General features: G+C 70.0%; 48 protein-coding genes and 4 pseudogenes (2 of these 52 cut by a window edge). 26 read left to right on the top strand and 26 right to left on the bottom strand.

The features are described 5' to 3' along the window. Window positions 1–127, top strand: the 3' end of a protein-coding gene (locus ACSHXC_RS37015) for a class II aldolase/adducin family protein (protein WP_438295710.1). 548 nt of this gene lie to the left of the window's left edge; only the last 127 of its 675 coding nucleotides appear in the window; the start codon falls outside the window, past its left edge; the stop codon is at window positions 125–127. Then, on the top strand, window positions 124–528 hold the full coding sequence (locus ACSHXC_RS37020) for a carboxymuconolactone decarboxylase family protein (protein ID WP_438295711.1): 405 nt from the start codon (window positions 124–126) through the stop codon (window positions 526–528). The genes ACSHXC_RS37015 and ACSHXC_RS37020 overlap by 4 nt, the downstream gene beginning before the upstream one ends. A 106-nt stretch (window positions 529–634) precedes the next feature. Here ACSHXC_RS37020 and ACSHXC_RS37025 read toward each other — a convergent pair whose 3' ends face one another. Beyond that, window positions 635–2371, bottom strand: a complete 1737-nt coding sequence (locus ACSHXC_RS37025; RefSeq protein ID WP_438295712.1) for an MFS transporter — start codon at window positions 2369–2371, stop codon at window positions 635–637. A 384-nt stretch (window positions 2372–2755) separates the two neighbouring features. On the opposite strand from ACSHXC_RS37025, the gene ACSHXC_RS37030 reads away from it, so the two are divergent. Continuing rightward, window positions 2756–3037 (top strand): hypothetical protein, encoded by a 282-nt coding sequence (locus ACSHXC_RS37030; protein WP_438295713.1) that lies wholly within the window; start codon window positions 2756–2758, stop codon window positions 3035–3037. Between the two features lie 27 nt (window positions 3038–3064). On the opposite strand, the gene ACSHXC_RS37035 is transcribed toward ACSHXC_RS37030, so the two are convergent. Next, window positions 3065–4021: a GNAT family N-acetyltransferase gene (locus ACSHXC_RS37035; RefSeq protein WP_438295714.1), complete on the bottom strand. Its 957-nt coding sequence runs from the start codon at window positions 4019–4021 to the stop codon at window positions 3065–3067. Between the two features lie 54 nt (window positions 4022–4075). Between ACSHXC_RS37035 and ACSHXC_RS37040 the strand changes: the two genes are divergently transcribed. Together ACSHXC_RS37040 and ACSHXC_RS37045 are read left to right on the top strand one after the other, a co-directional pair. Further along, complete coding sequence (locus ACSHXC_RS37040) at window positions 4076–4684, top strand: TetR/AcrR family transcriptional regulator (protein WP_438295715.1); 609 nt, start codon at window positions 4076–4078, stop codon at window positions 4682–4684. 170 nt (window positions 4685–4854) lie between these two features. After that, entirely contained in the window at window positions 4855–6393 is a 1539-nt protein-coding gene (locus ACSHXC_RS37045; RefSeq protein ID WP_438295716.1) for a carboxylesterase/lipase family protein, read from the top strand. Window positions 6394–6537: 144 nt separating this feature from the next. Here the strand turns inward: ACSHXC_RS37045 and ACSHXC_RS37050 are convergent, their stop codons facing one another. From ACSHXC_RS37050 to ACSHXC_RS37080, 7 genes are all read right to left on the bottom strand, one after another. After that, entirely contained in the window at window positions 6538–7341 is an 804-nt protein-coding gene (locus ACSHXC_RS37050; protein ID WP_438295717.1) for a maleylpyruvate isomerase family mycothiol-dependent enzyme, read from the bottom strand. Window positions 7342–7449: 108 nt separating this feature from the next. Next, complete coding sequence (locus ACSHXC_RS37055; protein ID WP_438295718.1) at window positions 7450–8676, bottom strand: cytochrome P450; 1227 nt, start codon at window positions 8674–8676, stop codon at window positions 7450–7452. A 44-nt stretch (window positions 8677–8720) separates the two neighbouring features. Beyond that, complete coding sequence (locus ACSHXC_RS37060) at window positions 8721–9935, bottom strand: cytochrome P450 family protein (RefSeq protein ID WP_438295719.1); 1215 nt, start codon at window positions 9933–9935, stop codon at window positions 8721–8723. After that, on the bottom strand, window positions 9932–13039 hold the full coding sequence (locus ACSHXC_RS37065) for an amino acid adenylation domain-containing protein (protein ID WP_438295720.1): 3108 nt from the start codon (window positions 13037–13039) through the stop codon (window positions 9932–9934). Before ACSHXC_RS37065 ends, ACSHXC_RS37060 begins: the two co-directional genes overlap by 4 nt. A gap of 115 nt (window positions 13040–13154) precedes the next feature. Continuing rightward, window positions 13155–13625, bottom strand: a complete 471-nt coding sequence (locus ACSHXC_RS37070; RefSeq protein WP_438295721.1) for a pyridoxamine 5'-phosphate oxidase family protein — start codon at window positions 13623–13625, stop codon at window positions 13155–13157. A 455-nt stretch (window positions 13626–14080) separates the two neighbouring features. After that, window positions 14081–14542 (bottom strand): VOC family protein, encoded by a 462-nt coding sequence (locus ACSHXC_RS37075; protein ID WP_438295722.1) that lies wholly within the window; start codon window positions 14540–14542, stop codon window positions 14081–14083. 203 nt (window positions 14543–14745) lie between these two features. After that, window positions 14746–15096 (bottom strand): ASCH domain-containing protein, encoded by a 351-nt coding sequence (locus ACSHXC_RS37080; protein ID WP_438295723.1) that lies wholly within the window; start codon window positions 15094–15096, stop codon window positions 14746–14748. Window positions 15097–15426: 330 nt separating this feature from the next. On the opposite strand from ACSHXC_RS37080, the gene ACSHXC_RS37085 reads away from it, so the two are divergent. The 3 genes from ACSHXC_RS37085 to ACSHXC_RS37095 all read left to right on the top strand — a co-directional run bounded on the left by ACSHXC_RS37085 (window position 15427) and on the right by ACSHXC_RS37095 (window position 17956). Beyond that, the gene (locus tag ACSHXC_RS37085) at window positions 15427–15579 is read left to right on the top strand and encodes a hypothetical protein (RefSeq protein WP_438295724.1); all 153 of its coding nucleotides are present in this window, start codon (window positions 15427–15429) and stop codon (window positions 15577–15579) included. Between the two features lie 261 nt (window positions 15580–15840). Next, window positions 15841–16491, top strand: a complete 651-nt coding sequence (locus ACSHXC_RS37090) for a CatB-related O-acetyltransferase (protein WP_438295725.1) — start codon at window positions 15841–15843, stop codon at window positions 16489–16491. A gap of 316 nt (window positions 16492–16807) precedes the next feature. Further along, window positions 16808–17956, top strand: a complete 1149-nt coding sequence (locus tag ACSHXC_RS37095; protein WP_438297054.1) for a macrolide family glycosyltransferase — start codon at window positions 16808–16810, stop codon at window positions 17954–17956. Window positions 17957–18034: 78 nt separating this feature from the next. Here ACSHXC_RS37095 and ACSHXC_RS37100 read toward each other — a convergent pair whose 3' ends face one another. The 3 genes and pseudogenes from ACSHXC_RS37100 to ACSHXC_RS37110 all read right to left on the bottom strand — a co-directional run bounded on the left by ACSHXC_RS37100 (window position 18035) and on the right by ACSHXC_RS37110 (window position 21517). Continuing rightward, window positions 18035–19351: a cytochrome P450 gene (locus ACSHXC_RS37100; RefSeq protein ID WP_438295726.1), complete on the bottom strand. Its 1317-nt coding sequence runs from the start codon at window positions 19349–19351 to the stop codon at window positions 18035–18037. 78 nt (window positions 19352–19429) lie between these two features. Further along, window positions 19430–19945, bottom strand: coding sequence for an N-acetyltransferase family protein (locus ACSHXC_RS37105; protein ID WP_438295727.1), 516 nt, complete (start codon window positions 19943–19945; stop codon window positions 19430–19432). Window positions 19946–20001: 56 nt separating this feature from the next. Continuing rightward, a pseudogene (locus ACSHXC_RS37110) lies at window positions 20002–21517 on the bottom strand (peptidoglycan DD-metalloendopeptidase family protein). A 339-nt stretch (window positions 21518–21856) separates the two neighbouring features. On the opposite strand from ACSHXC_RS37110, the gene ACSHXC_RS37115 reads away from it, so the two are divergent. The 6 genes from ACSHXC_RS37115 to ACSHXC_RS37140 all read left to right on the top strand — a co-directional run bounded on the left by ACSHXC_RS37115 (window position 21857) and on the right by ACSHXC_RS37140 (window position 28968). Continuing rightward, entirely contained in the window at window positions 21857–22663 is an 807-nt protein-coding gene (locus ACSHXC_RS37115; protein WP_438295728.1) for a serine/threonine protein kinase, read from the top strand. A gap of 48 nt (window positions 22664–22711) precedes the next feature. Next, complete coding sequence (locus ACSHXC_RS37120; RefSeq protein WP_438295729.1) at window positions 22712–24130, top strand: serine/threonine-protein kinase; 1419 nt, start codon at window positions 22712–22714, stop codon at window positions 24128–24130. A gap of 300 nt (window positions 24131–24430) precedes the next feature. Continuing rightward, window positions 24431–25450: an LGFP repeat-containing protein gene (locus tag ACSHXC_RS37125; RefSeq protein ID WP_438295730.1), complete on the top strand. Its 1020-nt coding sequence runs from the start codon at window positions 24431–24433 to the stop codon at window positions 25448–25450. Window positions 25451–25498: 48 nt separating this feature from the next. Further along, entirely contained in the window at window positions 25499–26497 is a 999-nt protein-coding gene (locus ACSHXC_RS37130; protein WP_438295731.1) for an alpha/beta hydrolase, read from the top strand. Between the two features lie 106 nt (window positions 26498–26603). Then, entirely contained in the window at window positions 26604–27161 is a 558-nt protein-coding gene (locus ACSHXC_RS37135; protein ID WP_438295732.1) for a PadR family transcriptional regulator, read from the top strand. An 82-nt stretch (window positions 27162–27243) separates the two neighbouring features. Further along, window positions 27244–28968 (top strand): acyl-CoA dehydrogenase family protein, encoded by a 1725-nt coding sequence (locus ACSHXC_RS37140; RefSeq protein WP_438295733.1) that lies wholly within the window; start codon window positions 27244–27246, stop codon window positions 28966–28968. A 131-nt stretch (window positions 28969–29099) separates the two neighbouring features. Here ACSHXC_RS37140 and ACSHXC_RS37145 read toward each other — a convergent pair whose 3' ends face one another. From ACSHXC_RS37145 to ACSHXC_RS37170, 6 genes are all read right to left on the bottom strand, one after another. Continuing rightward, window positions 29100–30233, bottom strand: coding sequence for an FAD-dependent monooxygenase (locus tag ACSHXC_RS37145; RefSeq protein ID WP_438295734.1), 1134 nt, complete (start codon window positions 30231–30233; stop codon window positions 29100–29102). A 170-nt stretch (window positions 30234–30403) separates the two neighbouring features. After that, window positions 30404–32086: an alpha/beta hydrolase gene (locus ACSHXC_RS37150; RefSeq protein WP_438295735.1), complete on the bottom strand. Its 1683-nt coding sequence runs from the start codon at window positions 32084–32086 to the stop codon at window positions 30404–30406. A gap of 190 nt (window positions 32087–32276) precedes the next feature. Continuing rightward, window positions 32277–33437 (bottom strand): agmatine deiminase family protein, encoded by a 1161-nt coding sequence (locus ACSHXC_RS37155; protein ID WP_438295736.1) that lies wholly within the window; start codon window positions 33435–33437, stop codon window positions 32277–32279. A 155-nt stretch (window positions 33438–33592) separates the two neighbouring features. Then, window positions 33593–34687 (bottom strand): agmatine deiminase family protein, encoded by a 1095-nt coding sequence (locus ACSHXC_RS37160; RefSeq protein ID WP_438295737.1) that lies wholly within the window; start codon window positions 34685–34687, stop codon window positions 33593–33595. A 113-nt stretch (window positions 34688–34800) separates the two neighbouring features. Next, window positions 34801–35385: a TetR/AcrR family transcriptional regulator gene (locus ACSHXC_RS37165; protein WP_438295738.1), complete on the bottom strand. Its 585-nt coding sequence runs from the start codon at window positions 35383–35385 to the stop codon at window positions 34801–34803. Window positions 35386–35437: 52 nt separating this feature from the next. Further along, window positions 35438–35995, bottom strand: coding sequence for a TetR/AcrR family transcriptional regulator (locus tag ACSHXC_RS37170; RefSeq protein ID WP_438295739.1), 558 nt, complete (start codon window positions 35993–35995; stop codon window positions 35438–35440). 449 nt (window positions 35996–36444) lie between these two features. On the opposite strand from ACSHXC_RS37170, the pseudogene ACSHXC_RS37175 reads away from it, so the two are divergent. Beyond that, a pseudogene (locus ACSHXC_RS37175) lies at window positions 36445–36723 on the top strand (urease subunit alpha); the annotation flags it as partial. 138 nt (window positions 36724–36861) lie between these two features. On the opposite strand, the gene ACSHXC_RS37180 reads toward ACSHXC_RS37175, so the two are convergent. Together ACSHXC_RS37180 and ACSHXC_RS37185 are read right to left on the bottom strand one after the other, a co-directional pair. Next, window positions 36862–37341 carry a polyketide cyclase gene (locus ACSHXC_RS37180; RefSeq protein ID WP_438295740.1) on the bottom strand — a complete coding sequence of 160 codons (480 nt, stop codon included), beginning with the start codon at window positions 37339–37341 and terminating at the stop codon, window positions 36862–36864. Between the two features lie 153 nt (window positions 37342–37494). After that, window positions 37495–38346 carry a LysR family transcriptional regulator gene (locus ACSHXC_RS37185; RefSeq protein ID WP_438295741.1) on the bottom strand — a complete coding sequence of 284 codons (852 nt, stop codon included), beginning with the start codon at window positions 38344–38346 and terminating at the stop codon, window positions 37495–37497. Window positions 38347–38426: 80 nt separating this feature from the next. On the opposite strand from ACSHXC_RS37185, the pseudogene ACSHXC_RS37190 reads away from it, so the two are divergent. After that, window positions 38427–38915, top strand: a pseudogene (locus ACSHXC_RS37190) (cupin domain-containing protein); the annotation flags it as partial. 137 nt (window positions 38916–39052) lie between these two features. On the opposite strand, the gene ACSHXC_RS37195 reads toward ACSHXC_RS37190, so the two are convergent. Beyond that, entirely contained in the window at window positions 39053–40672 is a 1620-nt protein-coding gene (locus tag ACSHXC_RS37195; protein ID WP_438295742.1) for an alpha/beta hydrolase, read from the bottom strand. 148 nt (window positions 40673–40820) lie between these two features. Between ACSHXC_RS37195 and ACSHXC_RS37200 the strand changes: the two are divergent. From ACSHXC_RS37200 to ACSHXC_RS37210, 3 genes and pseudogenes are all read left to right on the top strand, one after another. Then, window positions 40821–42160 (top strand): annotated as a pseudogene (locus tag ACSHXC_RS37200) (serine hydrolase domain-containing protein). Window positions 42161–42622: 462 nt separating this feature from the next. Beyond that, window positions 42623–45556, top strand: a complete 2934-nt coding sequence (locus ACSHXC_RS37205; RefSeq protein ID WP_438295743.1) for a BTAD domain-containing putative transcriptional regulator — start codon at window positions 42623–42625, stop codon at window positions 45554–45556. 310 nt (window positions 45557–45866) lie between these two features. Beyond that, on the top strand, window positions 45867–46940 hold the full coding sequence (locus ACSHXC_RS37210; RefSeq protein ID WP_438295744.1) for a BTAD domain-containing putative transcriptional regulator: 1074 nt from the start codon (window positions 45867–45869) through the stop codon (window positions 46938–46940). A gap of 74 nt (window positions 46941–47014) precedes the next feature. Here ACSHXC_RS37210 and ACSHXC_RS37215 read toward each other — a convergent pair whose 3' ends face one another. After that, window positions 47015–47683 (bottom strand): cutinase family protein, encoded by a 669-nt coding sequence (locus ACSHXC_RS37215; RefSeq protein WP_438295745.1) that lies wholly within the window; start codon window positions 47681–47683, stop codon window positions 47015–47017. 256 nt (window positions 47684–47939) lie between these two features. On the opposite strand from ACSHXC_RS37215, the gene ACSHXC_RS37220 reads away from it, so the two are divergent. From ACSHXC_RS37220 to ACSHXC_RS37230, 3 genes are all read left to right on the top strand, one after another. Further along, the gene (locus ACSHXC_RS37220; protein WP_438295746.1) at window positions 47940–50399 is read left to right on the top strand and encodes a penicillin acylase family protein; all 2460 of its coding nucleotides are present in this window, start codon (window positions 47940–47942) and stop codon (window positions 50397–50399) included. Between the two features lie 123 nt (window positions 50400–50522). After that, entirely contained in the window at window positions 50523–51599 is a 1077-nt protein-coding gene (locus tag ACSHXC_RS37225) for an alpha/beta hydrolase (protein ID WP_438295747.1), read from the top strand. 220 nt (window positions 51600–51819) lie between these two features. Then, window positions 51820–52257, top strand: coding sequence for a cytidine deaminase (locus ACSHXC_RS37230; RefSeq protein WP_438297056.1), 438 nt, complete (start codon window positions 51820–51822; stop codon window positions 52255–52257). Here ACSHXC_RS37230 and ACSHXC_RS37235 read toward each other — a convergent pair. Then, the gene (locus ACSHXC_RS37235) at window positions 52244–52858 is read right to left on the bottom strand and encodes a TetR family transcriptional regulator (protein ID WP_438295748.1); all 615 of its coding nucleotides are present in this window, start codon (window positions 52856–52858) and stop codon (window positions 52244–52246) included. The genes ACSHXC_RS37230 and ACSHXC_RS37235 overlap by 14 nt on opposite strands. A gap of 70 nt (window positions 52859–52928) precedes the next feature. Here ACSHXC_RS37235 and ACSHXC_RS37240 point away from each other — a divergent pair, with 70 nt between their 5' ends. Continuing rightward, window positions 52929–53807 (top strand): alpha/beta fold hydrolase, encoded by an 879-nt coding sequence (locus ACSHXC_RS37240; protein ID WP_438295749.1) that lies wholly within the window; start codon window positions 52929–52931, stop codon window positions 53805–53807. 53 nt (window positions 53808–53860) lie between these two features. Here the strand turns inward: ACSHXC_RS37240 and ACSHXC_RS37245 are convergent, their stop codons facing one another. Then, window positions 53861–54388: a helix-turn-helix domain-containing protein gene (locus tag ACSHXC_RS37245; RefSeq protein WP_438295750.1), complete on the bottom strand. Its 528-nt coding sequence runs from the start codon at window positions 54386–54388 to the stop codon at window positions 53861–53863. On the opposite strand from ACSHXC_RS37245, the gene ACSHXC_RS37250 reads away from it, so the two are divergent. Continuing rightward, a complete protein-coding gene (locus ACSHXC_RS37250; protein ID WP_438295751.1) occupies window positions 54369–54938 on the top strand; it encodes a class I SAM-dependent methyltransferase in 570 nt (189 codons plus the stop codon). The genes ACSHXC_RS37245 and ACSHXC_RS37250 overlap by 20 nt on opposite strands. A gap of 34 nt (window positions 54939–54972) precedes the next feature. After that, window positions 54973–55449, top strand: a complete 477-nt coding sequence (locus ACSHXC_RS37255; RefSeq protein ID WP_438295752.1) for a DinB family protein — start codon at window positions 54973–54975, stop codon at window positions 55447–55449. A gap of 50 nt (window positions 55450–55499) precedes the next feature. Here the strand turns inward: ACSHXC_RS37255 and ACSHXC_RS37260 are convergent, their stop codons facing one another. Next, entirely contained in the window at window positions 55500–56417 is a 918-nt protein-coding gene (locus ACSHXC_RS37260; RefSeq protein ID WP_438295753.1) for an endo-beta-N-acetylglucosaminidase H, read from the bottom strand. 125 nt (window positions 56418–56542) lie between these two features. Continuing rightward, complete coding sequence (locus ACSHXC_RS37265; protein WP_438295754.1) at window positions 56543–57220, bottom strand: TetR/AcrR family transcriptional regulator; 678 nt, start codon at window positions 57218–57220, stop codon at window positions 56543–56545. A 97-nt stretch (window positions 57221–57317) separates the two neighbouring features. Between ACSHXC_RS37265 and ACSHXC_RS37270 the strand changes: the two genes are divergently transcribed. After that, window positions 57318–57435, top strand: the beginning of a protein-coding gene (locus tag ACSHXC_RS37270) for an FAD-dependent oxidoreductase (RefSeq protein ID WP_438295755.1). It continues 1022 nt past the right edge of the window; the window shows 118 of its 1140 coding nt (coding positions 1–118); the start codon lies at window positions 57318–57320; the stop codon falls past the right edge of the window.

Below are 57435 nucleotides of genomic sequence, written 5' to 3' on the forward strand. Positions count from 1 at the left end.
CCTCGTGGTGGCGATCGAGGAGAGCGCCGAGGCGGAGATCGCGGCGGTCGCGATCGGAGGGGGCGTGGGCTTTCCCCCGGGGGCCCAGGAGGCCGTGCGGGCCTCGATCGCGCGGGCCTCGTCGTGACGGACGAGACCTCCACCCGCCGAGTCGAGGCCGTACGGGACCGCTACCGCTCCACGCTCGGAGCCGTTCCGGACGGGGTGCGGGAACGACTGCGCCTGGCCCAGGACTTCGACCGGCTGCCCACCGAAGAGGCGATCGCGGCGCTGCGGCACATCGTGCTGACCGACAGCCCGCTGGGAGGCCGGGTGCAGCAGCTCGTCCACTTCGGACAGCTGCTCGCTCTCGGCCGGGCACATCCGGCCCGGATCCACGCCCAGGGCGCACTCCACGCCGGGGCAGGCATCCCCGACCTCATCGGGGTCGCCGAGACCGCGCTGATCACGGCGGGGGTGCCGGCCTACGCACTGGGCACCGAGATCATCGCCGAACTGAGGCAGGCCGACGGTCCCGAGGGGCGCTGACGTCAACTCGTGGTGTTCTGCTGCTGCGCGACCCCCTCACCATGCGGCGGCGCGTGGAGAGGGGGACGGGGAGCGGTTCGGACGGGTGGGGAATGACGGTGGCGGCTCACCGGACCGGTACGGGCAGTGCCAGGTCCACCGTCACCGAGCCCTCGCCGCCATGATGGGTGGCCGAGGACGCCAGGGGTGCGTGGCCCGCGGCCGTTGCGGCCAGGACGTACGAACCGCCCCGCGGGACCGGTACCGCGTACCGGCCGGTCTCGTCGGTGTGGGCCGAACCCGCCTGTCGGCCGGCGTGATCGATCAGCGTGACCTTGGCGTGCGGCACGGGCGCGCCGGACGCGGCCACGACCCTGCCGTGGAACGCGGCAAGGACCTCTGTGGCCCGCTCCAGCACGGCGTCCTCCTCGCTGCTGGCCCGCAGCTGCGGCGTCGCGGCGGGGCGGCCCTTGGGCAGGAAGACGGCGAGCAGCAGCCCGCCGGCCACCGCGGCCGTCGCGATCAGGAACGAGACGCGGAACCCGTGCATGGTCGGGAGCTCGACCGGGCCGAAGGGCCGCGCGGTGTTCGCGAGGACCATGCCGATGACGGCGCTCGACACCGACGTACCGATCGAGCGCATCAGGGTGTTGAGGCCGTTGGCCGCGCCCGTCTCGGACGGGTCGACCGCGCCGATGATCAGCGCGGGGAGCGAGGAGTAGGCGAGGCCGATGCCCGCGCCGACCACCACGGAGATGACGATGGTCTGCCAGGCGGCGTTCATCAGGCCGAGCCCCGCCCCGTACCCGATCGCGATGATCAGCATGCCGAGGATGAGGGTGGTCTTCGGGCCGTACTTGGCCGAGAGGCGGGCGTAGGCCGGCGCGGTCAGCATCATCGTCAGGCCGAGCGGCGCGACGCAGAGACCGGCGACGACCATCGACTGGCCGAGGCCGTACCCGGTGGCCTTCGGCAGCTGGAGCAGTTGGGGCAGCACGAGCGAGATCGCGTAGAAGGCGACGCCGACCATCGTCGAGGCGAGGTTGGTGAGCAGGACCTCGCGTCGTGCGGTGGTGCGCAGGTTCACCAGCGGCGCCTTGACGCGCAGTTCCATCACGCCCCACAGGACGAGGACGACCAGCGCCGCGCCGAGCAGACCGAGCGTGGTCGTCGACCCCCAGCCCCAGTCGCTGCCCTTGGTGATCGGGAGCAGCAGCAGGACCAGGCCCGCGGAGAGGCCGATCGCGCCGAGTACGTCGAAGGTCCCCTCCGCCTTGACCTTGCTTTCCGGTACGAAGAGGAGGGTGAGGAGCATGGCCGCCACGCCCAGGCCCGCCGAACCGAAGAACAGGGCGTGCCAGTCGGCGTGTTGGGCGACCAGAGCCGCGAGCGGCAGGGCGAGTCCGCCGCCGACGCCTATGGAGGAGCTCATCAGAGCCATCGCCGAACCGAGCTTCTCGCGGGGCAGCTCGTCCCGCATCAGGCCGATGCCGAGCGGTATCGCGCCCATGGCGAAGCCCTGCAGGGCGCGGCCGACGATCATCACGAGCAGCTGGCTGGTGAAGCCGGCGATGAGCGAGCCGACGACCATGATGGCGAGGCTGGCAAGGAGCATGCGGCGCTTGCCGTACAGGTCGCCGAGCCGGCCCATGATCGGGGTGGCCACGGCGCCGGCGAGCAGGGTCGAGGTCATGACCCAGGTGGCGTTGGCGGGCGAGGTGCTGAGCAGCGTCGGCAGGTCCTTGATGACCGGGACGAGCAGCGTCTGCATCACCGCGACCGTGATGCCGGCGAAGGCGAGCACGGGGACGACACCGCGTGTGCCGCGCGGCGCGGCCTGCTGGTCGGTCGTCGGCTGGGACATTACGGGGCCTCCGGAGGCGGGGAGAGGTCGGCGGCGGCACCTGGGCGGGGTACGTGCAGCTTGAACCCGTTTCCCCAGGCGACTATTCCGGAGAACGTGGCCGAATCTCGTCCGAGCGCCAATCTTGACCTGGATGGGAAATGCTTGACCTGTTCATTGCTGTGGCTGCCCGGCGGATTCCGTGTCATCGGTGATTGATCACGCCCACGGATCTCCCCGGGCGGCCCGCGCGACATCACACCTTCCGGGGCGACGAAGCCCCGTGCGGACTCAGCTCATCGAGGTATGGCGATGCGCCTCGTGTCATGGAAAAGATGGGTAAGTGAGGCATGTTCTGGAGGGGGCGGCTCCCGGCCGTGCGCCCCTGAGGGAGGGAGAATTGTCATGCGTCGTCACATCGCCGCGATCGGCATGCTGGCCACAACTGCCGTACTCGTGCTCGCCGTTCCCGCTCAGGCGGCGACGGGTCTCCTGGTCGTGAACGGGGTTCCGCATCGGAACCCCGCGCGCGGCTGTTACGCGACTTCGTCGCCGGTTTCCGTGCAGAATCACACGAATTCGATGGTTCTGGTGCACGCTGCCGCGAACTGTCAGGGGCCGGTGACGGCGGAGGTCGACCCTGGACAGTCCGCGACGACGTTCGGGGCGAGCTACTTCGTCTTCTGACGTGCCCGAGTGTCCGGCAGGGGAGGCCTACTCGTCGTCCCAGGACAGTGAGCTCATCTTCCAGCCGGCGGGTGTCCGTATGAACTGGGTCGTCTTGTGGCCGGAGCCCTCGAACCATTCGCCGTTGAGGTATCCGGACTTGCGGTATCTGCTGAAGCGGTGCGCGATCGAGCCGTGGATCTCGGTCCGTTCGGAGACCTCCCACTCGGAGAACTCCGTCAGCGTGCCGTCGTTGAGGATCTTCTCGCGGGGCTCCACGAACGAGTCGAGGTCGTAGATCACCGGCTCGCCCCCGGCGTTGCTGATGATCATTCCCTGCGGAATGAAGACCTCCCGGACGATGCCGACGTTCGGCCGGCCGCCACCGGTGTTGGTGAACGCGCCGAGGAAGGTGCTCATCAGCTGGTCGAGTTCGGCCTTGGCACCGGGCGCGGGTCCTTGCACCGGGGGCCACTCTTCGGCGAGTACCGCCCAGATCTCGGAGTCGTGCCGCGTGCCCCGGTACGGGTAGCGCCCGCGCAGTACGCCGTCGCGGGTCATCCCGAGCCGGCGCGCGGCCTCGATGCTGCGGGTGTTGCCGGCCGCGACCCACCACTCGACGCGGCTCATCGCCCGTTCCGTGAAGGCCCAGTCGATCAGCACCCGGCACGCCCGGGTCACCAGGCCACGGCCCGCGCCCTTCTCCTCCAGCCAGCAGCCGATCTCGCACACGCCCGAAGCCGTGTCGAAGCTCGTGAACATGACGCCGCCGACCAGCGTGCCGTCGAGCCAGATGCCGTAGATCCGGCGGGAGTCCTCGGCCGTCGCGGTCGCGTAACGCTGAAGGGTGGCCTCGGCCGTGGCGAGGTCCGTGCTGAACGTCGCCCACGGTATCCATGGGTCGACATAGGGGCGGGCGCGGTCCATGTGCTCCAGGAACTCCCGCGCCTGCCAGGGTTCCAGGGGGCGGAGCTGAGCGTCGTCGCCGAGCGGAGTTGCGAACACGGATCCCTCGTTTCCACGGGTACGTAACAAGCGTTCGGTATATAAGGTAGCAGCATGCCACCAGCGCCAGGAGACCGTGAAGCACGCCGTGAAGACGTGAGCCAGGCGGTGTGGGAAGTCCTCGCCGACCGGGGGTTCGGGGGGCTCACCCTGCGTGCCGTCGCCGCGTCCATGGGTGTCTCGACCGGCATGCTCATGCACTACTTCCCGACCAAACGGGCCCTGGTCGCGCACGCGCTGCACCTGCTGGAGACCCGCACCGCGCAGCGGCCGCGCCGCAAACGCCCCGCCGAGGGGATCGCGGCGCTGCGGGCGATGCTCCTCGACATCCTGCCGCTCACTCCCGGCGACACCGCCCGCAACCGGATCTGGGTCAGCTCCTGGGACCTGGCCCTCGCCGACGACGGGCTCGGCTCGGAACAGGCCGATCGCTATACCCGGCTGCGTGCGTCGATCAGCCCGCACCTCGAAGCCGCGCGCGCCGCCGGGGAGCTTCCGGAGTCGGCCGATCCGGACCAACTCGCCGCCACGGCTGTGGCGTTCACCCACGGGCTCGTCGTCCAGGCCCTCTTCGATCCGGGCCGGTTCACCGAGGCCGTGCAGATCGCCATGCTCGACGACTTCCTCGCATCGATCTCGGTCCGGCCCGGGCGGGGCCGGTAGCGCTCCCCTCGGCGGCCGACTGCCCGCAGACCCCGCGAGCCGTCGGAAATCGGCTGGCGCGGGATGCGGACACGGCGGATTATCCGGAGAGCAGGGAGCCGTGCGCTCGCCGCCTTCCTGAGATGACTGAGGTTTCCGAGAATCCTGGCCGTTCCTGAGGGGAAGCCGCGATGACTGTTGCCGGGTCCGAGGCAGCTGGTGCACAGCCCCAAGTCCGCACTGTGGGTGGGGTGTTGAGGGGGAGCCGGGAGACGGGGACGGCGGTGTTCCGCGGCATCCCGTTCGCCGAGCCCCCGGTCGGCGCGTTGCGGTTCGCCGCGCCGCGGCCGGTACGGGGTTGGAGCGGGGTGCGGGAGGCGGTCTCCTACGGTCCGCCGCCCCCGCAGGGCGGCCACTTCGGCATGGACGCGCTGGCGCGGGACACGGGCGACCACGACTGGCTGACGGTCAACGTCTGGTCGCCCGAACCCGGACGGGGCGCGGGGCTGCCGGTGATGGTGTGGTTCCACGGCGGCGCGTACACGATCGGCATGTCCGGCCTCCCGGAGTACGACGGCGGCAGGCTCGCCCGGGACGGCGGCGTCGTCGTGGTGACGTTCAACTACCGCGTGGGGCTGGAGGGTTTCGCGCAGATCGAGGGTGCTCCGGCCAACCGGGGGCTGCTCGACCAGGTCGCCGCGCTGGAGTGGGTGCGCGACAACATCGAGGCCTTCGGCGGGGACCCGGGCCGGGTCACGGTCTTCGGCCAGTCGGCGGGCGGGGGATCGATCGCCGCGCTCCTTGCGATGGACCGTACGGCCGGGCTCTTCCGCCGGGCCGTGGTGCAGAGCGCCCCGGGCGCGTTCTTCTCGCCCGAGCTGGCCGCGGACATCACGGCCGCCTGCGCCGCCGAGCTGGGGCTGAGGCCCACGGTGGCCGACCTGGCCGGCGTCGCGCCGGACCTGCTCTCCGCCGCCGGTGACGCGGTCACCGCGAAGATCGGCCAGTGGGCGCACCGCTGGGGCCGGCCCGCGCACCGGCCGATCCCCTTCGCGCCCGTCGTCGACGGCGAGGTCCTGGCCGCCACGCCGTGGCAGGCCCTGGCCGACGGCGCACGCCGTGACGTCGACCTGCTCGTCGGCCACACCCGCGAGGAGCAGCGCCTGTTCACCGTGCTGGACGGCCTGCTCGGCGAGGTCACCGAGGAGCAGGCCGCGACCGCCCTTCGCACCTTCGCCCCCGGTCCGGACGGCGAGCGCCGCTACCGGGAGGCGTTCCCGACGGCGAGTCCGGGCGAGCTGTACGAACTGGTCCACTCCGACTGGCTGTTCCGCATGCCGACCTTCCATCTCGCCGAGTCCCATGTCGCCGCCGGAGGCCGAGCCCACATCTACGAGCTGACCTGGCCCGCACCGGGCATGGGCGCCGCCTTCGGCGCCTGCCACGGCCTGGACGTACCCCTGACCTTCGGCAACCTGGACCGCGGCCGGCCCGCACTGCTGATCGGCGCGGAACCCTCCCCGGAGGCGGAGGCCCTGTCCGCCCGCATGCGTACGGCGTGGACGTCGTTCGCCGCCCACGGCGACCCCGGCTGGCCCGCGTACGACACCCGCCGACGCCGAACCCAGGTCCTCGACGCCCGGCCCGCTGTCACCGCGTACCCGGAGGAGGCCTCGCGCCTGATCTGGCAGGGCCACGCGTTCCCCGTGCTGCCGCTGATCAGCCAGTAGCCCCCGGCGACTCGGCGTCCGACGGCGCGCGGGAGCTGCTGACCAGCCTGGCGCCCGGCACCTGGGCGTTGGTGACCTCCACCTATGAGTACCGGGTTCGGGGGGCCTTCGCCCGTACAGGGCTGCCGGTACCGCTGACTGCACCTAAAGCGGCGGGACCAACTTGAAGTAGCGCTCCAGGAGCGCGGCATCGCCCCGGACCTGCAGGCTGTCGGAGGGGATGCGGTGCCACAGGAACAGCATCAACTCCGATGCTGTGGCGGTCAGTTCGACGTCGCAGCATCCGGTGCCCTCGTTCAGCAGAACGCCCTCGGGATCCATCTGTACGACCCAGAGGCCGAAGCCGTCGGACTGCCGGAACCGGAGCCGTTCGCCCTGCCCCGCCGGCGCGTTCTGGCGGGCGCGGCGGGTGGGAGCCATGACTTCGAAGTTGTGGCTCACGGCGTCGGCGGCAAGCTGCCGGTCCACCGGCTGAGCCGTACCCAGGGCATGCTCGATGTCCCAGCGGTGTACGGCCGCTTCGATGGCCTGCATGCGCCGCCAGAACCCCACGGACTGCTCGTCCGACCAGGACCACACCCGCTCCACGGGATCGTGTTCGGCGAACAGCGAGGCCAGGCGGGAAGCCCCCTCGTGGAACCAGTCGAGGAGCCCGGCGGGCAACGGGCCGCGATTCGGAGCGAGCCGAGGATCGGGCCAGCCCGCCATGTCCCCGGGCGGGGACAGGAAGGTGAAGTCGTTGTCGTTCGGGCGATCGACCAGCCCCTCGCCGATCACGTGGATCACATAGCGGTGCACAGCGCCGAGATGAAACACGAGGTCGGCCACCGACCAGTCCGGGCACGACGGCACGAGCGCCACCGCGTCGCCACCCACCTCCCGCGACGCCACGCGGGCCGCGCCCTCGAAAGCCTCGACCTCGCGACGGAACTGGGCGACGTAGTCCATGACTTCGGCACTCCTCACACGACACTGTTCGCAGGTGTCACCAACTTACCTGCGTAGAGGGCGAATTGGAGGAGTGCCGAGCAGGTGCCGTTCATCGCACCGGCATGCTCACCACGTCACAGGGATCTCCGCCGCCATGATGGCCATCCGGTTGGGGTGCCAGGTGACCTTCTCCGGCGGTACGGCCAGGCGCAGGGCCGGCAGGCGGTCGAGGAGGGTGCGGAAGGCCACGTCGGACTGGCGGCGGACCAGGTGGGCGCCGGGGCAGTGGTGGCGGCCGTAGCCGAAGCGGAGATGCGGGTTGGGGGAACGGGTGGGGTCGAACGCCGAGGGGTCGGAGAACGCCGCCGGGTCGTAGTTCACCGCGTCCAGGGAGAGCAGGATCATCTCGCCCTCCTTCACCTCGGCGGAGCCGAGCCGGGCATCCTGGGTGACGAAGCGCGGGATCGCGTTGCCCAGGACGACGCTGCAGCGCAGCAGCTCTTCGACGCAACTCGGCATCGTTTCCGGGCGGGCGCGTACCGCGTCCATGACCTCGGGGTGCTGGAGGAGGTTGAAGGCCGCAACTCCCAGGAAGCCCGCGAAGTCCTCGTACCCGCTGACGAAGAGGACGGACACGATGTTGGAGAGCTGACGGTCGGTCAAACCTCCTTGTGAGGCGTTGAGATCGGCCAGGCGGTCCGCCAGGCCGCGGGGCTCGCCGGGGCTGCGGGCGGTCATGTGCTCGTGCATGTATACGCGGATCTCCTCCCAGTTGCGGGCGAGTTCCTCGTGGGTGGGGGTGACCATGGTCAGGTCCAGGTCGGCCCGTACGGAGAGCCAGGCGTGGTCCTCGAAGGGCAGGCCGAGCAGGCGGCACATGCACTGCGCGGCTACCCACTCCGCGAAGTGGTGCTGAAGGTTGGCCGGGCCGCCTTCGCGGACCATCGCGTCCAGGCCCTCGCGGGTCACGCCTTCGACCCAGTCGGCCGGCAGCGCCGGCTGGTCGCGGCCGAGGGCCTTGAGCACCTCGTCGCGCAGGCCCGCCTTCTGCAGGTGGTTCATGGCGTCGAGGAGTTCGGGCGCGATGATCGGGGCGTCCTGCCCCGGGCTGGTCGCCTCGGCCAGCACGGAGCGGCCGAAGGCACGGTCGCGGAGCACGTGCTGGGTCAGCTCGTAGCCGGTGACCAGCCATGCCTCGTCGCCGGAGTTGGTGCTGACCCGCGCCACAGGACAGCGGCCCTGGAGCTCGGCGAGCTCGGGGGCCAGCCGGTCGCCCCGGGTGCTGAAGGGGTAGTGGGGGAGGGGATCCTCGGTCGGGGATTCCCCGGAGGTGGGTGCTTGGGGGGTGGTCACGGCGTACGGGCCTTTCTCCTGGGTTGCGTACGGAAGCGGGGGTGTCACCAGCGCACGGGCAGCACGGCCGGGGCGCGCAGCGGGGTGGACTCGTCCCAGGGGATGGTCGCCGCGGGCACGGCGAGCTCGATGCCGGGAAGCCGTTCGAGCAATACCTCGATGGCGGTGGCGAGTTGGAGACGGGTCAGGTGCCCGCCCATGCAGGAGTGCGGGCCGTGCCCGAAGGCGATGTGCGCGTTGGGGGTGCGGGCGAGGTCGAGGCGGTCGGCATCGGCGAACTGCTCCGGGTCGCGGTTGGCGGACGCGGGTACCGGGACGACCGCGTCACCGGCGCGGATCTCCTGCCCGTGCAGGGTGAGGTCCTCCGTCGCGACAAGGATGTTGATGGCGTTCATCAGCGGCACGTACCGCAGCAGTTCCTCCACCGCGGTGCCGATCCCCTCGGGCGCCCCGCGCAGCTTGTCCAGCTGCTCAGGGTGGGTGAGCAGCGCGAGCAGGGCGTTGCCGGTGTGCTGGATGTTGGTCTTGTAGCCGGCCATGAGCATGGTGACGACGAAGCTGACGACATCGTCCCGGGTCAGCCGGCCCCCGGGGCGGTGTGCCTCCGTCAGGAGCAACCCGATGTAGTCCTCGCCGTAGGCGTCCTTCTCCCGGCGGGAGATGAGGTGGTCGGCGTAGTCCTGGAGGGCGTACAGCGCCGCGAGCACCTCCTCCATCGAGAGCCCGGACGCGCCCAGGAGCGCGAGGGTGTGCGGAAGGTAGACCTCGCGGTCCTCGTACGGCAGGCCGACGGTCTCGCACAGCACACGCAGCGGCAGCGGCTCGGCGTAGGAGGCGACGAGATCGGCCGGCTTGCCGTCCGCTGCCCCGGCCACCATCGCGTCGACGAGTTCTTCGGCCATCGCCCGGATCCGGGGCCGCATGAACTCCAGTTGCCGCCGCCCGAACATCGGCAGGACCGCGCGGCGCACGCGCTCGTGGTGCTCGCCGGTCATCTCCAGGAAGGTCGGCAGAGCGGGCGGCGGGGCGTCGGCCCCCTCGCGGGGCGGCCAGGCCGAAAGGAGCGGCCGGACCAGCCGGGGGTCGGCGAACGCGGCGCGTGCGTCCTCGTAGCGGCTGATCAGCCAGCCGGTCTCGCCGTTGGGTAACTGGGCCTGGACGACGGGCTGTTCGGCGCGCAGCCGGGCGTACGCGCAGGGTGGTCCTGCGGTACCGGGTTCGACGTCCGGGACGGGGATGAGGGCTTCGGGACGGCTCATGCGGCGTGCTCCGATTCCGCCGCGGCGGCGCGCGGCGTGCCAAGGCCCGGCGGGTGTGCGGGGCGTGCGATGTAGCCGGAGGCGAAGAAGTACTCCAGGTACCGGTCCAGCAGCGCGGAGTCGACCGGCGGGCAGTGAAGTCCGCTGCCGGCCAGCGCCTCCTCGGCGTTGCTCCGGCCCAGGACCGGGAAGGTGCCCTTCAGGTACATCTCCTTGACGGACATGTCGGCGTTGCGGCTGCGGTCCACGCACAGGGAAACGAAGGGTGCCGTGGCGCTGGTCGGGTTCTCGGCGACGTACCGCACCAGTTCGCCGACCCACTGGGTGTACGGCAGCGTGCGCAGGGTGATTCCCGTCGCGCGCATCCGGTCGAGGACGTCCGACAGCATCGCCGGGCGGGGGTTGGTGAGGTGGTAGACCCGGCCGTCCGCCTGCTGATGGGTGGCGATGTGGACCACCGACTCGGCGAGGTGGTCGACGGGGACGAAGTCCATCGGCAGCTCGATGTCGGGTGCCAGACCCGTTTCGGCGATCGTCTTGAACAGTGAGCAGATCGCCGTCTCGGTGTTGCAGGAGCCGTGCACCCGGTCGCCCGTCACCTCGTACGGCCGGTACACGGCCACCGGCAGCCCCTGTTCGGCCGCCCGCCGCAGCACGCCTTCGGCGACCCACTTGCTCTCCGCGTAGCCCATGGTGAGCCCGTCGGCGTGGGCAGGCGGCAGGTCCTCGGCGACCTCGCGGACCCCTGCGGTGCCGAATCCGGCGACGACGGCGACGGTCGAGACGAAGTGCACCGGCACGCGGCGAGGCGCCGCGATGCGTATGACCTCCCGGGTTCCGTCGACGTTCGCCGGGCGCAACTGCTCATACGGGTAAAGGAAGTTGACCCTCGCGCCGTTGTGCACGACAAGGTCGAGGCGGCGGGCCAGCTCGGCGGTGTGTGTGGTCGAAAGACCCAGCCCCGGCTGGGTCAGGTCGCCGGGGAAGCATTCCACGCGCCGCCACTCGGCCTCGTCGAGGCGCAGCCCGTAGCGGGCGAGCGTGGTACGCACTCGCTGCTCGGCGTGTGCCGGGCTCGTCGCCCGCACGGGGCAGTGGACGCGGGCGCCCGTCGCGCGCAGCAGACGGTGCAGCAGGAACGCGCCGACGAACCCGGACGCTCCCGTGAGCAGTACGTCCTTGGGGTCCTGCGGGCGCGGGGCCGGGCCTTCGGCGGGCGGCAGCGCGAAGCCGAGTTCGGTCTCGCCCACGAAGTCGACGACGGGCTCCGGACCGGCCGCCCGGCCGAACCCGCTCCGGGCGTCGCGTACGGCGGCGGTGAAGCCCTCCAGTGTCGGGGTGGCCAGCAGGGCCCGGATCAGGGTCGAGCCGAGCGCGGCGTCGAGGTTGAGCACGGCGAGGGCGCGGGTGACGACCTCGGAGGCGAGCAGGGAGTCGCCACCGAGGAGGAAGAAGTCGTCCTGGGGCAGCGGGCGTACGCGCAGCACCTGCTGCCACACCTCGGTGAGGACGTCGAGCAGCCCCTCGACCTTCGGCCCGCCCTCCGTGCCGCTGCCGGACGGCGGTGTGGCGGACTTCAGACGGGTGCGGTCGATCTTGCCGCCGCTGGTCACCGGGAAGTGGTCCATGGGTACGAGGGCGGGAACGGCCTGCGGGGGCAGCCACTGGGCGCAGTACGTGCGCAGGGCGGCCAGGGGCAGGGGGCTCCCGGGTGTGACGGCGGTGACGTAGGCGGTCAGGGCACCGGAACCGGCCTCGACGACGGCCTCGCCGACCTCGGGGTGGGCCCGTAATCGGGCCTCCACCTCGTCGAGTTCGATACGCACGCCACGCAGCTTGACCTGGCGGTCGAGGCGGCCGCGGTATTCAAGAAGCCCGTCGGCGGTCTGCACGGCCCGGTCGCCGGTCCGGTACAGAAGGCCGCCCGGCTCGACGGCGGGCAGTGCGACGAACCGTTCGGCGGTGAGCGGCGGATCGCCGAGGTAGCCGAGGGCAAGGCCGTCCCCGCCGACGTACAACTCGCCTTCCTCGCCGGGCCCCGCGACCGAGCCGTCGGCCCGCAGGACATGGCAGGTGGAGGCGCCGAAGGGGCGGCCGAGGGGGACGCTCGCGGCGTCCTCGGGCAGAGGGCTCAGCACGTGCGCGGTGGAGACCACGGCGTTCTCGGTCGGGCCGTAGAAGTTGACCACCGTCGTGTCGGGGCAGGCCGCGAGGACGGCGTTCGTGAGGCGCGGGTCCATCGCCTCCCCGCCCGCGGAGACGAAGCGCAGCGAGGCCAGCGCCTCGGGGCGGGTCCGGGCGACGAGGTGGAACACGCTGGTCGTCAGATACGCCACGGTGACGCCGGCCGCGTGGAAGAGCCGTTCCAGCGCGGCGGGGGAGAGCAGTTCCTCGCGGTCGGCCAGGACCAGGCAGGCGCCGGTGAGCAGCGCGCCCCAGATCTCGATGGTCGAGGCGTCGGAGGACAGGCCGTACCCGTGCAACACCGCGTCCCCCGGCCCGGGCGGGGGCAGTTGGGGCTCGGAGAGGACGAGGCGCACCACGCCGCGGTGGGGTACGGCGACGGGTTTGGGGCGGCCGGTCGTGCCGGAGGTGAAGGCCACGTAGGCGCAGTCCGTCGCGGAGCCGGTCCGCGTGCGGGCGACCCGCCGGGTGAGTCCGTTGGCGGGTCGGCCGACCGGACCGACCTCGACCGACGCGCGTAGACCGCGCACACGGCGCGTACTGCCCGGCAGGGTGACCGCGGCGCTGAGCCCCGCGTCCTCGGCCATGGCCCGCAGCCGGGCCGACGGAAGATCCTCGTCGAGCGGGACGTACGCGCAGCCCGCCTTGAGGATGCCGAGCATCGCCACCAGCGCCTCAAGCGAGCGGTTGCCGCACACGCCTATCAGCTCACCGGGGCGGACGCCGTGCGCAGCGAGGCGCGCCGCCAAGTCATCGGCGTGGGCGTCCAGTTGACCGTACGTCACGACGCGCTCTCCGTGCCGTGCCGCCGGGGCGTCCGGCCGGGCCGCGGCCTGCGCCTCGAACAGCTCTGGGATGACACTGTCCCGCGGGTAGCCGGTGACGGGCGTGCCGGCCGCCGGGCGCGGAGGGACGGACAACGGGCGTGACGGGGCTAACGGAACATCGGTGTGGTTCATCAAGTCCTTCTCGGTCGAACGGCTTTCGTGCGCCGCGCTTGCGCAGCGGGCGCGGGAATCTCGGGGTGGAAGATGCTCAGCCGGTGTTGCCACCCGCCCCTTCCTCGGCGAAGTCGGCCGCGAACGCGGCGAAGTCGGCGCTGCGCCAGCGTTCGGGGCGCATGCGGAAGAGGATGTCGTCCGTGAGCTGGGCGGAGGTGGCCGTCAGATACGCGCGGGCCTCCTCGGGGTCGAGGTAGCGATGGGCCAGTGCTTCGCGCACGGCCGGGGGTATCGGGTCCTCGACCGCCGTGACCGGCCCCTCGACGCTGACGTACCGGTACGGCCGATGCTCGTCCTGCACGCAGAGGCTGAAGCGCGCTGCGGTGCGCAGGAGGCGCGACTTGATGTTCTCCCGGTTCGTACCGACGACCACCTCGCCCCCGGGCTCGTACCCGTACCACACCGGCACGATCAGGGGCGCCCGGTCGCCGCCCCGGGAGTCGGTGACGCCGAGGACACCGACGCGTGGTTCGGCGAGGAATCGCTCGCGGTCCTGACGTGGCATGGAGGGAAGCATGTGTGGGGCTCCTGTCCCGATGACGTGGCTGAGGGATTTGGCCGAGGTGGCGCTGTTGCGGGTGTCACCACGGCGAGCATTGTTGAGAACGAGTGATCACTCCCCGGCGGAATAGCCAATAAACTTATGGTTTAGGCGGTTTTAAGCCGGTTTCCGCGGCGCTATGTCCGGTTGTGAGGGCGTCGGAGTGCGGGGCGAGGGTGGCCCCCGGGTGGTGGCGCGCGGGCACGCTTCCGTTCAGCCGTGGGCTCTCTACACCTCGGCGTGGAGTGGAATGTGCCGGTACAGGTCACGGCAGGGAGCAGCTCGACCGGCCCGCATGGGCCGGCAGTCAGGTCGGGTGCTGACGAGGTGACCTGGGTGAGCGCCACGGCCTCGCAGCCTACGGGCCGCGGCGCGGGGTGCGGAGGGGCGGGTGGTGTCCGCGGTGACGATCTGAGGCGTCAGCCGAGGTCGGATTCCCGGCCGGGGAAGAAGTCGGCGCTCTGGACGTACTCCATGGCCTTGGTGAACTCCGGTGCGCCGAGGCGGCGTTGCATCTCCTGCGGGCTCACGTCCTCCACATGGGTCTGGATCCAGTACAGGTTGCCCAGCGGATCGTGCACCCGCCCGACCCGGTCGCCGAAGGACAGATGGGTGACCTCGGTGACCGAAGTACCCCCGGCCGCAACGGCCTGACGGTGCACGGCGTCGGCTTCCTCGACGTACAGGCGCAGGAAGGCAGGGGTCGGCGGCCACTCCGGACGGGCGTCGAACATCATCACCACCGATTCACCGATCCGCACCTCCGCGTGCTCGACGGCCCCGTCCGTGCCGACGAGGCACGCGAGTTCCACCGCGCCGAAGGCCCTCTTCAGGTAGTCGATGAGCTGCGGGGTGTCCCGCGAAATGATCCACGGCGTCACGGTGCTGTATCCCTCGGGAACCGGCTCGACCGACGTGCGACTGCCTCCTGGGCGGGGGTGTCTTGCCTCGACATGGTGATGACGCGAGCCATGGCTTGGGTCGGGATCGGTCCTGTACGGAACCTTGTAAGTGACACCGCGGGGGCTGTCCGCGCCCGCAGCAGTGTGATCACGCGGGTGGGCTCTCCCGTTGATGCCCGGCGTCAGGCGTTCCGTTTCGCCAACCGGAAGTGAACGATGGTGATGTCGTCGGTCGGCCCGATGTCGGGGTAGTGGAACCGCAGCCTGTCGTGGAGCTCGGCAAGATCATGAAAACCGTCCGCGCGGGCGTCCGTCTCGCTCAACTGGGCAACGGTCTTCACGGTGACCTGTGTGATGACACCCGGCAATGCCACCTCGTCGTCCAACTCGAACACCAGGCTCACTGGGCCTGTCTCCACGGGATCGCGGAAACGCACCGTGGTCGTTTTCCGCTCGGTCCGTACCGCGTCGAGATAGTCGGGGTGAAAGTACAGCGACTGAGTCGCCGTTGAGTGCTGCCAGGTGTTGTCCATCCGGTGCACCCTAACGCAGTGGCAACGTCGGGGAGTCCGACCAGTGCCCCAGGTCGGCCCTCGGCGAGCACCGCGTGCAGGGTGATCCGCATCAGGGGTCGCCCTCGCCACGGAGCGCCGCGCAAAGGAGGATCGCCCGGTTGAGCTCGCGCTCGGTGATCTCCGTGCTGGGGATTCTGCCGTGGTCCGTCCCGCACCCGCCGGCATCGGCCGGGGCGCGACCGGGCCGGCGAGGCCGATTCCGGCGGAGGCGAAACCGGTACCGGTGCTGAGCCAGTTGGTGGCGTCGGCCAGAGCATCCACTACACCGGCACCCACCTCTACCTCGGCATGCCGTATGGTCCGGGCAGCTACGGCACGGTCTACGCCCTCCCGCTGTCCAACATGACCGCCGGTGGCTCGAACGCCGCGATCACCACCTACCAGCCCGGCCAGGGCGGCCTCCCGGCCACCGGCGGCGGCTTCGGCTGCGTAGTCCGTTGACGTTCCGTCAAAAGAGCTGCGAACAGCTGGACGTCGGGCGTACCCGAGCAACAAGGGGTCTCCCCGGCACCGCACCCGCGGTGTCGGGGAGACCCTGTTTGATGAGCGTGCTCCGGCCGGGCAATCACCCGGTTTCCACCGTAAGCGGGTTCCTGAGTGGATGGGCGGACGGCCCAGGCGAAAATCGGTGTCCTGCGAAGCGCAGCACCGCGATCATGGAGCGGACAGCGAACATGCGCGGCCCGGAAGGAACCACTCGCGATGCCCGTACCCGCCGACCCCACCGTTCTTCACCCGATGCCTGGGCAGCCGCGCGTGGTGCTGCTCAAGCCGCTGGTGAAGTCCCCGCTCATCGAGGTCGGGGAGTACTCCTACTATGACGATCCGGTCGATGCGACCGCCTTCGAGACGCGCAATGTGCTCTACCACTACGGGCCCGAGAAGCTGGTCATCGGGAAGTTCTGTGCGCTGGGCACGGGGGTGCGGTTCATCATGAACGGGGCCAACCACCGCATGGACGGCCCCTCGACCTTCCCCTTCCCCACCATGGGCGGCTCCTGGGCCGAGCACTTCGATCTGCTCACCGGTCTGCCGAACCGAGGGGACACCGTCGTCGGCAACGACGTCTGGTTCGGGCACGGCACGACGGTCATGCCCGGTGTACGGATCGGGCACGGCGCGATCATCGGCTCCGGCGCCGTGGTCACTACGGACGTACCCGACTACGGAATCGTCGGCGGCAACCCCGCCCGCCTCATCCGTACCCGCTACAGCGAGCAGGACATCGCCCGGCTGCTTGCCGTGGCCTGGTGGGACTGGACCGCGGAGCACATCACCGAGCACGTACGGACGATCATGTCCGGGAGCGTCGCCGAGCTGGAAGCCGCTGCTCCGAAGAGTCCCAACCCGTAGGCGGGTCTGGGGAGTTCCTGTACTGAGCGGCGCATCGGCCCCGGCGGGGCGTCTCCCTGCGATGGTCGACGGTAATTGAGGTGCCGGAAGCCCGGCGGCGGGTTAGGGTCGCGGGCATGAACCTCTTCCAGCTCTACGGCTGACACACGTCGGGAAAGCGTCCCGCTTTCCTCCCGCACACCGTGTGCGTGCGCGCCTGCGACCCCGAGTCTCCCGGGCGAGGCCTACGCGCCGGCTTGCCGTGTCCTTCTCGCCGTAGACCTGAAATGAGTGATCCTCCGTGCCTTCCGTGTTCCCTCGCCGTGCCCACATCGCGATGGTCGGCATCCCCGCCGTCAGCCACGTCCTGCCCAGTCTTGAGATCATCCGCGAGCTGGTGGCCCGGGGTCACCGGGTGACCTACGCCAACGACCCGGCCGTGGCCGAGCTGATCACACCCACCGGCGCCGCATTCGTTCCCTGCACCTCCGTGCTGCCGGTCGGCGACCACAACTGGCCCGACGAACCCTTCGCCGCGATGGGGCTCTTCCTCGACGACGCCATGCAGGCGCTCCCGCAGTTGCGCGCCGCGTACGACCGGGACCCGGCGGACCTGTATCTGTACGACATCGGCGCCTACGCCGCGCGTGCGCTCGCGGAGTCGCAAGGGCGGCCTCTCATGCAGCTCTCCCCGACGTTCGTGGCGTGGGACGGCTACGAGCAGGATGTCGCGGTGCACCTGCGGAAGCTGCCGGGCGCCGATGCGTACCAGGCCAAGTTCGCGCGGTGGCTGGCCGGTTGTGGGGCGTCCACCACCGACGTGGACGACTTCTCCGGTCGGCCCTCGCGGGCTCTGGCGCTGATCACGCGGGCCATGCAGCCGCACGCCGACCGGGTCGACACCGACACGGTGACCTTCGTCGGGCCCTGCTTCGACCCGCGTTCGGAGATGGATGGTTGGGCCCGTCCGGTGGATGCGGAGCATGTGCTCCTCGTGTCCCTGGGGTCGGCGTTCACCCGTCAGCCCGAGTTCTACCGGCAGTGCCTCGCGGCCTACGGCGACCTGCCGGGCTGGCACGTCGTCCTCCAGATCGGCAAGCACACCGACCCCCGCGAACTCGGCGACATCCCGTCCAACGTCGAGGTGCACTCCTGGGTCCCGCAGCGGGCGATCCTGGAGCAGGCGGATGCCTTCGTCACGCACGCGGGTATGGGCGGCTGCAGCGAAGGACTCATGTCAGGTGTGCCGATGATCGCCGTGCCGCAGGGGGCCGAACAGCCCATGAACGCCGACCGGCTCGTGGAACTGGGCGTGGCCCGCCGCATCGACACCCCGGACGCCACCGCCGAGGCCCTGCGGGCAGCTCTCAAGGACCTGGCCACCGACCCGGAGGTCGCCCGGCGCTCGGCGCAGCTGCGCGCCGACGCACGGTCCGAGGGTGGCACCCGACGCGCAGCCGACCTGATCGAGAACGTGCTGGTCTGAGCCCGTCCGCCCGCCCGTCGCTGGGGGTGGTGGAGTGGCGTCCCGCTCGGCGTCCCGCTTCACCACCCCTGTCCTCGGTCAGCGGCGCGGGCTCACGGTCATGCGGATGTCGTCCGCCGCCCACAGCACGAACCGCTCGATCGGAGTCACGTCGTGTCCGGGCACGGGCCGGAACCGGAAGCGCTTGAGCAGGACGGCAAGGACCAGTTGGGCCTCGATCACGGCCAGGCCGGCGCCCTCGCAGCTGCGCGGCCCGATACCGAAGGGGATATGGGCCAGCCTCGGCCGCTTGGCCGTCTCCTGGGGGGTGAACCGCTCGGGCACGAACTTCTCGGGCTCGGGCCAGTAGTCGGGGTTCATGTGCACGGCCCAGAACGGATAGAACACCGTCGCCCCGGCCGGGATCTCGTACTCGCCCAGGGCGATGGCCTCGGTCGTCTCGCGCGCACCGTACGGGCCGGGCGGATAGAGCCGCATCGACTCCTTGAGGACCATGTCCAGATAGGTGAGCCGTCGTAGGTCGGCGTACTCGGGCGCCGGGCGGTCACCGAGTACGCGGTCCAGCTCATCGGCGACGCGGTCGGCCACCTCGGGATGGCTGCCCAGCAGATGCAGGGTCCAGGAGACGGCCACGCCCGTGGTGTGGTGCGCGGCGAGGAGCGACATCATGACGGTGTCGCGGATCCGAGCGGGCCGTTCGCCCGCCTTGATGAGCGCCTCGATCAGGTCGCTCCTGTCCCTGCCGTCGCCGGAATCGTGTGCCGCGACGATGCGGTCGACCGTCGCCCGGAGATAGGCGAGAGCCTCCGCCGCCCGCTTGGCGCCCTCCTCCCCGGCATCCGGGGCCGGCACCTCGTAGAGCCGCCCCAGGTATTCGGTGAGCACTTCCTCGAACGCGGCGATGACGGCGTCCGGGTCCTCGGCGTCGCCTCCCAGCGCGTACGCGCAGATCATCCGCAGCGTCAGCGTGGTGAGGTCCTTCTGCAGTGCGACGGGCTCCTGGCCGGCCTGCTCGGTCCAGCGGTCCGCGAGCGCTGTCGTCAGCTCGGTGAACCGCGCGAAGTGCCGCTCATGAGACGGGCGTCCGGCCAGCACCGAAAGGAGCAGGCGCCGTAACGGGGCGTGCTCGTCGGCAGGCAGCACCTGCAGGTTCCCCGCCTCGAACAGCGGGGCCAGGAAGTCGAAGAGCCGCTCCGGCCGCTTGTTGATGTGAGCCGTGGCCTCCAGGAGTACGGGATCGGCGACCGACACGGCCGTCTCCGCGCCCGGGAGCTGGAACCGTACGACGGGCCCGTACTCGGCGTGCAGCCACCGCTGGTAGTTGTGCAGCCCGCCCGCCGCCGCGATGGCGCCGACCCCCTCGTCCGTACGGGGCTCGGGACCGGGGATGTTCATGGCCGCTCCTCATGGTTGTCGGACATGTCCACGAGCATCCGCGATTCACGCGTGGTCCACCAGGGCCCCTCCCGTGCGTCAGTGGGCTGCTGACGGATGCCTGTCCAGGTCGATGGTGAACGCCACCCGGTCGAGTCCGGGCCCGTCGTAGTCCGGCTTCACCTCCGAGGCCGAGAAGCCGAGCCGGGTGTGGAACGCCTGTGACGCGGTGTTCTCCGGGCTGGTGACGCAGTGCACGTAGCGGCGGCCCTGTGACCGGGCGAGTGCGAAGAAGGCCTGGTAAAGGGTGCGTCCGATGCCCTGTCCGTGCAGGGCCGGGTTCACGCCGACGAAGTGCACATAGGCGGTTTCGGGCTCTGTCTGCGACAGGAAGCCGACCAGGAAGGCCGCGACCTCGCCGTCGGCACGTTCGACCAGAAAACTGGTGGTGGTGAAGTGCTGGAAGTACAGCCGCGGCAGAAGCAGCGCGCGTTCCGCCGCCCCTGCTGCCCCCTTGACGCCGCCCCACCAGGTGTCAAGGACGGCGAGCACGCGGAGGTGGTCGGCACAGGCAGGGCGGCGGGCGCTGAGGCCTGCGGGAAGATCCTCGATCATTTGGGCAGTCTGACACCGGCTCTGCTGTCCGCGCGAGGCGCTTTTTCGGGTGAGTCTCAACTCACCCCAGGACCGGGACCGCCCGCGAGCCAGGACCATTCGGACCATGTGCTGAAGCCCGTCTGCCACTTGTGGTGGACCCCCTCGCGGCTGGTGCCGAACACCTCGATCCGGCCGTCCGCGTTGGTGGTGGCCGCGATCTCGGTGCCACCACCGCCGAAGGCGGACCAGTCTCTGTAGCGGGCGTTGACTCCGGTCTGCCAGGTGTGCATGGCCACGTCGCTGTTGATGGCGAACACCTCGACCCGGCCGTCGGGGGTGCGGTCGCTGGTGAGCTGGGAGTTCGCGGGCCCTGCCGCGGGCTCCCACTCCGACCAACTGGCGCTCCCCGTCTGGTACTTGTGGAAGACGCCCGCCGGGCCGGAGGCGAACACCTCCAGACGCCCGTCGGCGTTGTGGTCGACCGTCAGGCCGTGCCCTCCGCCTCCGAAGCCCCCCCCAGGCCGACCACCCGCCGTTGACGGCGGTCTGGTACTGGTGCTGGAAGGTGTTGTCGTTGAGTGCGAAGACTTCGAGGCGGCCGTCGGGGGCCTTCTCCATCTTGATACGGGCGGCGCTCGGTCCGCCGCCCGTGGGCTCCCATGCGGACCACCCGCTGTTGGGAGCGGTCTGGTACCTGTGGAACACCCCGGACGGGCCGGAGGCGAACACCTCAAGCCGTCCATCGGCGTTGGCTCCGGCGGTGACGTAACGCCCACCGGTGCCGAAGCTCTCCCATCCCGACCAGCCGCCGGACGGAGACGTCTGGTAGCGGTGCTGGAGTACGTCACCGTTGAGCGCGAACACTTCCAAACGCCCGTCGGCGTTGGGCGCGAGCGCGAGTTCCGCGTTGCCCGGCCCGCCCAGGGCCTCCCACTCCGACCAGGCGCCGTTCACCTGTGACTGCCACGCATGATGCACCCCGTCGGCCCCGGCGGCGAACGCTTCGAGCCGTCCGTCGGCCGAGCGCGTCGAGATCATCCGCCCGGATTCGACCGGATACACCAACGGTGTGGGCCGGGGCCCGCTGCCAGGGGTGCACGGCAGTCCCACGCCGCGTTCTTCGAGGTAGGGGATAGGGTCGATGCCGCGGATGTCGGTCGAGGTGCCGATGCGCACCCGCAGGTGGAGGTGTGGGCCACTGGACTCGCCCTCACTGCCCATGAGCGCGATGCGCTGGCCGGCCACCACATGGTCACCGACGGCGACGTCCCGCTGGTACATGTGCCCGTACTCGGTCACCGTGCCGTCCGGATGCAGAATGCGGACCCACTGGCCGTAGCCCTGCGCCGGGCCGGAGTTGATGACCTCGCCGTCGCCGACGGCGTAGATCGGTGTCCCGTACGCGTCGGCGATGTCGATGCCGTCGTGGGAGTCGCTGTAGCGCTGGGACACGAAGCCGGTGGTGGGGCACGATCCGGCGAATCCTGCGGCCTGGGCGGCGGCCGGGGACGCGGTCACCAGCGACGGCAGTACGGCGGCGGCCGTGGCGAGCGCGAAGCGCAGCGCGCGCCGGGAAAGACCGTGAAGCACGTGGCGTTCCTCCCCCTCGGGATTGCTGTGCGATCCCTGTGAGATTCCTTTGCGATGCCTTGAGATCGAGCCGGGGTGGACGGTAGCCGCATACGCCCGACGGGGGCACCCGGAACGCTACGGACTGACAAATGGCCGGGGAGCGGGAGCCCGCCGCCGACCTGCGGCGGAAGCCGACGGAAGCCATCGTGGACTCCCTTCGGAATCCGGCTGGACCGCCATGAATCACCCCTCCTCGGAGCGTACGGAATCGGCCAGATCCCAGGAGTTGACCGATCGTCAGGATGTGTAACGTTCGATCTGAGTGAGGTTCGGTGACGCGGGGGCGAGGAGGGGGCAGTGAGTGGGGTAGTGATCCATGTGCCGCATGGGCGCGGTGAGGTCGCGGGTGAGCCGTCCGGTGACGCCGTGACGCTGCGGCTCGGACCGGGCGAGGTGGCACGCTTCGGGCGGGGCTCCGCGACGACCCCGGTCGAACTCCGCCTCGACGACGAGGCGATCTCCCGGCTCGCGGGCGAGATCCGGGTGACGGACGACCACTGGCAGCTCAGCAACCTCAGTACGACGCAGAGCTATCTCGTCGAAAACCCGGAAGGGGCTGGGGAGTATCTGCGGGTGCCGCCGCGGCGGGCCGGAGCGCCCATCCCCTTCGAGTTCTCCCGGGTCGTGCTGCCCACCCGCCGCAACACCACGGTCTCCTTCCAGGTGTTCGCGCCCGACCACGTCTACCTCGACCCGGACGGCGTGGGCGGCCCGTGGGGAAGCCGCACCGTCACGGCGTACTCCCTGGACGAGACAGCCCTCTACTTCCTGATCCTCGTCGCGCTCTGCGAACCGCGGCTGCGCGACGAGTCACCCGTCGCGGTGCCGACCACGCCCCAGATCGTCGAACGGCTGAGGGGACACCCCGCGTGCGCCCGGCTCACGGCGCGGGCGGTCAGCTCGCACATCGACTACCTCGCGGACGAGAAGATGCGGATCGGCGCACCCGCCGAGTCCGGGCCCCGCAGGGAAGCCCGCCGCAACGGCAAACGGGAGGCGATCGTCGGGCTCGTGCTGCGCTTCGGTCTCGTACGGGAGGAACACCTCGCGCTGCTGCCGCCCCGGACCGGGGACGCCGCGCAGGAGCGGGGGACGGCGGGATGAGGCGCCTACCCGCACACCGTGACGGCCGGCGGAGGGGAGGGGGACACGGTGCACCGTCCGGCCGACACTTCGGGAACTGACCGTACGGAACTCCTGCCGCCCGGCTACCGGGTGGGCCGCTGGGAGGTCACCGAGCCGATCGGCGCCGGGGGCTGGGCAACCGTCCATGCGGGAAGGGCGGTTGAGGGTGACGCGGATGAGCGGGAGGCCGTCGCGCTCAAGGTGCTGCCGACCGCCGGGCTCGCACCGCGCCAGGCCCGCAAGGTGGCCGAAACCGCCGGGAGGGAGGTCGAGTTCGGCCGCCGGTCCTCGCATCCGAGGCTCATCCGCCTGCTGGACACCGTCGTCCTCGGCGAACCCGGCGACCCGCTCCTGGACGGCGCGATCGTGCTGGTCATGGAGCGGGCAGAGCGCAGTCTGCGGGATCTGCTCGATGCCGGGGTGAGCGAGGCCGAAGGGGCCCGGCTCGTCACCGAGATCTGTGAGGGCCTGGCCCATCTGCACCGCAGCGGATGGGTGCACGGCGACCTCAAACCGGACAACATCCTGCTCATGGCGGACGGTTCGGTGAAGCTCTCGGACTTCGGGCTCGTCACCGAGCTGACCGGCACCCACGGCACCCATGGGTACGCACCCCCGATGGGCACCTTCGACTACCTGCCTCCCGAGCGCTGGAAGGCGCCGCTCGGCGAGCAGGGCGTCGAAGTCCGGCCGAGCGCCGACATCTGGGCCCTGGGCATCACGATCCACGAGCTGTTCGCCTCCGGCGCCTCGCCGTTCCCCGGCGCCACTCCCATGGCGCGCGGCGCCGCGACACAGGAGTACGCCGACGGGCGGGCGCCGCTGCGCCTGGACGGCGCGGTGCCGCCGTTCTGGCGGACCCTTGCCGCGGACTGCCTGGCCCCGACGCACACAGCCCGTGCCGAGCACACCGCTGAGAGCCTGCTCGCGCGCATCGCCGACCGACAGCCCGCCGAGACGGACGCCCCGGTGCCGTCCGGGCGGCCCGCGGTACGCCGGCGCGGACGAAGACGGGCCGCCTTCGTCACCCTCGCGGTGTGCGCGGTGGGCGCCACGATCTGGCCGCACATCGAGGGCGACGCCGCTTCCGGCGCCACGACCGCCGAACCGCCCGGCCGGATCCGGGTGTTCAACGCCGACCAGAGCTGCCGGGGCCGTACCGACCAGGACGCGCAGTGCAGCCTCGGGCTCGCCATCGACCCGATGCGGCCCTACACCGTCGACAACGTCGTGCCGACCCGCGTGTGGCACGGCGACGAACTCGCCGTCGACTGCCGGCTCGCCGCAGGCATGCAGATCATCGACGAGGCCGGCACGCACTCGGCCGAGTGGTACCGCGTCCGGCTCCCGCGGGGCTCCGGCCGGCCCACCGCCTGGCTGCCCGCCGTGCGCACCAAGGACCGCCCTTCCGTCCCCGACTGCCCGGCTCCCACCCCCGTCCGGTGAGGGGTTCCCGGCGACCCACCGGGAACCCTCACCGCTACGGGCGTCCGATGCCCGCCCCCGTACGTCGCCACGGTCAATCACCTTGCTCGGCAAGGTAGTTGGAGCGCGGCTGTGGGGCACCGGCGCACGACTACGAGTCCATCGCGGATCCTCGCCCATGTCACTCCGGATCGTTCCGGGTGCCGGGCCGCGCGCCCCCGCGGCTACCTTGCGGACCGTCGGTCACCGGACCGCGCCCACCCTCACACGACCACGAACCTCCCATGAGGCACGTATCCCGATCGGCGAAGGAGCAGCCACGTGCATGGTTCAACCGCACGGCGCGCGAGACTCGGAACAGTGATGCTCCTGGTCGCGACCGCCGTCTCCACCCTGGCCGGACCGGCGCGGGCACAGACCGCCAAGGACGTACCCGGTCCGCTCGGACACGCCGCGACGGCCGAGTCGTTCTGCGACATTCCCGCCGAGCGGGACATCGCGGTGACCCGCAAGGTGTACGAGGTCGGTCAGCGCCGCGGCGTGTCCGACAAGGTGATGCTCGCCGGCTTCGAGACGGGCTGGGTCGAGTCCCGTATGAACAACCTGAACTGCGGGGACCGGGACTCGCTCGGCGTCTTCCAGCAGCGGCCCTCGCAGGGGTGGTGCAACCCCGACCAGTGCCTCGACGTCGACTACGCGGCGAACAAGTTCTTCGAAGTGGCCCAGCAGATGGAGCCCCACTGGGACACCGCGGGAGAGCTCGCCCAGGCCGTCCAGCGCTCCGCCTACCCCGAGCGCTACCCCCAAGCGGAGGGCTACGCTCGGGAGTTGATGGGCGAGGCGTTCCAGCCGTACGGCACGATCGGGGCGAAATACGCGGGCCTCGGCGGCCCGAACGGACCGCTCGGCGTCCCGCTGCGCGCCGAGGAGGACGCCCGGCTCGGCGGACGCTTCCAGCTCTTCCGGAACGGCATCGTCCTCTGGCATCCCGACTCGGCGTTCGCGATCTACGGGGACATCCTCAAGAAGTACTGGGACACCGACTCGGAGCAGCGCTGGGGCTTCCCGACGATGGACGAGGCGGACGGAGGGCAGGCGCCGGACGGGACCCGGGGCCGCTACCAGTTCTTCGAGCGCGGCCTGTTCATGTGGTCACCGCCGACCGGCGCGCACACCGTGCAGGGCGCGATCTACGACGCCTTCCACGCCGCGGGCCACGAGAAGGCACTGGGCTACCCCATGACCGACGAGGTCGACGAGGCGGGCGGCAAGGCCCAGCGGTTCCAGAAGGTCACCATCCACTGGAACACGAGCCGGGGCACCTGGCTCACCGACAACTGACGTGGCCACGGCCGCACTTACCGATCATTGACCGATCAGGAGGATCTGTTGAGCGAGCAGCACCGCCCCAGCCGCAGGAACGTTCTCAAGGCCGTCGGCGGAGCCTCCGCTGCCCTGGCGCTCGGCGCCGGCACCGTGCTGTCCGCGGCGTCCGCGGCCAGCGCCGCCGACGACGGCTTCGGGCTGCGCATCGTGGAGCGCGGCGAGGGCGACCCCCGTATGTGGTACTACCGCTTCCAGACCGCCGAGATCGGCTGGAACCCCGCCGTCAACGTCCTGCTCCCGGACGACTACCACACCAGCGGACGCACCTACCCCGTCCTCTACCTGCTGCACGGCGGCGGTGACGGCCAGGACTTCATCACCTTCGACCGGATCGGCATCCGCGACTGGACGGCGGGCAAGCCGGTCATCGTGGTGATGCCCGACGGCGGCCACGCGGGCTGGTACTCCAACCCGGTGAGTTCCACGGTGGGCCCCCGGAACTGGGAGAGCTTCCACATCAACCAGCTGATCCCGTGGATCGACGCCAACTTCCGGACGTATGCGGAGTACGACGGCCGTGCCGTCTCCGGGTTCTCGATGGGCGGCTTCGGCGCGCTGAAGTACGCGGCCAAGTACTGGGGTCACTTCGCCTCGGTGAGCTCCCACTCCGGTCCGGCCAGCCTGCGCGGCAACGCGGCCGGCATCCCCGGCGGGGTCGTGCACTGGGCCAACGCGTCCTCCGCCGCCATCGAGCTGGGCGGCGGCACCGTGTACGGCATCCCGTGGGACCAGAACCGGGTCAGCATGGACAACCCGTGCGAGCGGGTCGAGAGCTACCGCAACAAGCGGATCTTCATGGTGGCCGGCACCAGCCCCGAGCCGACGTTCTGGGACAGGTTCAACGAGACCGCCGTGCTCGAAACCCAGCGGGAATGGCGCGGCTTCCTCGACCGGGCGGGCATTCCGCACGAGTGGTACGAGGTCCCCGGCGGCCACTTCGTCCGTCCCGACCTGTTCATCCGCGACCTCGACGGCATCGTGGGCAGGCTCCGCAAGGCATAGCGCCCGGCGACGTCGCGTCGCTGCTGAAGGCACCGTCCAGGTGAGCCGTGTCTCACCTGGACGGTGCCGCTTGTCTATGCAACGAGTTGCATAGAAGGATTCGGGCATGGCGCTTGAGCACGCGATTCTCGTCTCGCTGTTGGAGAAGCCGGGCTCCGGTTATGAGCTGGCCCGGCGCTTCGACCGGTCCATCGGCTATTTCTGGGCTGCCACGCACCAGCAGATCTACCGCATCCTCAAGCGCATGGAGAACGACGGCTGGATCGACGCCCGCGAGGTGGCGCAGCAGAGCCGGCCCGACAAGAAGGAGTACTCCGTCGCCGCGCCCGGCCGAGCCGCACTCTCCCGATGGCTGCACGAGCCGATCGAACCCGAGAGCGTACGGCACGAGCTCGCCGTGAAGATCCGCGGCGCCGCCTTCGACGACCCGGCCGCGCTGCTCGACGAGGTGGAGCGGCACCGCCGGGCGCACGCCGACCGGCTCGCGCACTATCTCGCGGGGGAGCGGCGCGACTTCACGGGGCCCGACGCCCCCGAAACGCCCGACGCCGGGCAGGAGCTCCAGCACGTCGTGCTGCGCGGCGGCATCGCGTACGAACGCATGACGCTCGCCTGGCTCGACGACGTGATCGCCACCCTCCACCGGCTCGGCGCCGAAAGCTGAACCGGCGCCGCGACCTGCCTTCGCGCACCCCAAGTCCTCAGTCCACCCTCCCCAACCTCCCGACCCGGAAAGGCGAATGGCCATGGCCGACGCGCTGCTGTTCAACCCGCGCACCTATGACCCGACCCACTTCGACCCCGAGACCCGCAGGCTGCTGCGTGCGACCGTCGACTGGTTCGAGCAGCGCGGCAAGCGCCGGCTGATCGAGGACTACCGCTCGCGCGCCTGGCTCGCGGACTTCCTCGCGTTCTCCGCCGAGGAAGGGCTGTTCGCGACCTTCCTCACCCCGGCTTCCGCCGCAGGCCAGGGCGATGAGGACAAGCGCTGGGACACCGCGCGGATCGCCGCCCTCAACGAGATCTTCGGGTTCTACGGCCTCGACTACTGGTACGCCTGGCAGGTCACCATCCTGGGCCTCGGCCCGGTCTGGCAGAGCGACAACGCGGTGGCTCGTACCCGCGCGGCCGAACTCCTCGACCAGGGCGAGGTGTTCGCGTTCGGCCTGTCCGAGAAGACCCACGGCGCGGACATCTACTCCACCGACATGCTCCTGGAGCCGGTCGGTGACGGCGGGTTCCGGGCCACCGGCTCCAAGTACTACATCGGCAACGGCAACGCCGCCGGCCTCGTCTCGGTGTTCGGCCGCCGCACCGACATCGAGGGCCCCGACGGATACGTCTTCTTCGCCGCCGACAGCCGCCACGAGGCGTACCACCTGGTGAAGAACGTCGTCGACTCCTCGAAGTACGTCAGCGAGTTCCGCCTGGAGAACTACCCGGTCGGCGCCGAGGACGTCCTGCACACCGGCCGGGCCGCGTTCGACGCCGCCCTCAACACCGTCAACGTCGGCAAGTTCAACCTGTGCACCGCCTCGATCGGCATCTGCGAACACGCGATGTACGAGGCCGTCACCCACGCCCACCAGCGCATCCTGTACGGCCGCCCCGTCACCGCCTTCCCGCACGTGCGCCGCGAGCTGACCGACGCCTACGTCCGCCTCGTCGGGATGAAGCTGTTCAGCGACCGTGCCGTGGACTACTTCCGCACCGCGGGCCCCGACGACCGCCGCTACCTCCTCTTCAACCCCATGACGAAGATGAAGGTGACCACCGAGGGCGAGAAGGTCATCGACCTGATGTGGGACGTCATCGCTGCCAAGGGCTTCGAGAAGGACAACTACTTCGCCCAGGCGGCCGTCGAGATCCGCGGCCTGCCCAAGCTGGAGGGCACGGTCCACGTCAACCTCGCCCTGATCCTGAAGTTCATGGGCAACCACCTCCTGAAGCCGGCCGAGTACGCACCCGTGCCGACCCGCCTCGACGCGGCCGACGACACCTTCCTCTTCCGGCAGGGGCCGGCCCGGGGCCTGGGCGCCATTCTCTTCCACGACTGGCGCACCGCCTTCGACGCGTACGCCGAGGTGCCCAACGTCGCCCGCTTCCGCGAACAGGCCGATGCGCTCTGCGAGTTCGTCACCACGGCCGCGCCCGACGAGGAGCAGAGCCGCGACCTCGACCTGCTGCTCGCCGTCGGCCAGCTGTTCGCGCTGGTCGTGCACGGCCAGCTGATCCTGGAGCAGGCACGCCTGACGGGCCTGGAGCAGGACGTGCTCGACGAACTCTTCGCCGTCCTCGTACGCGACTTCTCCGCGCACGCCGTCGAACTCCACGGCAAGGACTCCGCGACCGAGGCACAGCAGAACTGGGCGCTGGGCGCGGTCCGGCGCCCGGTCGTCGACGAGGCCCGCTCGGCCCGCGTCTGGGAGCGCGTCGAGGCGCTGGCGGGGACGTACGAGATGGCGCCGTAGCCGGGTCGTTCGGCTTGGCCGACGCGGTGCGGTTCAGGTCCCCGGTCCGGGTTTCGGCCGGGGACCTGCCGCGTTCGTCCGCCTTGGTGCCGCTGGGCGCCTGGGTGCCGGCCTCGGGGGCTTGGGGGGCGTCAGCTGTGGTGGGGGTAGTCGGGGAGTGCGATGGCGTTGGCCGCGTGGGCGAGCTCGTCGGACGAGCTCGAATTGCCGTCGGCCCTGCGATGGGCGAGCTGCTGGTTCTCACGGACGTACTCCCGCATCACCTGCTCGTAGCGGGCGAAGGCCGCACGGTGGTCGCCAAGGTGGCTGGCGAGCTCGCCCGCGAGTACGTAGGCGCCGACCATGGCGATGCTGGTGCCTTGGCCGGATCGCGGCGAAGCGCAGTAGCCCGCGTCGCCGACGAGCCCGATCCGTCCGTTCGACCAGTGGTCGAGGTGGACCTGGCTCATCGTGTCGAAGTAGAAGTCCGGCGCGTCCCACATGCTCGCAAGGAGGCGGGGCGCCTCCCAGCCGACGTCGGCGAAGCGCTCGGCGAGGATGTTCTTCTGCTGCTCGGGGTCGCGGTGGTCGAAGTCGAGTTCCGCGGACTGGAACAGCAGCATCGCCCGGGCCTCGGTGTTGTGCCGGGCGCTGTAGACGCCGACCAGCGCGTCATCGGTGGTGTGGTACATCTGCCAGTGGTCGAGACCGAGAAAGTTGTCCACGCTGAAGATGGCGAGATAGCTGTCGAGGAAGTGGAGGAAGTCCGACTCCGGGCCGAAGGCCAGCCGGCGCACACCGGAGTGCAGGCCGTCCGCGCCGATCACGAGGTCGAAGCGGCGCGGTCGTTCGTGCCGGAAGCGGACCTCGACGGCGTCGTCGTCCTGAGTGAGGGAGGTGATGACATCGCCGAACAAGTACTCGTTCCCGTAACGAGTCGTGTCGAACAGCAGGTTCGTCAGGTCGTCCCGCATGATCTCGACATCGTCGTTGTCGATCAACCCGCCGGTCAGGGTGGCCTCGGTGGACCTGGACAGCTCCTCACCCCGACTGTCCACGAACGACATCCCGCGCATGTCGGTGGTGGCCGCCCGGACCTTGTCGAGGAGCCACATCCGTTCCACGACCTGTAACGCGACGCCGCGGATGTCGATGGCCTGCCCACCCCTGCGCAGCCCGGGTGCCCGCTCCACGACCGTCGGATGGAACCCCGCGCGCTGCAACCAGTGAGCCAGCGTCAGCCCCGCGACACTCGCTCCGGAGATCAGAACATTCCCGTTTCGCATGGCTTCTCCCAGTGCTTCGGACGTGTACGCCGGTGACGGCATCGTCCGCGGGCGCGGACTCCTTGAGTCTTGGCGCCGGATGACGGGACGGCAATGCCCAGTTCGGCAAGCAATAGTTCCGCTCTGAGCAACTGTCCGGGGTTGAGCCATGACTCCCGCGAGGAGGGGTGTCAGGGGGTCGACGCGGTGTGATCCAGGAGGGTGCGCAGCCGGGTGGTGTCCGCCTCGGTCCAGGAGTCGGGGGCGGCGATGGCTGCCCAGGCCGCGGCGGGCATCGAGCCGTACTGATGGCCATGACCGGCGGGGATGCTGTTGCCGACAGCGAGGTCTCCGGCGAGCTGCCAGAAGGTGACCAGGGGAAGCCAGTCGAGGTCGGGGGAGACGTCGGCGGCGCGCGGTGCCCGGAGCCATTGCGGGCGGTGGACGAGCAGCCGGGGATGCCACCAGACGATGGGGTCGGAGCCGTTCTGGAGGTACACCACATGCGGCCTGCCGTCCGGGGAGGGGACGGCTCGCAGGTCGGCGGCGGTCTGGGCGAAGCGCACGGTGCGGCCCTGCTGATAGAGCGGGCGCCAGACGGGGCTGTCCGGATCGCGGGCCTGGGTGAGCTGCTGCCAGATGGGGTTGAAGCTGGGAGGCCCTGCGAGCAGGGCGCCGTCCGTGTGTGAGGTGAGGTCCTGGACTCCGCCGGGGAAGGCGAGTTCGGTTCCGTAGGAGCCGAGGCTCTCGCCGAAGACGAGCAGCTTGGGGCGGTGCGTGGCCGGTCGCTGGGCCCAGCGCTCGTGGACGGCGTCGAACAGGGCGCGGCCGGCCGCGGCGGCCTTGTTCTCGGTGAGCAGCGAGATCCAGCTCGGCAGGTACGAGTACTGGATGGCGACCAGCGCGCTGTCGCCCGCGTACATGTACTCCAGCGGAGCCGCGGCCCGCTCGTCGACCCATCCGCTGCCCGTCGACGTCATCACGGCCAGCACCTTGCGGTCGAAGGCACCGGTGCGCTCCAGCTCGGCGACGGCAAGGCGGGCCCGCTCGGTCAGTGACCGGGCGGTGTCCAGGCCCACGTACACCCGGATGGGCTGCATGGCGGGCCGGCCGGAGAACGCGGCCAGCTGCGCGGGTGTGGTGGTCTTCCCGATGAAGTCGCGGCCCTGCGCGCCCAGGGTCTGCCACTGGGCCCGCGAGGCATGACTGCCGGACAGGAGAGGGGAGGTGGGTTGGGTGATTCCCGGGGAGGTGCGGGTGTTGGCCAGGGAGGCGGCTCGTTCCGCGACGCCGAGCAGGACGTTGAACAGGAGGCCTTGCACGGCTGCCACAAGCAGCAGCACCACCAGGATGCTTCCTGCGATGTAGGCGGCGGGCCGGGGAACGACCCGGTCGAGCAGGCGGATCACGATGCGGGTGGCGAGCCTGACCACGCGGGCGGCCATCACGATCACGGTGCAGACCACGATCGCCGCCACCGGGATCAAGGACCAGGTCAACCAGTCGATGCGAGTGCCGAGCCCTACCACACGGCGCGCGGGACGTTCCCAGTCGGCACTGACCACGGGCATGCTGACGAACAGCAGCCCGGCCACCACAAGGAGGGTGATCCACGCGATGCGCATCACCCGGGGACCGGGCCGCACCCGGGCCCGGCGCAGTGCGGCACCCACCAGCGCGCCGATGGCGTAGCCGATGGCCGCAGCGATGCCGCCGATCACCGCGTGCAGAACCCACGGGCGGGGCAGCAACGAAGGCGTCATCGACATGCAGCAGCACAGCACCGCACCGGCGACCGCACCAAAGGACGGCCGGCGCCGGATGACACGATCCGGGCCGGTACGCTGTCGCGGCCAGTCCACTCCGCGCGCCATGGCGCCTCCCTTCCTGGCCGAGCAGGAGTACTTCGCCGCGCCGGGCCCCGGCGGCCGGGCTCTCGCTGACGTTCAGCGCACCAAGAGTGGACCAGCCACCGCGCAGGGCGGCCGCGCCACTCCGCGCGGCGGACGGGCGCCACCGCACTGCACCACCCGGCCCCGTTGCGCGCGCCTTGGAGACGGGACGCTACTTGGCCGGCTTGCCGGGCTGGTCGTGGGTCGAACAGTGGATGCCGCCCCCGCCGGAGGCGATGGTGTCGATCTTCACCATGACGATGTCGCGCTTCGGGAAGTGCTCCTGGAGGATGCCCTTGGCCCGGTCGTCGGCCTGGGCGTCGCCGAAGCGCGGCATGAACACGGCGTCGTTGGCGACGTAGAAGTTCGCGTAGGTGGACACGAAGGCGTCGCCGCGGCCGGTGATCTTGTCGAGGTCGGGCTGCGGCAGGTCGATGACCTCAAGTCGCTTGCCGCGGGCGTCAGTTGCCCCCTTGAGGGCCGCCCTCGCCTGGTCGGCGGACTGGGACCAGACGTCCGGCGGGCTGCCGGGGAAGGCCTGGTCGACCAGGACGACACCCGGCGCGGTGAACCGGGCGATGCTGTCGACATGGGCGTCGGTGATGTCCTTGCCCCGCACCCCGGCCAGCCAGAGCACCTTCTTGACGCCGAGGCCGCTCTTCAGCTCTGCCTCGATCTGGTCGCGGCTCTTGCCGGGGTTGCGGTTCTTGTTGACCACCGAGCTCTCCGTGACAAGGAGCGTGCCCTCGCCGTCGGTCTCGAAGGAACCGCCCTCGGCGACCAGTGGTGCCTTGGCGCGCGCGATGCCGTACTTCGCGAGCAGCACCCGGCCCACCTGGCCGTCATTGGTGTGCACCTGCTTGTTGCCCCAGCCGCTGAAGTTGAAGTCGACGCCCAGGGTGTGGCCGTTCTGCTCCACGAACACCGGCACCGTGTCGCGGGCCCACAGGTCGTCCACCGCGAGCGGGGTCACCTCGACCTGGGAGCCGCAGGCCCGCTGGGCAGCCGCCTGCTGATCGGGCCGGGCCATCAGCACCACGGGCTCGTACTCGGCGACGGCCCGCGCCACTCGTGCGATGTCCTCGCGCACGGACGGCAGCTGTTCGCCCCACACCGAATCAAGGGCCGGCCAGGACATGAACGTCCGGGCGTGGCTGTCCCATTCGGCACCGAAGCGCCGGCCCGCGCTCTGCCGACCCGCGGCCGAGGGCGAGGAGGAGGACACGTCAGCCGGGTCGTCCCCGGGACTGCAGGCCGCGGAGGTGACCGCGAGGGCGCCGATTCCGGCGAACGTGCGCAGCGCGGTGCGACGGGACAGGGGAGGAGGGGTCACGGAGAAACTCCTGCGTTGGCTGGTGGGTCGCCATTCGGGACGTACAGATCCCGGAATTCAGGCCCTTGAGGCGAAAGCTGGCCGAGGGCGTTCTTCTTTTCGCGCGTCCGAAGGGGCGCGTGCGTGCTGGATCGTGGTCGGTGACGAATCCCGGGCTAGGGGAGCGGCTGATGCATCGTGGAGCAGTGGATTCCGCCGCCTCCGGCCATGAGGCGGTCCACGTCCAGCTGGACCACCTCGCGTCCGGGAAACGCCTCGGCCAGGGCCCGGCGCGCCGCGCTGTCCTTTGCTGCATCGCCGAACTGGGCGGTGACGACGGCACCGTTGACGAGATGGAAGTTGAGATAGGAGTCGACGAACTTCGAACCCCGTGACCGCACGGTGTCCGGCCCGTCCACCCGGACCACCTGGAGTCGTCGCCCTCTCGCATCGGTCGCAGCGGACAGGATGGCGAACTGTTCGCGCGCGTCCCGGGCCCACACGTCGTTCCGGTCGTCCGGCGGAACCTGCACCATGACCACGCCAGGACGGACGAAGCGGGACGTGACGTCGATGTGGTTGTCGGTGATGTCCTGGCCACGCACTCCGGGAACCCAGATCATCTTCTCGGCGCCGTACGCGCGGAGCACGGCCTCTTCGATCTCGGGCCGAGTCATCCCGCGATTGCGGTTCTTGTTGACCAGACTGCTCTCGGTGGCCATGACAGTGCCGTCACCGTCGGTCTCGATCGAGCCGCCCTCTCCCACGAAATCCGCCCAGTGAAATCCGAGACCAGTGAATTCGGCTACGTACTGGGCGACTTCGGCATCATCGCGATGGGTCTGCTTTCGGCCCCAGCCATTGAAATTGAGGCCGACGGCATCGAGACGGCCGCGGCCGTCCTGGCGGAAGACGGCGCAGGTGTCGCGCATCCACAGGTCGTCGGTGGGGATCGAGTCGATCACGGTGACACCCGGGCCGCAGGAGGCGCGCGCTTCCGTGGCCGAGTAGTCGTCCGGCGCGCACATGACGACGCGCTCGTACGCCGCGACCGTACGGGCGATGAGCGCGATGTCCTGCTGGACGCCGCCCAGGTGGCGCCCCCAGATGGACCGCCGCGACGGCCAGGACATCCACGTGCGGGCGTGCGGCACGTCGTCCGCGGGCACGCGCCAGGTGGAACCGCCCGCGTCGCCGGCGGCAGGCCCGGGGGAGGGGCTCGTGCCGAAGAGGGCATCCAGCAGACGCCTGCCTGTGGGGAGGTGGGTCATGGGTGGTGCTCCGCATCACGTGCTGTGCATCGATAGGGCCACTGTGGCACTGACTGAAAATTCAGTCAAGGAATGAAAGGCGCCCCCATCTCGAACGCGCGGTGCCCACAGCCTCAGGCCCGCGGGCTCGGGAGAAGCTCGCGCTCCAGGGCGGCCGCCACGTGGGCCCTCGCTTCCGGGGTGGTGATCAGGCCGGCCAGCCAGCGCCCGCTCAGCCCTTCCACCAGGGCCGTCAGCCGGATCGCGGCGGCCCGTGAGTCGATGGACGCGGGGATGGTGCCGTCGTCCTGGCCGTCGGCGATCAGCTCGGCCAGGTCGACGAGCCAGCGCTCGGTCAGCGCGGTCAGGACCGGCCGCAGCCCTTCGTCGAAGGTCGCCGCCGCACGCACCTCGCCCCACACGGCGGAGTTCTCCCGCACGGCGGCATCGTCCTGGAATTCCGCGGCAAGCAGCCGAAGCAGCAGCTCACGGGCGGGGGAGCCGTCGTCCTCCGTGATGTCCGCGTAGCCCTCGGCGCGGTCGTTGACGTACTCCAGCGCGCTGGTGACCAGGCCCGCGCGGTCGCGGAAGTGGTAGTAGATCAGGGTCTTGGACACGCCCGCCTCGGCGGCCACGTCCTCCACCCGAAGCCCTCGGACGCCCCGCAGGGCTATCACTCGGCAGGTCGCTTCCAGCAGCTTGGCGCGTCGAGTACTCACGTTCGTACAGTAACCACTCAAGTGCGGTGCGCTCGCCGTACGGCGCGTGGCGCTAGCGGCGGTCGAGCCGTTCCAGCTCCACGGCGATGGCGTCGAGCAGCAGTGTGCGGGCGTGGGTCAAGGGGAGAATGCCGCTGAGCCAGCGCATGCTGAGACCTTCGAGCAGCGCCGTGAGCCGCTCGGCGGAGGCGGCGAGGCTGGCGGCGGGGGACATGGGGCTGACCTGGCCCAGCAGATCGGCGATCTCCTGCACCCAGATCAACGTGGCCTTGGCGAGGTCTTCCCGCAGCTCGGGCTCGAATATGGCGTTCGCCCGCAGCTCGCCCCAGGCCGTGCTGTTCTCCCGCACCACGGCCTCGTCCTGCAGTTCGAGGAGCAGGGTCTGTTCCAGCTCCTCGCGGGGGCTCAGGGGTACGGCGCCCGTCGCGCGCTCGGTGGTGTAGCGCTCGGCGCGGTCGCTGATGAACTCTAGGGTGCGGCGCAGGATTCCGGCGCGGTCCTTGAAGTGGTAGTAGATCAGCGCGGTGGACACCCCGGCCTCGGCGGCCAGCTCCTCGACGCGCAGGCCTCGCACCCCGCGCCGGGCGATGACCCGCGCGGCTGCTTCCATGATCGCTGTTCTACGGTCGCCCACGGTTCCCCACCCTATCTGCCCCGGTCAGGGCCCTGCCCCGGGTTCATCGCACAAGCTGTTCCGGGTTCATTGCGCAAAGGCATCAGGCCTTGTCGCCCGGCCTCGGTGAACCCATCTGGTTCTGCCTCCATCGCATCTCTCGACTGAAATTTCAGTCAGTGGGATGTTCTCGCCACGCGCTGCCAGCCCGCCAGGGAACGTCGGCCCTCATCGAAAGCGATCCCCTCATGCGCATCCATGCCCCCACCCTCGCACCGGCCCGGAACCCCCACCCGGAGCCGCGGACATGCGGCTGACTCCCACCGAACGCGACCGGCTGTTGCTGTTCGGCGCCGCCGAGCCGGCCCGCGCCCGCAGACCCGGGGGCCGCGAAGACGGCCCGTGACGGGCTGCACCTGAAGGCAGCCACAGTGATCGAGTCGGCCTGGGGTGTCGGCGTCAATTCCCCCTGGGCGCTGCGCCACGCGTTCAACGCCTTCGACGCCTGGCCGGTCAACATCGGCTTCCTCGGCCGGGGTTCGTCCTCGAACGGCGCCCCGCTGGTGGAGGCGCTCGCCGAGGGCGGGGGCTGCGGGTTCAAGGTCCATGAGGACATGGGCGCGCACGCTCGGGCACTCGATACGGCGCTACGTGTTGCGGAAGGGCATGACGTCCAAGTCGCCCTGCGCAGCGACGGGTTGAACGAGTGCCTCACCGTCGAGGACATGACGCCAACCGGAACCCGAAGCTCAAGCAGGCGCAGATCGAGGCGGCCCTGTGCGGGGCGTTCGGCGCGTCAGATCCAGGGCCCCGACTGCGACCGCATCCGTTCAGCGCCCCCAGCTTCGTAGCAGCGTATGACCTCACCCACCGCAGACCAGCTCGGCCAGGTGGTGCAGCGAGTTGGGGAGATGTTCGGGGCCGAACGGCGGGAACTGGATGTACTCGCGGATGGACTGCGGCACCGCCGACCAGTCGTAGGTGAGCGTGATCTCGGTCTCGGACGGGCCGAGCGGTGCAAGGTCGTAACGCCAGAGCCAGCCGCCGAACTCCAGTTGACCGTCTCCCTTCGGGTCGTACCCCGTCAGCCAGCCGATGGCGCGCGATGGGTCGAGTACGTGGACCTTGTTGGCCACCTGGTAGTCACCGTTGGGATGGTTGGGGTGGTACATGTCCATCCGGAAAATCTGCCCCACCTCGGTCAGCGGTGCCCGGTCGACGGGTTCCTGAACCCAGCCGGTGCCGTCGATCGCCGCATGGGCCGTCGGGTCGGCCAGCACCGCGAACACTCTCGCGGCGGGCACGGCGACCGTCAGGGTGGCGCTCAGGTTGTCCTCGGCCATGGTGCGCATGCTCCTCGTCATCTCGGTTCGGGCGTCCCGCCGACGCGGAGGAGGGAGGTTCCCCGACATGTAGACGACGCGGCGAGGCGGAAGTCATCGGTCATGAGGCCGGAACCCGCATCCGTGCGGCCGGGCGGGCTTCCCGGTGAGTGCTCAATCCTCGTAGGCGGCGATCGCGATCTCGACGAGTGACCGGATGAGCGGATTCGTGTCGCCCGCCTTCCAGGCCACCACCATGCGGCTCGGCGGCATGTCGATCAGCGGTACCACGGTGAGCCCCTCTCCCGGCTCGTGGTCCAGGAGCGTCATGCCGACCGTGCCGTTCCAGAGCACGGCTTGCCGGCATTCCCGGACGGCGCGTACCACCGGCCCTTCGCGCGGCTCGCCTCCGTTCCAGTACGCCTGCCAGAGAGGGTCGGTGCCTTCCGGGAAGCGGAACCAGCGGCGGTCGGCCAGATCGGCCAGTTTCAGGCTGCCGCGGCCGGCCAGCACGTCGTCGGACCGGAGCAGCGCACCCACCGGGTCGGTGCGGAGCTCGCGCACGGTCAGGCCGGTCCGGTCGAACGGGCCGCGGGTCAGGGCGACGTCGACCGCCCCGGCGTGCAGCCCGCAGGTGGGGTCGTTGAGGTCGGTCTCGCGGACGCGGACCTCGGCATGCGGGTGCCGTCGGCGGTAGGCGGCGGCCAGCCGTGTCGCGCCCGGGTCGGTGCTGTCACCCAGGATGCCGACGGTGATGGCCGTGGCGCCGACCGCCGCGGCCACGCGTCCCCGTAGCAGGTCGGCCCGGGTGAGCAGGGCACGGGCCTCGTCGAGCAGCACCGCTCCCGCCTGAGTGAGCGTGACACCGCTCGGGGAGCGGTCGAACAGCGCGGTGCCGAGCTCGGTCTCCAACTGCTTGATCGCCCGGCTCAGTGGCGGCTGACTCATGTGCAGCCGTCCGGCGGCCCGGCCGAAATGGAGTTCCTCGGCGACCGCCACGAAATAGCGCAGAGTACGCAGCTCCATGCTGTGACGATACCCGTGCGGTATCGGCGTTCCGGAACCGGTCTTGGACAGTGTGCTGCCCCTGGCAGTGGAATCGAGGCATGACCGAAGAAACGAAGGCAAGTGAGCCGATCGCCCATCCCGCCGTCTCGGTGGTGGGCCCGGGCGACGGCGAGACGATCGTTCTGGGCACCACGCGACTGCGCATCCTCGAAGACGGCAGCAACACCGGGCACCGCCTCGGGCTCGCCGAGTCCGTCCTCGCGCCGCACACGCCCGGACCGCCGCAGCACCGTCACACCCAGCACGACGAGGGCTTCTACATCATCTCGGGCTCGGTGCGGTTCACCGTCGGAGCGAACGACCACGACGCGCCCGCGGGCACACTGGTGATGGTCCCGCCCGGGGCCCCGCACACCTTCGCCAACGTGACCGACCAACCGGCCGTCATGCTCAGCACGTTCACGCCGGACCTGTACGTGCAGTACTTCCGCGATCTGCAGGACATGATCGCCAGCCGCCGGCCGATGACCCCGCAGGCGACCCTGCAGACGATGAGCCGCTATGCCACCGAGCCTGCCGACGACGTCTCCCACGGCTGGCAGGGCCGTGGGGGTGGCCCCATGAGGGGTGGGGGCAGTGGGCTCCGAGTGGAGCCGGATCACGCGCACGGCGGCAGTCGGCCGAGTGCCAACTGCCGTCGTGCTGAGCCGAGTTGACGCCTCGCCTACCGGAGGACGCCGTGCACGGCCTCGGGGTCGGTGGGGGAGAGGGGGCTGAGGGTGGGCTTGCGGGTGAGGGCGGGCGGCGGGGTCACGTAGGTGGGGGTGGGGTCGGCTTCGGGGGCGCAGGTTTTCGCTATGCGGCCGCCGCCCTTGGGGAGGCTGCCGTCGCGGAGGTAGTCGGTGAAGGTGTCGTCGAGACAGGCGTTGCCGTGGAAGAGGATCTCGTGGAAGCTGCCGCCGTTCTGGACGACCAGCTTCGAGCCGGGCAGCGCGTCGTGCATGGCGAGCCCGCCCTCGTACGGGGTGGCGGCGTCCTCGGTGGCCTGGAAGAGCAGCACGGGCGGCAGGCCCTTGCCGGTGATCTTCATACGGCCCGCCGGGTCGCCCTGATAGGGCCAGAACATGCAGGCGGCGTTGTACCACATGTTGTTGTACGTGTAGAAGGGCGCCGAGGCGTTGACCTTGGCCTGGTCCTTCTTCCAGAACTCCCAGTCACGCGGCCAGGCGCTCTCGGTGCACTGCGCCGCGTTGTATGCGGGGAAGGCGCCGTCGTAGGCACCCGGCGCCGCGTACAGGTTGTAGGCGGTGTTCAGCGGCTGGGTGTCGTGGTGGGTGACGTAGGCGGAGAGCACGGTGGCCATGCGCGGCCAGCGCAGGAAGTTGTACCCACCGCCGTAGAAGGTGTCCTCGAACTCGGCGGGACCGATCTTGCCGCGAGCCGGGGCCGCGTCCACGGGGTTGCTCCGCAGGTCCGCTTCGACCTGCTGGTAAGCCTTCTCGACCGCGGCGGCGTCCGTGCCGAGGTGGTAGACCGCATCCGCCTTGGCCGCCCATACCGCGAAGGCGTCGAAGCGGCGCTGGTGCTCCTTGTCCTGCAGGACGTTGTGGTCGTACCAGGTGATGGTGGGGCCGACGATGCTGTCGAGCACCATCCGCCGGACGTGCGAGGGGAAGAGCTGGCCGTAGGTGGAGCCCAGCGAGGTGCCCCAGGAGCCGCCGTAGAAGTTGATCTTGGGTGCGCCGAGTGCCCGGCGGATGCCGTCCATGTCGCGCGCGTTGTCGGCGGTGGTCATGTGCGGCATGAGCCAGGACCAGTCGGCCGCGCAGTCGGCGGCGTACCCGGCCGCCTTCTTCAGCCATGCCTTCGAAGTGCCCTGGCTCACCTGGTAGTCGGGTCGCTCGCCGTCGAAGTAGTGGGCGTCGCAGACGACATGGGGCTCGCTGCCGTTGGTGCCGCGCGGGTCGAAGCCGATCCAGTCGTAGGTCGAGGCGACGTCCTTGGGGATCTGCCCGGAGATGTAGGCGGGCATCCAGAGCCCGGAGTCCCCGGGGCCACCGGGGTTGAGCAGGATCGGCCCCTGCTGCTTGCTCTTGGGCGCGGTGGCGGGGAGCCGGTTCACCTTGATCTTGATCTTCCGGCCGTGCGGGTCGGCGTAGTCCACCGGCACGTCGAGCATCGCGCACTGCAGCGCGGGTGTGCTGGTGTCGTTGCAGGAGCTCCAGACGAGCTTCCCCTGTCCGGTGTCCGCGGGGGCGGCCGCGTCGGGTGCCGCGCTGGCGGATGTTCCGGTGAGGGCTGCGACGGCAGTGGCTGCCGAGAGCAGGGCGATGACTTTTCTCATGGAGAGCATGATGTGATATGTGAAATTTTACAGCTAGGGAACTGACGGGACGTTATCAAGCTGTGACTGGAGGGGGGGTGGAGGCGCTGGGGGCGCCGGGGCCGTCCTCCAGTGACTTGAGGCCGCCCTGAACGCCAGAGTGGCTTGCATGACAACAGGGTCACAACCCATCACCGTGCCCGCACCGTTCCGAAGTCGCCCTGCTCATCGCCGGCGCGTGGCAACCTCCTTCCTCGCCGCGGCCTGCCTGGTCGCCTTACTCGGCCGGCCAGGACTCGCAGCCGCCCAACCGGTCGGCGCCCACATCGCCGCGCAGGCCACGTCTCCTTCCGTGGGGAGCCCTGGCCATGCAGCGCAACAGGACCAACTGGGGCGCCTGGTGCGGCAGTTGCTGGCCGCCGGGGCGCCCGGCGTGATCGTGCGGGTGGACGACGGGCACGGCCGGCCCATCCGGATCGCCGAGCAGGCCGCGTGGAGCAGGCAGGATCACCGGCTCCATCCGGAGGACGAGTTCCGGATGGGGTCCAACACCAAGACCATGATGGCCACGCTCGTACTGCACATGGTCGGTGAGGGCAGGCTCGCCCTCACCGACTCGGTCGAGAAGTGGCTGCCCGGTCAGGTGCCCGACGGCAGGGCGATCACGCTGCGCATGCTCCTGAACCACACCAGCGGCCTGTACGACTACACGCAGGATCCCGCGCTCCTGCCGTCGATCCTGGGCAAGGATCCGAGGCGGTGGACCTCTGCGGAACTGCTCGCCGTCGGAGTGCGGCACGATCCCGCCTTCGCGCCGGGCACCGCGTGGGCGTACAGCAACACCGATTACGCGGCGATCGGCGCCGTCCTGGAGAAGGCCACCGGCAAGAGCCTGGCGGATCTGGTCCGCGACCGGATCGTCCGGCCGCTCCACCTCCAGCACACCTACTACCCGGCGGACTCCACCTGGCGCGGCCGCCACGCCCATGGCTACGAACCCGATGCCGCCCACATGCCGCCGGGGGTGCCGGCCGAGGCCAGGGACTATGCGGGGGCCCATCACGACGGCCACGTGAACGTCTCCGACAGCAACCCCTCGTGGGGCGCGCGGCCGGGGCGGTGGTGTCCACCGCGCAGGACTGGGGCCGGTTCTACACCGCGCTGATGTCCGGCAGGCTGCTGCCCGCCGCCCAGCTGGCCCAGATGCGTACGACCGTGCCGGTCGAGCCGGACCGGCCGGACGGGCCCGGCTACGGTCTCGGCATCGAAACGGCCACGACCCCGTGCGGCACGGTGTGGGCCCATGACGGCGGAATTCCCGGATACCTCAGCGCCAACTTCACCGACTCCACCGGCCACTGCACGGCGTCCGTTCTCGTCTCGACGGAAGCCTTCGCCGAGACGCCCGCCGCGTTTCCCGACCTCGCCAAAGCCTCCAAAGCCCTCCAGTCCGCCACGATCTGCGCCATGTTCGACAAGCCGACGCCAACAACACCTCACGCCGGCTGAGCCCCGCCGGCCGAACCGCCAGGGGCTCCCTCCGGGGCGCCGCTCTCAACCGTTCCGGTTCAGGCGCTCCAGGAACGAACGACTGCTGGTAGCGCTGATAGCGGGCGTCCCCATTGTTCGCCACGAACTGGTAACTGCCGGTCCGGCCGTAGTCGTTGTACGGGTGGCTGGGGCCCATGACCTCACCGGTCCATATCGCCGTCTGCGCCTCGGCGGTGCCCGTGGTGAGGCCGATCGTGGCGCAGCAACCTGCGACTGCCAGTGCGCCGAAGGCCTTCCAGGTGCGAAGCATTGTTGATCAGTTCTCTCTTCTGTCGTTGTGCCGATCGGAAGCGGTGCTGCGTACGTATCGAGCCGTGCTGTGGAGACGCTATGGACACCGATCCGTCGGCCGTCCTAGATTCGTTCCAGTGCGAGATCAGCCAGGGGGAACGGCGCTCATCGTCACGTAGCAGGGGGAGCATGAGATTCGGCTTACTGGGGCCGTTGCACGCCCAGATCGCCGGACGCGCGGTCCCGTTGAACGGGCCGCGGCAGGCCAAGATGCTGGCAGCACTGCTGATCGACGCCAACAGCGTCGTCGCCATGGAACGGCTCGTCGCCGTGATGTGGGACACGAACGCGCCGGCCACGGCGGTCCGCCAGGTCCAGGACGCCGTCTCCGGGCTGCGCCGCAACCTAGTCGCCTGCGGAGCACCCGGCACCTTGATCAGCACGCGGCGCGGCGGCTACGAGATCCACTTGGCTCAAGATCAGCTCGATCTGCTGGAGTTCGACCACGAGCGAAGCCTCGCCGAACAGCGCACGACCCCGTTGGAGACCGCGGTGGCGCTGCGGCGGGCGCTCGCCTGCTGGCGCGGAGACGCCCTGGTCGACACCCCCAGCCAAGTCCTGGAGATCGATGCGGCACGGTTGAATGAGAAACGCGCGGCGACGCACAAACAGTGCCTGGCCATCGAACTCGACCTGGGGCGTCACCGAGAGGTCATCGATGAACTGACCGCTCTGCTCCGCGAGCATCCCTACGACGAGCAGGTCGCCGAACATCTGATGGTCGCCCTCTACCGGTGTCGAAGACAAGGAGAGGCGCTGCAGGTCTATGAGCGGCTGCGCCGGACACTGGCCGACGAACTCGGCGTCGACCCCACCCCGCCGCTCCAGGCGCTGCACCGGCGCATCCTGACGGCGGATCCCGCCCTGGCGTCTCCGGCCCCGTCACATGGCCCCTCGGCCGCGCCACCGGACAGCCCTGCGCCGGCGGACCCGGGGCCGGCCATGGCGATGCCGGTGCGTCAACTGCCCCTGGACGTACCCGACTTCGTGGGACGGGCTGAAGCACTGGCCGAGATCGCCGGACTGCTCGACGGGTCGGCGCCGAACCGGGCCCGGGTGGCCGTCGTCGTGGGCGGTCCCGGAGTCGGCAAGTCCTGCCTGGTGACACACGCCGCGCGGCTGGCGAGCGCCAACTTCCCCGACGGGCAGCTCTACCTCAACCTCGCGGCGACATCGGACGAGCCGCGCGATCCGGGGCTGATGCTGGCCGAAGCGCTGCGCGCGCTCTCGATCGCGGGCAGCGCGATCCCGAACGGCCTGTCCGAGCGGGCCGCGCTCTACCGATCGTTGCTGGTGGACCGTCGCATGCTGGTGGTCCTTGACGATGCCGGTCACGCCGATCAGGTGCTGCCCCTGCTGCCCGGCGCCGAGGGCTGTGCCGTGTTGATCACCAGCCGTACTCTGCTTACGCAACTCCCCGGTGTCCGGCACATCGACCTGGACGTGCTGAGCCCGGCAGAGGCACGGGAGTTGTTCACCGGGATCGTCGGGTGGGGGCGGGTCGAACGGGAACCGGGAGAAGCCGACGCGATCCTCGACTGCTGTGGCAATCTGCCGCTGGCGATCCGTATCGCCAGCGGCAAGCTCACGGGCCGCCCGGCCTGGTCGCTGCGGGTGCTGAGGGAACGCATCGAGGACGAGTCACGGCGGCTGGCCGAGCTGAGGATCGGGGACCTCAGCGTCCGGGCCAGCGTCGAACTGAGCCTACGGCTGCTGCCTGCCGACGCGGTGCGCGCGCTGAGTCTGCTGGGTCTGCTCGGCGCCTACACCCTGCCCGGCTGGGTGGTCGGCCCGCTCCTCGACCGCTCGGACGGCGAAGAAGTGCTGGACACCCTCGTCGACGCCAGCCTGGTGCGGCTGACCGCCACCGACGCCCTCGGTGAGCCGCGCTACCGACTGCACGACCTGATCAGGACCTGTGCCACGGAGATCGCTGCCCCGCTGCCGACGGCGGACAAGCGGGACGCGATCATCCGGGTGCTGTCCGGATGGCTCGATCTGGTCGGGCACGGCACCGACCGGCTGCCGGGCGGGCCGATGGCCGCTGCGCCCGGTTCGGCACCGCGCCGATCACTGTCCGACGCGGTCGTGGACCGGCTGATGGCCGATCCGTTCGGCTGGTTCGACGCGGAACGCGACAACCTGCTCGGCGCGGTGAAACTGGCCGTGGACTGGGGCCTGGACGAGCTGGCCTGGGAGCTGGCGGCCGGCACGGCGACCTACTACGACCACCGGTGTCTGTACCAGGACTGGCAGCACGGGCACCGACTCGCGCTGGACGCGGCCGAGGCCGCAGGCAATGCGCGTGGGGTATCGGTGCTGCTGCGCGGACTCGGCCAACTGCACATCTACCAGGACGAGTTCGACCGGGCCACCGATGCCCTGGAGACCTCCATCGAGCTGTGCCGGGACACGGGGGACAAGCGCGGCGAGGCGCTGTCGATGGCGACGCTCAGTACCGTCAGCCGGGTGCAGGGCCGTGACGACGAAGCACTCGAACGCGTCGAGCAGGCGCTGACCATCGCGATCGGTGAAGGCGACCGGCACATCGAGGCGCAGCTGTCCTGCGCCATCGCCGTGATGCGGCTCATGCAGGGTCAACTCGAAGAGGCGGAGTCCTGGTTCGACGGGGCTTTGCGCCTGGCCAAGACGCTTGACGACGAGCATCGCGTGGCCGTCGTGCTGCGGCGGTTCAGCCGGTTGCACGATCGGCGCGGTGACGTGGACGAGGCGCTGCGCTGCCTGGGGCAGGCGCTGGCCACCTTCGAGAAACTGACCGACGAGCGGTGCGCCGCATACACGCTCCTGGAAGTCGGCCGCGTGTACGCCGGTCAGGACGACCGGGACCGGGCGGGCCCGGCGCTGGAGCGCGCGGCGGGCCTGTTCCACCGGCACGGCGACCGCCAGGACGAGGCCACATGCTGGCAACTGATCGGCGACCTGGACGCCGCCGCCGGCATCCACGACAGGGCACGCCAACACCGGAGCCGGGCGCTGCGACTGTGGCAGACGATCGGCGAAATGAACCAGACGGAAGCGCCGGCGCGACCCTCGTCGCCGTGAAGCGCGGCCGCATCGAGCTTGCGCGCGCGACCGGCACACCAGGCATGGGCGGGGCCTGAGTGCGCGTACTCGGGCGGCCACGGCGCCGCCCCCCTCTCCGCATGGGATCGTCCGCAACGAATGGCGGCGCCGCCCCCTTGGCCAACTCCCTCGTGGCGCAAGCCGGATGGGCCGCCCGGCAGCGGGAGCCCAGGGGCCGTCGAACACCGTCGTGGCGCGTCACCCCGGATCATTCCGGATGCCTTGCCCGGGTACCCCGGCACTACCTTGTCGACCGCGTCCGTCAGACCGACAAGAGCGGGGAGCAGGGATGTCGACGACCACCGTCAGCCGCCGGCCGACTGCTGCCACCCTGCTCAGGCAGCAGGAGCGCAGGGTGCTTCATGCCGTCGGCTGCGGTCTGCGGGACGACGAGATCGCCGCCGACCTCGCCATCCCCGAGGACGCCGTGGCCGGACACCTCGCCAGCATCCTCGCGAAGCTCGGGCTGCGCGACCGGGCCGCCGCCATCGTCCACGCCTTCGACTGCGGCCTGGTCGTCCCCGGCCACGGCCCCCGTACGCAGGAGTCGAGACCGGCGCCGCGCACCGCCGTCGGCCGGGCAGCCGGGCCGAACGTGCGGATCTCCCTGCTCGGACCGCTCCAGGCATGGCAGGACGGGCGGCCCCTGAACCTGGGGCACCTCCGCCAGCAGGCCGTACTGGCGGCGCTCGCGCTGGGCGCGGGGCGGACGGTCAGTCAGCAGGAACTGCTCGACGGCGTATGGGGGTTGGAGCCGCCGCTCACCAATGTGGTGCCGGTGTACATCTACCGCTTGCGCAAGGCCCTGCGGATCGGCGACAGGCCGGACTCCGTGATCGAGCACGACCGGTGCGGCTACCGGCTGGCCCCCGGCGCGGTCGACGTGGACGTGGTGCGCCTGGAGGAACTGCTCACCGCCGTCCGGAGGGCCGATCGGGCGGGCGATGCGACCGAGGCGGTCCGGCTGTGTGCCCAGGCTCTCGACCTGTTCCGCGGGGAGCTCCTGGCCGGCCTGCCCGGGCCGCTCGCCGAGCTGGAGCGGGTGCGGCTCACCGAGCGCCGGATCGCTGTCATACAGCGGAAGCTGGGGTGGCAGCTCCGGCTCGGCCAGCACTGCGAAGCCATCGCCGAGCTGTTCGCCCTGACCGTGGCGGACCCCTTGAACGAGCCGGTGGCCGCGATGCTGATGCACGCCCTCTACGGGAGCGGCCGACGGGCCGAGGCGCTGACCGTGTTCGACAGTACCCGCCGTCGGCTCGCCGACGACCTCGGGGTTCCGCCGAGCCGGATGCTGCGACGGACGTACCAGATGATCCTGCGCGGCGACGACGCCGGCCTGGGCCACACCGGAACCACGCGGTGACCGCCGGACCGGCTTCGCCGCGGTAGGGGCCACGGTGACGGTGGCCCCTACCCCTGCCTCACACCTGATCGTGGTTACCAGGGATACCAGGCGCCGTTGTACCACTGCTCGTTGGCGTCGTCGTTGTGGTGATCCATGTTGAAGTCCGGCCAGTAGTTGTCGTTGTGGTTCTTCGGGTAGGTCCAAATGCCGGCGGACTCGTCGCAGATGTAGTCCCAGTAGCAGATCGACTTGACCGGCACGTTGCCGAAGTCCCGGTCACTGCCTGAGAGCGGGGGGCCGATGATGCCGCCGAACGGCGCGGCGCTGCCGTTGGTGCCGGGACCGCCCTGACGCTTGGGGTCCGCGAGGAGAACGGCGTTGACGTTGCCGAACGACCTCCAGTTCTCGCTGATCCAGACGTGCACCACTGCGGCACCCAAGGAGTACCCGCCCATCTTGACGTGCTGGCCGGGGCACGCGGCACGCTGGTCCCGGACCAGGCGGTTGAGCTCGTTGACGCCCGACCGGACGCTCGCACCGCTGGGGACCTGGCTGGCGTACCCCACGTGCTGCTGGATGTTGCCCGTGAATCGGTCGTTGTCCCACGTGCTCCACGTGCCCCCGACCACGATCGTGTAGGTGCCGTCGCACGAAGCCGCAGCCTGCGCTGTGGCGCTGTGTGCCGTGGCTCCCTGCGCCGCCGAAACCCCGACTGTCAGCAGCAGCCCGGCTAACGCGGCCCTGATCCTGCTGGCTCGCATTCGATCCTCCCCAGGTAGTTGGCTCACGCGTCCGCTTCCCGATGCGGAACGCCGCCGGCCAAGGTCACCGGACGACAGTGGCAGCGGTCGATGACATCCCGATGAAACCCCCCGCCCGAGCGGGGCGCGTACCGGGGCACGGACGCAAACGCCCTGGGCAGGCAGTGTCCGCAGCGGCTCCATCGAGATTTCATCGGTCCTCCTTACCGTGTCCGCGTTCAGGCGAGGGCCTGGAGCACAGGGGAAGGACGGCTCGATGGCGCGGAGGAGATTCAGAGCGAGGCTGCCGATGGCGGTCGCGGCCGCCGTGGCGGTGATCGGCACGATGACGGGCGCAGGGGCGCCCGGCGCCGGGGCAACGGCCGCCGCACAGGGCCCGGACAGACCGACGATCCGCTACACCGAATACGGCATCCCGCACATCATCGCCTCGAACTGGGAGGGACTGGGAACGGGCTACGGATACGCCGCCGCCAAGGACAACATCTGCACCCTGGCCGACACCTATCTGATGGTCAACGCCCAGAGGTCCCGCTACCTGGGGCCCGACGGCAAGGCGAGCCCCGGCGAGACCCAGAACACCACCACCAACCTCAACAGCGACCTGTACTTCCAGCGCATCAACGACAACCGGGTGGTGGAGCGGCTGCTCGACCAGCCCGCCCCCAACGGGCCGGAGCCGGAGGTCAAAGAGGCCATTCACGGCTACGTCCAGGGGTACAACAGGTACCTGGCCGAGACGGGCGTGAGCAACATCTCCGACCCGGCCTGCCGCGGCGCGGCCTGGGTGAAGCCGATCACGGAGCTGGACGTCTACCGGCACGCGCACGCAGAGATCATCATGGGCAGCGCCGATCCGCTCCTGAACGGCGAGGTGACCGCCCAGCCCCCGGGGGCATCGGCCGCCGCACCGAAGGCGTCCTCGCCCGAGCAGACCGCGAAGAAGATCCGCGACGCGATGGCCGTCAGCCGACAGCAGAGCATGGGCAGCAACGCGCTGGCGGTGGGTTCGCAGGGGGTGTCCGCAGGCACCAGCATGATGCTGGCCAACCCGCACTTCCCGTGGCAGGGCAAGAACCGCATGTGGCAGAGCCAGCTGACGATCCCGGGCAAGGCCAATGTCTCCGGGGCCAGCCTGCTCGGGTTCCCCGCGGTGAACATCGGGCACAACGACGACGTCGCCTGGAGCCACACGGTCGCCACGGTGGCTCCTTTCGGTCTCTTCGACGTACAGGTGGACCCGCTGAACCCGACCAACTACCTGGTCGACGGCGCCTGGCAGAAGATGACCTCGCAGCAGGTCAGTGTGGACGTGCTGAACACGGACGGTTCCCTCGGCAAGGTCAGCAGGACGCTGTGGTCCACCCGGTACGGCCCGATCACCGCATCCGTGCAAGGTGTCCCGCTGCCGTGGGTGGTCAGTGCGCACGCGGTACGCGATGCGAACATGGACAACCTGCGGGCGATGAACACCTGGTTCCACCTCGACCAGGCCAAGGACGTCAACCAGGTGGTGAACACCCTGGAGACCACGGAGGGTATCCCCTTCTTCAACACCGTCGCCTCCGACCGCAAGGGCAACGCCCTGTACGCGGACATCCAGGCCACTCCGAACATCACCGACGAGCACGCCCAGTCGTGCCTCACCGAGACCGGCAAGCTGCTGTGGAACCAGTCACTGAGGCTGCCGAACGTGCCGCCGATCTCCATCTTCGACGGCAAGCGCGGGGCGTGCGACTGGCCCGACGACCCGAACGCGGTTGCCCCAGGACTTCTCGACCCGCACAAGCAGCCGCGTCTGATCCGGTCCGACTTCGTGGGCAACGCAAACGACAGCGCCTGGCTGGCCAACCCCGAGCAGCCGCTGTCGTACCCCAGGGTGTTGGGCGATGCCGCCGCGCCCCGGTCGCTGCGTACCCAGGAGCTGATCCTGACCGCGCAGAACCGGATCAACGGGACCGACGGGTTGCCGGGCAGAGGCTTCACACCGGAGAACATGCGGCAGTTGCTGTTCGCCGACAACAGCAGGGCGGCCGACCTGGCGCTCGATGCCACGGTGACGATGTGTCAGAGCCAGCCCTTCGGGCTCATCCTGGTGGACGGCTACCTCGTCAACGTGAGCGAGGCGTGCCCGATCCTCGCGGCCTGGAAGGACCACAACTACTCGGCGGACAGCAGGGGATCCTGGCTCTTCGAGAACTACTGGGCCTTCCTGCTCAATGGGCAGGCGGTCGAGAAACTGCCGTGGAAGGTCCCCTTCGACCCCAAGGACCCGGTGCACACGCCGAATTCGCTGGACCCCGGAAGCTCCGCCGTGCGCGACGCGTTCGGCCGGGCGGTGCTCGCGCTGCGCAACGCGGGAGTTCCCCTGAACGCGCCGCTGTCGGACGTCCAGAAGATCACCCGCAACGGCCAGCAGATCCCGATCCACGGCTCGATCAGTGAACTCGGCGTGCTGAACGTGGTGACTCCGGGTGTGGTCGACGGGAAGCTGGACATCACGTTCGGGTCGAGTTTCATCCAGGCGGTACGGTTCACCGCCGACGGCCCGCCCCAGACCTCCTCGGTGCTTGCCTACTCGCAGTCGGCGAACCCGAACTCGCCGCACTACGCGGATCAGACCAAGCTGTTCTCGGCCGGCCAGTGGGTGACCGAGCGGTTCACGGAGGACCAGATCGCGGCCTCACCGGCCTTGGAGGTCAAGGTCCTGGACTGAGACCGGGACACAGCGGCACGCCGGGACCTCGACGACGGTCTCCGGCGTGCCATTTCATCGGGATGTCATCACCTCCCGATACGTTCCGCGCGCGCAACGACGACGCTCACGAGGGAGCTTGCTGTGCTGAGGAAATCGAGTAGATGGCGCATAGTGGTGGCCTTGACGGCCGCCCTGGTGGGGATGGCCCTGCCGGCAGGTTCGGCACAGGCAGCCGACCGCACCGCGCCGCCGCCGATGACGGACGGGTTCGGTCTGACCCAGGTCGACACGGCGACCGGTGGTCCCACCAACTTCTACATCACCGTGACCACGCCCGAGGTCGCGGGCAAGCACCACATCAAAATCATTCTGCCGAGCGGCTACTACGACGACCCGGCCAGGCGATACCCGGTGCTGTACTTCCTGCACGGGTCTCCCGACGACCCCATCCAGCAGACGTATCCGGCGCTGACCACCTCGAACTCGATGATCACCGTCATCCCGGACGGCGGCGCCCGGGGCTGGTATGCGAACTGGCTCAACCAGAACACCGCGGCGGGTGCCCAGAACTGGGAGAACTTCCACCTCAAGCAGGTGATCCCGTTCATCGACGCCAACCTGCGCACCGTCGCCACCAAGAAGGCCAGGGCCATCGCCGGTGTCTCCATGGGCGGGTTCGGGGCGTTCCACTACGCTCAGGACCACCCCGAACTGTTCAGCCAGACCGCGTCCCTGTCGGGAGACATCGACATGTCGGCCGACTCCATGGACCTGCGCCTGGCCACCGTCGCCTCACTCATCGACGCGCAGGGGGTGATCTGCGGCTCGTCCTCCGGCGCCTGCGACCCCAACAACGACCCCTACAAGCCCGGCGTGGACAGCGACGCTCTGTTCGGTTCGCCCTATCCGGTGTTCAACGCCGACTGGCGCTGGAACGAGGTCGACCCGTCCCAGCACATGGACAAACTCAAGGGAGTCGGGGTCTCCATCTACGTGGGCAACGGACGCGGCTCGGCCACCGAGCCCGAGTTCTGGCTGGAAGGCGCCTCGAAACACGTCAAGGACCGCATGGACGCACTCGGCATGTCCTACTACTACGTCGACTACGGCGACGGCGCCGCCTGGGGCACCCAGTGCAACGGCGGCCACAACGGCGGCTGCTGGGAACAGGACCTCCGAGACCTGATTCCCCGCCTGGAAAGGTCCTTCGCCTCCTGACCGTCCAGAACCGTCAGGAGCGGGCGGCACTGCCCACCACCAGGTCCGGCCCGTGGACCAGAAGCGTGCCAAGGGATCCGGGGTGGGCAGGCCGGAGACGGGCCTCGACGAGCTGCCGACCGCGGATGCCACACTCGTGTGGCCGCCTCCCGAGCAACGGCTCCGGCGCACCGGGGCTCGCTGGCCGCCCGCAGCCCGACACCGTACGAAAGCAGAGAAGATGCCCACACCTCCCCAGCCCGTCGACCATGAACTCATCGAGGCCGCGGCCCGGATCGCGCGCACCCGGTGCCGCGGCGACAACCACACCATGGCGTCCGCGGCCCGAGCCCGGGACGGCAGGATCATCACCGGGGTGAATGCCTACCACTTCACCGGCGGCCCCTGTGCAGAGCTGGTCGTCGTCGGCACGGCGGCCGCCCAGGGCGCGTACGAGCTGGACACGATCGTCGCCGTGGGGGACCGCGACCGGGGGGTCGTTTCCCCGTGCGGCCGATGCCGCCAGGTCCTGTTCGACTACTTCCCGGGCCTGAAGGTCATCGTCGGATCAGGGGATCGACTCCGCACCGTCTCCATCGCCGACCTGCTCCCGGAGACCTACGTCTGGGCCGACCACCAACTCGACGCCGAGCCGAGCACTCCGCTCAGCGCGAGCTGACACCGGCGACGGTCGCGCGCAGGGTCTCGGTCCACCAGCCGAGCATGCGATCGCGCGCGGCCGCGTCCAGGCCGACGCTTCGGCGGAATTCGCCACCGAACAACGGCTCCGTCGCAACGGCTTGATGCAGGGCGGCCACCGTGAGTTGGATGGCCTCGCGGGTGGGGGGTGTCCGGCCGGTGGCCGCGCAGTCGGCCCGGGCCTGGGTGTGCAGGCGGTCCACGATCTCGTCGAGCATGCCGCTGCCGGTGTCCCGCCAGCCCGATTGGTGCAGCGCGAGGGCCAGTTCGGCGTAGCCGTCGGCATAGAGCGCGGCCAGCACGCGTACGAGTTCGGCCGGATCGGCCGGTCCGTCGGTCAACGCGCCCAAGGCGGCGTGCAGTTGGGACTTGAGCTTCGTGCCCCCGAAGCGCAACAGCGCTGACAGCAACTGTTCACGGGTGCCGAAGTGGTGGTTGACCGCGGCATCGGACACGCCGACCTCGGCCGCCACGGCCCGCACCTGCACGGCCGCGGGACCGCCCGTGGCGAGCAGTCTGCCCGCGGCTTCCAGGATCAGTCGCTTGGCCTCAGCGGGTGTGCGTCGTACGCGGTTGGCCACCCGCCAACCTTACCTTGACCCATCAAGGCAATGATGCTTACCTTGATGGGTCAAGGTAAGGGGGTGCCTGATGGAAGGACGGACCACGGTCCCGTCGATGACCGGGCTGGCGGCTTCGATGGGGGTACGGATCCACGATCCGGCACCGCCGTCCGAGATCTTCTACTCCCGCGCGGGCTGCCGGTTGCACGGATTCGACTGGGGCGGACCGGGACCCGCGGTGCTCCTGTTGCACGGCGGTGGACTGAGCGCGCGTACCTGGGACTTCGTCTGCCTGGGCCTGCGCGGCGCGGCGCGGCTCGTCGCCCTGGACTTGCGCGGCCACGGTGACAGCGACTGGTCGGACGACTACCGCATCGGCACGATGGCCGAGGACATCGTCGCCGCGGCCGACCACCTCGGCTTCGACCGGGTGCGGCTGGTCGGCATGTCGCTCGGAGGCGTGGTCGCCGCCCACGTCGCCGACGCGTACCCCGGTCGTGTCGAGCGGCTGGCACTGATCGACGTCGCACCCGGAGTCGACTTTGAGAGCACAGGGTGCATGCGGGCCTTCATGGCAGGCCTTGGACCGGTCGCCGAACTCGACGCGGTGGTGGACGCCGCGATGCGGGTCAACCCGCGGGCCGGCCGCGCGAGCGTCGCCTACCGCATGAGCACCCTGTTCCGCCGTGCGCCCGACGGCGATTGGGTGCCGAAGGGCGATCCGCGGCCACCCGACTTCCCCGCGATTCTCGACGCCATCGAACGCCTCGCAGCGCAGCTCGCGGGCCTGCCGGTACTCCTCGTACGTGGCGGGCGCAGCAGGGTGCTGTCACAGTCCACCGCCGAACGCCTGGTGGGGTGCGTTCCCGACGGCGGACTCGTGGTGGTGCCGGGCGCGGGACACAACGTCCAGGAGGACAATCCGGCGGCGCTGATCCCTGCGCTAGGTGCTTTCCTGACGCGCTGACGGTGTGGAGCTCACACACCTTGAGCGCGCGCCACATGCCCATGCCCGCGAGGCTACGAATGTGACCCGGAGCGTACGTGGGCACGCACCCCTTGCAGGCCGAACAGGATGAGGAGTTCGACCGCGGCGCCGTCGGCGCTGCCCAGCCAGTGCGGCAGGGATGTGTCGAACTCGGCCGCCTTGCCGGGCGGCAGCGTGAGGTCACGTTCACCGATCACCAGCCGCAGGCGGCCGTTGAGCACGTACAGCCACTCGAAGCCTTCATGTGTCTGCGGGTTCGGTTCGAGCGGCTCCGGGCGGCCGGGGATGATCATCTTGAACGCGTGCACCCCGCCCGGCCGCCGGGAGAGCGGCACGAATGTCATCCCGAACCGGCTGATCGGCTTCAGATGAATCCGGGGGTCCCCCGTGGGCGGGGCGCCGACGAGGTCGTCCAGCGGAACGTCGTAGATATGGGACAGCGGCAGCAGCAACTCCAGGGTTGCCCGGCGCTGTCCGCTCTCCAGGCGGGACAGGGTGCTCTCCGAGACACCGGTCGTCGCCGCGAGGTCGGCGAGGGTGATGCCGCGGTCGGGGCCCAATGCCCGCCTCGCCGAAACGGCCACGGGCCTGCCGCCCGGCGACGCGCTGGACCTCGGATGCGGCAATGGCGGCGACGCGCTGTGGCTGGCCCGGCAGGGGTGGCACGTCACCGCCGTCGACATCTCGGCCGTGGCGGTCGAGCGGCTCGCCGGCCTTGCCCGCTCGGGCGGCCCGGGTGACCGGGTCGTGGCCGTACAGCATGACCTGCACGACTCCTTCCCGGAGGGCGAGTTCGACCTGATCTGCGCCCACTACCTGCACACCCCCTTCGACCTGGACAGGCCGACCGTCCTGCGCAGGGCCGCGCACGCGCTCCGCGCGGGCGGGCACTTGCTGGTCGTGGACCATGGCTCGACCGCGCCGTGGTCGTGGAACCAGGATCCCGACGCGCACTACCCGACCCCCGCGGAAGTCGCCACGGGTATCGATCTGGACCCGGCTGTGTGGACGGTCGAGCGGGCCGAGTCACCCCACCGGACGGCCACCGGACCGGACGGGCGGACCGCCCAGGTCATCGATAACGTCCTGCTCGTCTGCCGCACCGCCTGAGACGTTCCCACCTACAGGACAGGGGGATACCCACATGCCTCGTGACACCCCGCCGCCCCGGACCGGAAACAGCGAGACCGAAACCCTGCTCGGCTTTCTGGACTACCCGCGGACCTCGATCGCCGCGAAGGTCGACGGTTGCCCGGAACCACAGGTCCGAACGGCCGGAGTGCCGTCGGGCACGAACCTGCTCGGCCTGCTCAACCACCTCACCTTCGTAGAGCGCGCAATGTTCCTCGGGGAGCAAGTCACCGACTGGCAGGGGACGTTCGAGGTCGCACGGGCCGACCGTGGGGCCGACGTCGTCGCCCGCTACCGGAAGACCGTGGAGCGCGCGAACGAAGTATTGGACCGGTGCACCGACCTCGGCGCACCGGTTCCCCGACGACAACCGGGACACCCCGCTCCCAGCATCCGCTGGGCACTCACCCACATGATCGAGGAGACGGGCCGCCACGCCGGCCAGGCGGACATCCTCCGCGAATTGATCGACGGCACGGCCGGTCGCTGACCCCAAGTTCCTTGAAGGTACTGCCTGTTGGCGGGTGCCGGCACGGGGCCTTACGGGGTGTAGACGGCGTCGCTGCCGTACAACTGCTTGGTGAAGCTGGAGATGTAGGTGTGCCGGTCGGAGCCGTCCAGGTTGTACGTGAGGTAGACGCCGTAGCCCTCACCGACCGTTCGCCTGGCGAGGCTCGCCGCTGTGCTCGTGGGCGTCGCCGTGATGTCGATGGCAGCAGGCGAGAGGGCCGACTTGGGCAGCGCGATGCCCGGAACACCCCAGGTGCCGTAGTACGGGTTCCAGGCGTAGTTGAACTTGGATGAGATGTTCACACCGCCGTAGGACAGTCGCGATGCCGCGGGGCCGATGTTGTAGAGGGAGATGAGTTTGCCGGGCATGCTGTTGCGCAATGCGGAGACCAGGTAGACGAACGAGCTGCTGTTGGGCTGGCCGGTGCCGTTGTTTCCGTACTCCGCGTACTCGTCGTCGAAGTCGATGCCGTCAAGTCCGTACTTGCTCACGGCGTCGGACAGCTGCTTGGCGAACGCCGTCGCCGCCGTCCTGGACGGGAAGTTGGCGAAGCCGGCTCCTTGATGGTTGCCGAGTACCGACAGCATGACCTTGATGCCTTTTGCCTGCAGCGGGCGGATCTGGGTCTGCGCGTTGTCGAGGACGCGTTGCACGTTGTCGTTGAAGTACAGGTATGCCGACTTCTTGGTGGTGTCGTAGTTGATGTTGGCCGCGAAAATGACGGCAACGTCGAATACGTTGCCGCCGCCGTTGGCCAGTGTGTACTTGCCGACGTTGAGCATGCTGTTGCTGTTCACCTCGATGTAGGCCACCGAGGTCGGCCCCTTCTTCGCGGTGTGGGGGGCCGCGGACGCAGGGGCGGTCGCCGCTGTGCCGCCCGCCAGTGCAGCGGCCGCCAGGAGCACGAGTGCCGCCGTCCGCACTCTGCCCCGACCGAATACGCGCATGTTCATCAGCCTCCTGTCGCGTGGACCTGCTTCATGAACCGTTCGCAGGAAGAGTGGCAGGATCATGCCAAATCTGCCAGGCGGCGCGGGGCGCTATTCGGTGAGGGGCCGTCTCGCGCGGCCGCCTAGGGGGCGGCGGTGATGCCCGTCAGGATGAGGTCGATGCCGGCGAGGAACTGCTCGCGGTCGTCGTGCCCGGGCAGCTGTGCCGCTGCCACCTGGCTCATGAACGGGTACTCCGCGGGGTCGAGTTCGGCCCATCGTGCGGCGACGGTTGTGAGGAAGGCGGAGCGATCCGTCTCGGGCGCGACGAGGCGGGCGTTCCCGGCGTTCTGCCCGGCGACGCCGAGGATGTAGTTCACGAGCACTGACGCGGAGTCGAACAGTGACCGTTCGGGGACGCCGAGCGCCTGGAGCCGGCCGCCGATGCCCTCGAAGATCTGGAGCAGTGCGGACTGCCAGGGCTCGCGCGCGAGCTGGGTGCCCACCCAGGGGTGCGCGTCGATGGCGTCGAACACCCCGCGGGCGATGGCCCGAATCTCCTCCCGGGGCTCCGGCCCACTGGTCATGTCGGTCGTCATGGCGCGGGCGATGACGTCGTCGCCGGCGGCCGCGAGCAGCTCGTTCTTGTTGGCGACATGCCAGTAGATCGCCCCGGCCCCGGTGGCCAGGCGTGCCGCGAGCGCGCGGAAGGTCAGAGCACTCTCGCCGCCGGTGTCGAGGATTTCGATCGCGGCCTCGACGATCCGCTCCTTCGAGAGTGCGTCCGTGCGCCGTTCGGTCCGCTGGGTCTTCGTCGTCATGAGCACCATCTCGACATGACTGGAACGCTGTTCCAAGGTGACTGTTGGAACAGCGTTCCAGTCATGTTTCAGGCATGCATGCGAAAGGAATCCCTTGATGACGACACCCGTCACCATCGTCGGCGCGAGCCTCGGCGGCCTCACCCTCGCCCGCGTCCTCCATCTCCACGGAATCCCCGCGACGGTCTACGAGGCGGAGCCCTCGGCCGCCACCC

This window comes from Streptomyces sp. HUAS TT7 (assembly GCF_051550175.1).
Taxonomy (GTDB): Bacteria; Actinomycetota; Actinomycetes; order Streptomycetales; family Streptomycetaceae; genus Streptomyces.

Bases quoted from the DNA above. Each gene is read 5' to 3' on its own strand.
- ACSHXC_RS37025 (WP_438295712.1), bottom strand. From the start codon at position 2,371: ATGTCCCAGCCGACGACCGACCAGCAGGCCGCGCCGCGCGGCACACGC.
- ACSHXC_RS37030 (WP_438295713.1), top strand. From the start codon at position 2,756: ATGCGTCGTCACATCGCCGCGATCGGCATGCTGGCCACAACTGCCGTA.
- ACSHXC_RS37040 (WP_438295715.1), top strand. From the start codon at position 4,076: ATGCCACCAGCGCCAGGAGACCGTGAAGCACGCCGTGAAGACGTGAGC.
- ACSHXC_RS37045 (WP_438295716.1), top strand. From the start codon at position 4,855: ATGACTGTTGCCGGGTCCGAGGCAGCTGGTGCACAGCCCCAAGTCCGC.
- ACSHXC_RS37050 (WP_438295717.1), bottom strand. From the start codon at position 7,341: ATGGACTACGTCGCCCAGTTCCGTCGCGAGGTCGAGGCTTTCGAGGGC.
- ACSHXC_RS37060 (WP_438295719.1), bottom strand. From the start codon at position 9,935: ATGAGCCGTCCCGAAGCCCTCATCCCCGTCCCGGACGTCGAACCCGGT.
- ACSHXC_RS37070 (WP_438295721.1), bottom strand. From the start codon at position 13,625: ATGCCACGTCAGGACCGCGAGCGATTCCTCGCCGAACCACGCGTCGGT.
- ACSHXC_RS37080 (WP_438295723.1), bottom strand. From the start codon at position 15,096: ATGGACAACACCTGGCAGCACTCAACGGCGACTCAGTCGCTGTACTTT.
- ACSHXC_RS37085 (WP_438295724.1), top strand. From the start codon at position 15,427: ATGCCGTATGGTCCGGGCAGCTACGGCACGGTCTACGCCCTCCCGCTG.
- ACSHXC_RS37090 (WP_438295725.1), top strand. From the start codon at position 15,841: ATGCCCGTACCCGCCGACCCCACCGTTCTTCACCCGATGCCTGGGCAG.
- ACSHXC_RS37095 (WP_438297054.1), top strand. From the start codon at position 16,808: ATGGTCGGCATCCCCGCCGTCAGCCACGTCCTGCCCAGTCTTGAGATC.
- ACSHXC_RS37100 (WP_438295726.1), bottom strand. From the start codon at position 19,351: ATGAACATCCCCGGTCCCGAGCCCCGTACGGACGAGGGGGTCGGCGCC.
- ACSHXC_RS37105 (WP_438295727.1), bottom strand. From the start codon at position 19,945: ATGATCGAGGATCTTCCCGCAGGCCTCAGCGCCCGCCGCCCTGCCTGT.
- ACSHXC_RS37135 (WP_438295732.1), top strand. From the start codon at position 26,604: ATGGCGCTTGAGCACGCGATTCTCGTCTCGCTGTTGGAGAAGCCGGGC.
- ACSHXC_RS37140 (WP_438295733.1), top strand. From the start codon at position 27,244: ATGGCCGACGCGCTGCTGTTCAACCCGCGCACCTATGACCCGACCCAC.
- ACSHXC_RS37145 (WP_438295734.1), bottom strand. From the start codon at position 30,233: ATGCGAAACGGGAATGTTCTGATCTCCGGAGCGAGTGTCGCGGGGCTG.
- ACSHXC_RS37150 (WP_438295735.1), bottom strand. From the start codon at position 32,086: ATGGCGCGCGGAGTGGACTGGCCGCGACAGCGTACCGGCCCGGATCGT.
- ACSHXC_RS37160 (WP_438295737.1), bottom strand. From the start codon at position 34,687: ATGACCCACCTCCCCACAGGCAGGCGTCTGCTGGATGCCCTCTTCGGC.
- ACSHXC_RS37170 (WP_438295739.1), bottom strand. From the start codon at position 35,995: ATGGAAGCAGCCGCGCGGGTCATCGCCCGGCGCGGGGTGCGAGGCCTG.
- ACSHXC_RS37180 (WP_438295740.1), bottom strand. From the start codon at position 37,341: ATGGCCGAGGACAACCTGAGCGCCACCCTGACGGTCGCCGTGCCCGCC.
- ACSHXC_RS37185 (WP_438295741.1), bottom strand. From the start codon at position 38,346: ATGGAGCTGCGTACTCTGCGCTATTTCGTGGCGGTCGCCGAGGAACTC.
- ACSHXC_RS37195 (WP_438295742.1), bottom strand. From the start codon at position 40,672: ATGAGAAAAGTCATCGCCCTGCTCTCGGCAGCCACTGCCGTCGCAGCC.
- ACSHXC_RS37205 (WP_438295743.1), top strand. From the start codon at position 42,623: ATGAGATTCGGCTTACTGGGGCCGTTGCACGCCCAGATCGCCGGACGC.
- ACSHXC_RS37210 (WP_438295744.1), top strand. From the start codon at position 45,867: ATGTCGACGACCACCGTCAGCCGCCGGCCGACTGCTGCCACCCTGCTC.
- ACSHXC_RS37215 (WP_438295745.1), bottom strand. From the start codon at position 47,683: ATGCGAGCCAGCAGGATCAGGGCCGCGTTAGCCGGGCTGCTGCTGACA.
- ACSHXC_RS37220 (WP_438295746.1), top strand. From the start codon at position 47,940: ATGGCGCGGAGGAGATTCAGAGCGAGGCTGCCGATGGCGGTCGCGGCC.
- ACSHXC_RS37230 (WP_438297056.1), top strand. From the start codon at position 51,820: ATGCCCACACCTCCCCAGCCCGTCGACCATGAACTCATCGAGGCCGCG.
- ACSHXC_RS37240 (WP_438295749.1), top strand. From the start codon at position 52,929: ATGGAAGGACGGACCACGGTCCCGTCGATGACCGGGCTGGCGGCTTCG.
- ACSHXC_RS37250 (WP_438295751.1), top strand. From the start codon at position 54,369: ATGCCGCGGTCGGGGCCCAATGCCCGCCTCGCCGAAACGGCCACGGGC.
- ACSHXC_RS37255 (WP_438295752.1), top strand. From the start codon at position 54,973: ATGCCTCGTGACACCCCGCCGCCCCGGACCGGAAACAGCGAGACCGAA.
- ACSHXC_RS37260 (WP_438295753.1), bottom strand. From the start codon at position 56,417: ATGCGCGTATTCGGTCGGGGCAGAGTGCGGACGGCGGCACTCGTGCTC.
- ACSHXC_RS37265 (WP_438295754.1), bottom strand. From the start codon at position 57,220: ATGACGACGAAGACCCAGCGGACCGAACGGCGCACGGACGCACTCTCG.